Annotated in this window: 50 protein-coding genes (1 of these 50 cut by a window edge); 29 read left to right on the forward strand and 21 right to left on the reverse strand. The window is 70.4% G+C overall.

Annotated features, from left to right (window positions below; translation table 11 throughout):
- Nucleotides 1-516: the 5' portion of an ATP-binding cassette domain-containing protein gene (locus ACFZDK_RS15630; protein ID WP_390972805.1), read on the reverse strand. It extends 528 nt beyond the left edge of the window; only the first 516 of its 1044 coding nucleotides appear in the window; the start codon lies at nucleotides 514-516; the stop codon falls past the left edge of the window.
- A 374-nt stretch (nucleotides 517-890) separates the two neighbouring features.
- Nucleotides 891-1541 carry an HAD-IA family hydrolase gene (locus tag ACFZDK_RS15635; RefSeq protein WP_390972807.1) on the reverse strand — a complete coding sequence of 217 codons (651 nt, stop codon included), beginning with the start codon at nucleotides 1539-1541 and terminating at the stop codon, nucleotides 891-893.
- Nucleotides 1542-1610: 69 nt separating this feature from the next.
- On the opposite strand from ACFZDK_RS15635, the gene ACFZDK_RS15640 reads away from it, so the two are divergent.
- Entirely contained in the window at nucleotides 1611-1970 is a 360-nt protein-coding gene (locus tag ACFZDK_RS15640; RefSeq protein ID WP_390972808.1) for a hypothetical protein, read from the forward strand.
- A gap of 1 nt (nucleotide 1971) precedes the next feature.
- Nucleotides 1972-2391, forward strand: coding sequence for a hypothetical protein (locus tag ACFZDK_RS15645; protein ID WP_390972809.1), 420 nt, complete (start codon nucleotides 1972-1974; stop codon nucleotides 2389-2391).
- Nucleotides 2392-2506: 115 nt separating this feature from the next.
- Here ACFZDK_RS15645 and ACFZDK_RS15650 read toward each other — a convergent pair whose 3' ends face one another.
- The 3 genes from ACFZDK_RS15650 to ACFZDK_RS15660 form a co-directional block, all read right to left on the reverse strand.
- Nucleotides 2507-3004: a GNAT family N-acetyltransferase gene (locus tag ACFZDK_RS15650; protein ID WP_355711003.1), complete on the reverse strand. Its 498-nt coding sequence runs from the start codon at nucleotides 3002-3004 to the stop codon at nucleotides 2507-2509.
- A gap of 44 nt (nucleotides 3005-3048) precedes the next feature.
- The gene (locus ACFZDK_RS15655; RefSeq protein ID WP_390972811.1) at nucleotides 3049-3555 is read right to left on the reverse strand and encodes a sigma-70 family RNA polymerase sigma factor; all 507 of its coding nucleotides are present in this window, start codon (nucleotides 3553-3555) and stop codon (nucleotides 3049-3051) included.
- Nucleotides 3556-3629: 74 nt separating this feature from the next.
- Nucleotides 3630-4814: a glycerophosphodiester phosphodiesterase family protein gene (locus tag ACFZDK_RS15660; RefSeq protein WP_390972812.1), complete on the reverse strand. Its 1185-nt coding sequence runs from the start codon at nucleotides 4812-4814 to the stop codon at nucleotides 3630-3632.
- Between the two features lie 242 nt (nucleotides 4815-5056).
- Here ACFZDK_RS15660 and ACFZDK_RS15665 point away from each other — a divergent pair, with 242 nt between their 5' ends.
- Both ACFZDK_RS15665 and ACFZDK_RS15670 read left to right on the forward strand, forming a co-directional pair.
- Nucleotides 5057-5806: a lysophospholipid acyltransferase family protein gene (locus tag ACFZDK_RS15665; protein WP_359222719.1), complete on the forward strand. Its 750-nt coding sequence runs from the start codon at nucleotides 5057-5059 to the stop codon at nucleotides 5804-5806.
- A 192-nt stretch (nucleotides 5807-5998) separates the two neighbouring features.
- On the forward strand, nucleotides 5999-7636 hold the full coding sequence (locus tag ACFZDK_RS15670; protein ID WP_390972813.1) for a multicopper oxidase domain-containing protein: 1638 nt from the start codon (nucleotides 5999-6001) through the stop codon (nucleotides 7634-7636).
- A gap of 113 nt (nucleotides 7637-7749) precedes the next feature.
- Here the strand turns inward: ACFZDK_RS15670 and ACFZDK_RS15675 are convergent, their stop codons facing one another.
- The 5 genes from ACFZDK_RS15675 to ACFZDK_RS15695 all read right to left on the reverse strand — a co-directional run bounded on the left by ACFZDK_RS15675 (nucleotide 7750) and on the right by ACFZDK_RS15695 (nucleotide 13767).
- The gene (locus ACFZDK_RS15675) at nucleotides 7750-9276 is read right to left on the reverse strand and encodes an MFS transporter (RefSeq protein WP_390972815.1); all 1527 of its coding nucleotides are present in this window, start codon (nucleotides 9274-9276) and stop codon (nucleotides 7750-7752) included.
- Nucleotides 9273-9824, reverse strand: a complete 552-nt coding sequence (locus ACFZDK_RS15680; protein WP_390972817.1) for a TetR family transcriptional regulator — start codon at nucleotides 9822-9824, stop codon at nucleotides 9273-9275. Before ACFZDK_RS15680 ends, ACFZDK_RS15675 begins: the two co-directional genes overlap by 4 nt.
- An 85-nt stretch (nucleotides 9825-9909) precedes the next feature.
- Nucleotides 9910-10881 (reverse strand): aldo/keto reductase, encoded by a 972-nt coding sequence (locus tag ACFZDK_RS15685; RefSeq protein WP_390972819.1) that lies wholly within the window; start codon nucleotides 10879-10881, stop codon nucleotides 9910-9912.
- A 179-nt stretch (nucleotides 10882-11060) separates the two neighbouring features.
- Complete coding sequence (argH, locus tag ACFZDK_RS15690; RefSeq protein ID WP_390972820.1) at nucleotides 11061-12494, reverse strand: argininosuccinate lyase; 1434 nt, start codon at nucleotides 12492-12494, stop codon at nucleotides 11061-11063.
- Between the two features lie 79 nt (nucleotides 12495-12573).
- Nucleotides 12574-13767 (reverse strand): argininosuccinate synthase, encoded by a 1194-nt coding sequence (locus ACFZDK_RS15695; RefSeq protein WP_390972822.1) that lies wholly within the window; start codon nucleotides 13765-13767, stop codon nucleotides 12574-12576.
- A gap of 189 nt (nucleotides 13768-13956) precedes the next feature.
- Here ACFZDK_RS15695 and ACFZDK_RS15700 point away from each other — a divergent pair, with 189 nt between their 5' ends.
- The 3 genes from ACFZDK_RS15700 to ACFZDK_RS15710 all read left to right on the forward strand — a co-directional run bounded on the left by ACFZDK_RS15700 (nucleotide 13957) and on the right by ACFZDK_RS15710 (nucleotide 16271).
- Nucleotides 13957-14826 (forward strand): hypothetical protein, encoded by an 870-nt coding sequence (locus ACFZDK_RS15700; RefSeq protein WP_390972824.1) that lies wholly within the window; start codon nucleotides 13957-13959, stop codon nucleotides 14824-14826.
- Between the two features lie 149 nt (nucleotides 14827-14975).
- Entirely contained in the window at nucleotides 14976-15563 is a 588-nt protein-coding gene (locus ACFZDK_RS15705) for a pyridoxamine 5'-phosphate oxidase family protein (protein WP_390972825.1), read from the forward strand.
- A gap of 3 nt (nucleotides 15564-15566) precedes the next feature.
- Nucleotides 15567-16271: a L,D-transpeptidase family protein gene (locus tag ACFZDK_RS15710; RefSeq protein WP_390972828.1), complete on the forward strand. Its 705-nt coding sequence runs from the start codon at nucleotides 15567-15569 to the stop codon at nucleotides 16269-16271.
- A 109-nt stretch (nucleotides 16272-16380) separates the two neighbouring features.
- Here ACFZDK_RS15710 and ACFZDK_RS15715 read toward each other — a convergent pair whose 3' ends face one another.
- A complete protein-coding gene (locus ACFZDK_RS15715; RefSeq protein WP_390972830.1) occupies nucleotides 16381-17898 on the reverse strand; it encodes an ATP-binding protein in 1518 nt (505 codons plus the stop codon).
- Nucleotides 17895-18635 (reverse strand): response regulator transcription factor, encoded by a 741-nt coding sequence (locus tag ACFZDK_RS15720; protein WP_359222658.1) that lies wholly within the window; start codon nucleotides 18633-18635, stop codon nucleotides 17895-17897. Before ACFZDK_RS15720 ends, ACFZDK_RS15715 begins: the two co-directional genes overlap by 4 nt.
- A gap of 151 nt (nucleotides 18636-18786) precedes the next feature.
- Between ACFZDK_RS15720 and ACFZDK_RS15725 the strand changes: the two genes are divergently transcribed.
- From ACFZDK_RS15725 to ACFZDK_RS15755, 7 genes are all read left to right on the forward strand, one after another.
- A complete protein-coding gene (locus ACFZDK_RS15725; protein WP_390972832.1) occupies nucleotides 18787-20145 on the forward strand; it encodes a ferric reductase-like transmembrane domain-containing protein in 1359 nt (452 codons plus the stop codon).
- 10 nt (nucleotides 20146-20155) lie between these two features.
- On the forward strand, nucleotides 20156-20638 hold the full coding sequence (locus ACFZDK_RS15730) for an FMN-binding protein (protein WP_390972834.1): 483 nt from the start codon (nucleotides 20156-20158) through the stop codon (nucleotides 20636-20638).
- 59 nt (nucleotides 20639-20697) lie between these two features.
- Nucleotides 20698-22080 (forward strand): ferric reductase-like transmembrane domain-containing protein, encoded by a 1383-nt coding sequence (locus tag ACFZDK_RS15735; RefSeq protein WP_390972836.1) that lies wholly within the window; start codon nucleotides 20698-20700, stop codon nucleotides 22078-22080.
- Nucleotides 22081-22117: 37 nt separating this feature from the next.
- Nucleotides 22118-22921: an FMN-binding protein gene (locus tag ACFZDK_RS15740; RefSeq protein ID WP_390972838.1), complete on the forward strand. Its 804-nt coding sequence runs from the start codon at nucleotides 22118-22120 to the stop codon at nucleotides 22919-22921.
- Between the two features lie 55 nt (nucleotides 22922-22976).
- Complete coding sequence (locus ACFZDK_RS15745) at nucleotides 22977-23717, forward strand: FAD:protein FMN transferase (RefSeq protein WP_390972840.1); 741 nt, start codon at nucleotides 22977-22979, stop codon at nucleotides 23715-23717.
- A gap of 302 nt (nucleotides 23718-24019) precedes the next feature.
- A complete protein-coding gene (locus ACFZDK_RS15750) occupies nucleotides 24020-24190 on the forward strand; it encodes a hypothetical protein (RefSeq protein ID WP_390972842.1) in 171 nt (56 codons plus the stop codon).
- Nucleotides 24147-26015, forward strand: a complete 1869-nt coding sequence (locus tag ACFZDK_RS15755; RefSeq protein WP_390972844.1) for an ABC transporter transmembrane domain-containing protein — start codon at nucleotides 24147-24149, stop codon at nucleotides 26013-26015. The genes ACFZDK_RS15750 and ACFZDK_RS15755 overlap by 44 nt, the downstream gene beginning before the upstream one ends.
- A 31-nt stretch (nucleotides 26016-26046) precedes the next feature.
- On the opposite strand, the gene ACFZDK_RS15760 is transcribed toward ACFZDK_RS15755, so the two are convergent.
- The 7 genes from ACFZDK_RS15760 to argC all read right to left on the reverse strand — a co-directional run bounded on the left by ACFZDK_RS15760 (nucleotide 26047) and on the right by argC (nucleotide 32310).
- Nucleotides 26047-26802 carry a zf-HC2 domain-containing protein gene (locus ACFZDK_RS15760; protein ID WP_390972846.1) on the reverse strand — a complete coding sequence of 252 codons (756 nt, stop codon included), beginning with the start codon at nucleotides 26800-26802 and terminating at the stop codon, nucleotides 26047-26049.
- Nucleotides 26792-27379 (reverse strand): sigma-70 family RNA polymerase sigma factor, encoded by a 588-nt coding sequence (locus tag ACFZDK_RS15765; protein ID WP_355710981.1) that lies wholly within the window; start codon nucleotides 27377-27379, stop codon nucleotides 26792-26794. The genes ACFZDK_RS15760 and ACFZDK_RS15765 overlap by 11 nt, the downstream gene beginning before the upstream one ends.
- Before the next feature lie 109 nt (nucleotides 27380-27488).
- Nucleotides 27489-28034, reverse strand: a complete 546-nt coding sequence (locus tag ACFZDK_RS15770; RefSeq protein WP_123978432.1) for an arginine repressor — start codon at nucleotides 28032-28034, stop codon at nucleotides 27489-27491.
- 7 nt (nucleotides 28035-28041) lie between these two features.
- A complete protein-coding gene (locus tag ACFZDK_RS15775; protein WP_390972848.1) occupies nucleotides 28042-29238 on the reverse strand; it encodes an acetylornithine transaminase in 1197 nt (398 codons plus the stop codon).
- Nucleotides 29235-30137 (reverse strand): acetylglutamate kinase, encoded by a 903-nt coding sequence (gene argB, locus ACFZDK_RS15780; RefSeq protein WP_390972850.1) that lies wholly within the window; start codon nucleotides 30135-30137, stop codon nucleotides 29235-29237. Before argB ends, ACFZDK_RS15775 begins: the two co-directional genes overlap by 4 nt.
- Nucleotides 30134-31285, reverse strand: coding sequence for a bifunctional glutamate N-acetyltransferase/amino-acid acetyltransferase ArgJ (gene argJ / locus ACFZDK_RS15785; RefSeq protein ID WP_390972852.1), 1152 nt, complete (start codon nucleotides 31283-31285; stop codon nucleotides 30134-30136). Before argJ ends, argB begins: the two co-directional genes overlap by 4 nt.
- Nucleotides 31282-32310 carry an N-acetyl-gamma-glutamyl-phosphate reductase gene (gene argC, locus ACFZDK_RS15790; RefSeq protein WP_390972854.1) on the reverse strand — a complete coding sequence of 343 codons (1029 nt, stop codon included), beginning with the start codon at nucleotides 32308-32310 and terminating at the stop codon, nucleotides 31282-31284. Before argC ends, argJ begins: the two co-directional genes overlap by 4 nt.
- A 390-nt stretch (nucleotides 32311-32700) precedes the next feature.
- Between argC and ACFZDK_RS15795 the strand changes: the two genes are divergently transcribed.
- The 11 genes from ACFZDK_RS15795 to ACFZDK_RS15845 all read left to right on the forward strand — a co-directional run bounded on the left by ACFZDK_RS15795 (nucleotide 32701) and on the right by ACFZDK_RS15845 (nucleotide 48752).
- Complete coding sequence (locus ACFZDK_RS15795) at nucleotides 32701-33342, forward strand: hypothetical protein (protein WP_390972855.1); 642 nt, start codon at nucleotides 32701-32703, stop codon at nucleotides 33340-33342.
- 17 nt (nucleotides 33343-33359) lie between these two features.
- A complete protein-coding gene (locus ACFZDK_RS15800) occupies nucleotides 33360-35405 on the forward strand; it encodes a transposase (RefSeq protein ID WP_390972857.1) in 2046 nt (681 codons plus the stop codon).
- A gap of 483 nt (nucleotides 35406-35888) precedes the next feature.
- A complete protein-coding gene (locus ACFZDK_RS15805; protein WP_390973411.1) occupies nucleotides 35889-37184 on the forward strand; it encodes a helix-turn-helix domain-containing protein in 1296 nt (431 codons plus the stop codon).
- Nucleotides 37185-37362: 178 nt separating this feature from the next.
- Nucleotides 37363-38316 (forward strand): fumarylacetoacetate hydrolase family protein, encoded by a 954-nt coding sequence (locus tag ACFZDK_RS15810; protein WP_390972859.1) that lies wholly within the window; start codon nucleotides 37363-37365, stop codon nucleotides 38314-38316.
- 11 nt (nucleotides 38317-38327) lie between these two features.
- Nucleotides 38328-38975 (forward strand): VOC family protein, encoded by a 648-nt coding sequence (locus ACFZDK_RS15815; protein ID WP_390972861.1) that lies wholly within the window; start codon nucleotides 38328-38330, stop codon nucleotides 38973-38975.
- Nucleotides 38976-38978: 3 nt separating this feature from the next.
- The gene (locus tag ACFZDK_RS15820) at nucleotides 38979-40826 is read left to right on the forward strand and encodes an FAD-dependent monooxygenase (protein WP_390972862.1); all 1848 of its coding nucleotides are present in this window, start codon (nucleotides 38979-38981) and stop codon (nucleotides 40824-40826) included.
- 297 nt (nucleotides 40827-41123) lie between these two features.
- Entirely contained in the window at nucleotides 41124-43451 is a 2328-nt protein-coding gene (locus ACFZDK_RS15825; protein ID WP_390972864.1) for a pyruvate dehydrogenase, read from the forward strand.
- A gap of 164 nt (nucleotides 43452-43615) precedes the next feature.
- Nucleotides 43616-45019, forward strand: coding sequence for an alpha/beta fold hydrolase (locus ACFZDK_RS15830; protein WP_390972866.1), 1404 nt, complete (start codon nucleotides 43616-43618; stop codon nucleotides 45017-45019).
- A complete protein-coding gene (locus ACFZDK_RS15835; protein ID WP_390972868.1) occupies nucleotides 45016-46782 on the forward strand; it encodes an FAD-dependent monooxygenase in 1767 nt (588 codons plus the stop codon). The genes ACFZDK_RS15830 and ACFZDK_RS15835 overlap by 4 nt, the downstream gene beginning before the upstream one ends.
- A 6-nt stretch (nucleotides 46783-46788) precedes the next feature.
- Nucleotides 46789-47676: a dioxygenase gene (locus ACFZDK_RS15840; RefSeq protein WP_390972870.1), complete on the forward strand. Its 888-nt coding sequence runs from the start codon at nucleotides 46789-46791 to the stop codon at nucleotides 47674-47676.
- Nucleotides 47673-48752, forward strand: a complete 1080-nt coding sequence (locus ACFZDK_RS15845; protein WP_390972872.1) for an iron-containing alcohol dehydrogenase — start codon at nucleotides 47673-47675, stop codon at nucleotides 48750-48752. Before ACFZDK_RS15840 ends, ACFZDK_RS15845 begins: the two co-directional genes overlap by 4 nt.
- Nucleotides 48753-48758: 6 nt before the next feature.
- Here ACFZDK_RS15845 and ACFZDK_RS15850 read toward each other — a convergent pair whose 3' ends face one another.
- Nucleotides 48759-49664, reverse strand: coding sequence for a LysR substrate-binding domain-containing protein (locus tag ACFZDK_RS15850; RefSeq protein ID WP_390972874.1), 906 nt, complete (start codon nucleotides 49662-49664; stop codon nucleotides 48759-48761).
- A gap of 228 nt (nucleotides 49665-49892) precedes the next feature.
- Here ACFZDK_RS15850 and ACFZDK_RS15855 point away from each other — a divergent pair, with 228 nt between their 5' ends.
- Genes ACFZDK_RS15855 through ACFZDK_RS15865 form a run of 3 tightly spaced genes read left to right on the forward strand, consistent with a single transcriptional unit; the run spans nucleotide 49893 to nucleotide 53295 of the window.
- The gene (locus ACFZDK_RS15855) at nucleotides 49893-51134 is read left to right on the forward strand and encodes an acyl-CoA dehydrogenase (protein WP_390972876.1); all 1242 of its coding nucleotides are present in this window, start codon (nucleotides 49893-49895) and stop codon (nucleotides 51132-51134) included.
- Nucleotides 51131-51703, forward strand: coding sequence for a flavin reductase (locus tag ACFZDK_RS15860; RefSeq protein WP_390972877.1), 573 nt, complete (start codon nucleotides 51131-51133; stop codon nucleotides 51701-51703). Before ACFZDK_RS15855 ends, ACFZDK_RS15860 begins: the two co-directional genes overlap by 4 nt.
- A 26-nt stretch (nucleotides 51704-51729) precedes the next feature.
- A complete protein-coding gene (locus tag ACFZDK_RS15865; RefSeq protein WP_390972878.1) occupies nucleotides 51730-53295 on the forward strand; it encodes a long-chain-fatty-acid--CoA ligase in 1566 nt (521 codons plus the stop codon).
- Between the two features lie 1116 nt (nucleotides 53296-54411).
- Here the strand turns inward: ACFZDK_RS15865 and tcuA are convergent.
- A complete protein-coding gene (gene tcuA, locus ACFZDK_RS15870) occupies nucleotides 54412-55884 on the reverse strand; it encodes an FAD-dependent tricarballylate dehydrogenase TcuA (RefSeq protein ID WP_390972880.1) in 1473 nt (490 codons plus the stop codon).
- A 241-nt stretch (nucleotides 55885-56125) separates the two neighbouring features.
- Between tcuA and ACFZDK_RS15875 the strand changes: the two genes are divergently transcribed.
- Nucleotides 56126-57031, forward strand: a complete 906-nt coding sequence (locus tag ACFZDK_RS15875; RefSeq protein WP_390972882.1) for a LysR substrate-binding domain-containing protein — start codon at nucleotides 56126-56128, stop codon at nucleotides 57029-57031.
- The last annotated feature ends 6 nt before the right edge of the window (nucleotides 57032-57037 follow it).

The following is a 57037-nucleotide window of genomic DNA, read 5'->3' on the forward strand; positions in this document are numbered from 1 at the left end:
GAGCAGCACCTTGGGGTCGCCGGCGAGGGCGCGGGCGATGCCGACGCGCTGCTTCTGGCCGCCGGAGAGCTGGGCCGGGTAGGCCTTGGCCTTGTCGGCGAGCCCGACGAGGTCGAGCAGCTCCAGCGCCTTGCGGGAACGTTCCTTCCCGGACGTGCCGAGGATTTCGAGCGGCAGCTCGACGTTGTCCTGGACGGTCCGGGAGGACAGCAGGTTGAAGTGCTGGAAGACCATGCCGATCCGGCTGCGCGCCTGGCGCAGTTCCCTGCCGGCCCGGGGACCGCGCCCGGCCAGGGCGGTGAGGTCCCGTCCGTCGACCGTCACGGTGCCGGCGGTGGGGCGCTCCAGCAGGTTGACGCAGCGGATGAGCGAGGACTTGCCGGCGCCGGACTGGCCGATGACGCCGTACACCTCGCCCTCGCGGACATGGAGATCGACGCCGTCGAGGGCGGTGACCTCGCGGCCGCGCGAGCGGTCGGCCCGATAAATCTTCGTCAGGCCCGTTGTGGTGATCACGTGGGTTTCCGTCACTGTCGAGTGCGCGGGCGTGGGTGTGCCCGGGCGCACGGATGCGTTCGTTCAGGGACGCGGCACGGTTCTCGCGAAGGCGCTGAACCGGGGAGAACATGTGCGCGGGGGCGGCTGGTGTCACATACACGCGTCGTGGCGTCGTACGGACATGCCACCTGTCTCGCTTCGGGGCGCGAGCTCTGGGGTGGTGCGGGGGCCCTCTAGAAGGCGCACATTCGACACATACAACGAGCACCGGGCGTCATGGTCGCCTCGGTCGCAGGGGTGCGGTCGCTCGTCGTGGTCATGCGATCAGTAAACCAGACCTACGGTCCTGACAGACCGCCGCTGTCCGCATCCTGGACGGCGGCGGACAGCCGTCACCGGCGCACGGAGATCTCGAAGGCGTGGTCGGTGACCAGCACGGACAAGGCCGACAGGTTCTCGACGACGAGGTCGGCGCGCAGCTCCTCGGCGCGGTGGGTTGTGGCCAACGCCACGGTGGTCATCCCGGCGGCGCGGCCCGCCCGGAGTCCGGCGGGGGCATCCTCGAAGACCACGCAGCGGGCCGGGTCGACGCCCAGTTGGCGGGCGGCGAGGAGGTAGGGCTCGGGGTCGGGCTTGCCGCGGGTGATGTCGTCGGCGGCGATCAGGGTCTTCGGCCGTATCCCGACCGCCTCCAGACGGGCCTCGGCCAGGCGGCGGGTGGCGGAGGTGACGACGGCCCAGCGGTCGGCGGGCAGCGAGTCGAGGAGGGCGGCGGTGCCGGGCAGCAGCTGGACGCCGCCGTTGGGGACGTCGTCCACTTCGAGTTGTTCGACGCGGGCCACGGCCTCCGCGACCAGGTGGGCGGGCAGCAGGTCGGCGACGATCTCGACGGCGGGGCGGCCGTGCAGTTCGACACGGGCGAAGTCCTCGGGGGTGATGCCGTACTCCCCCGCCCAGCGGGTCCAGCAGCGGTCCACGGAGTCGAGGGAGGAGACCAGGGTGCCGTCGTTGTCGAAGAGCAGGGCTTGTGCGTGGATCGTCATGGTCTAGACCCTACGGCGTACGGCAGGGGCGACGGCATCGGGCCGTTTCGGCCGTAATAAGGTCACGGCATGCTCAATGCCCTGCTGCTGGTGACCGGAGTCGCCGCGCTGCTGCTCGCCGCGTGGTGCGGGTGGGCCGCGTACCGGGACCAGCCGACGAAGGACTGGCACTTCATCGGGATGGCCGTGGTGTCGGTGCTGGCGTTGATCCAGCTGGTGGCCGGGATCGTGCTGCTGGCGCGGGGCGAGAAGCCGGACCAGGGGACGACGATCTTCGTGGCGTATCTGCTGGGGGCGTTCGCGTGTGTGCCGGCGGCGGGGTTCATGTCGCTCGCCGAGCGGACCCGGTGGGGATCGGTGACGGTCGCCGCGGGTGGTGTGGTGCTGGCCGTGCTGGAGGTGCGGCTCTATGACATCTGGGGAGCGTGAGATGACCACCGTGGAGGAGAAGCCGAAGCGGCTGACGAGCGGACCGGGGACGCTGCTGGTCTGGTTCTACGGGGTGATGGTCGTCGGGGCGGTGTCGCGGTCCGCGTACCAGATCGCGACCGAGTTCGACCGGGCGCCGCTGGCGTACTCGTTGTCGGCGGTCGCGGGGGTGGTGTACGGGTTCATCACGTACACGTTGGTGCGGGGTGGCGAGACGGCGCGGAGGGTGGCGCAGGTGTGCTGTGCCGCCGAGCTTGCGGGGGTGTTGATCGTGGGGACGTGGACCCTTGTCGACTCTTCCGCGTTCCCGGACGCGACCGTGTGGTCGGACTACGGGATGGGGTACGTGTTCATTCCCGTGCTGTTGCCGATCTCCGCGTTGTACTGGTTGCGGAAGGGCGCCAAGGGCGAAGCGGCCTGAGGAACGTGCGCGACTGCGGGTGGTTCGTGGCCGGTCGCGCCCACGCGGCGGCAGCCGCAAATCAAACACAGCCCCGCGCCCCTTACGGGGCGCTCCGGTTCGGGGCGTTGAAAAGTCAGGCCGTGGTCGCGTAGGTGCTGGCCGGCTTCTCCAGGACGATCATCGGGACGCCGTCGGCGCCCTTCGAGGTGCCTACCGTTTCGTAGCCGACGCGGCGGTAGAGCCTGAGGTTGCCCTCGCTGCGGTGGCCGGTGAAGAGGCGGAACTTCTTGGCGCCTCGCTCTTCCTCAAGGGCCGCTTCGGCCGCGCGGAGCAGGCGTGCGCCGATGCCGTGGCCCTGAAGACGGGGGTGGACGCAGAGTTTGCCGATGGCGGCGGCGCCGTCCTCGGTGACCGAGCCGCGGACCGAGCCGACGACCTCCTCGCCGAGCCGGGCGACGAAGACGCAGTCGGTGGCGAGTTCCTGGCGGACCGAGTCGAGGCTCTGGACGAGCGGGTCGATGCGGTAGTTGCCGTACAGCGCTGCCTCACTCTGGAAGCACAGGTACTGGAGCCTGAAGATCTGCTCTGCATCCTGCTCGGTCGCCACCGAGATGGTCACGCTCATGCCCATGTGCGCACGCCTCCCGCTCACCTGATCGCCTGTCGTTCTCACTCCTATCCCCGCACTTCGCGGGACGCAACCTCCGGCGTCAACAATCGGCGCAGACATCCCAGACATCTGGAACGTTCCGGTCCCAGACTGCCCTGTGAGATACCCAACTCCCCCGCGATCTCCCGGTATGTGAGGTCCTTCGGGGAGAGCAGGGCCTGGAGCAGGCGGGGGCAGCGGCCGGGGAGCCGGGCGACCGCCTCGCGCAGGGCCCGGTGGCCGGCGGTGGCGAGGACGCGTTGTTCGGGGGTGGGGGTGGTGGTGTCGGCGGGTTCGGTGCCGTAGGGGCGTTCCAGGCGGGTGGTACGGCGGGTGCGGCGGGACTCGGCGCGGACGGCCCGGCGCAGCCAGTCCTCGGGGGCGCTCGGCGGACCGTGGGTCTGCAGGCGCTCCAGGAGGCGGAGCCAGACGGTCTGCTCCAGGTCGCCGGGGTCGCTTCCCGAGGCGTACGCCTCTGCGGAGGCCTCCGCGGTGAGCAGCGGGCGCAGCGCGGTGACCAGGTCGTACGTCATATGCGGAACGACGCGGCCGCCCCGGGGCAGGTTGCCGGGGCGGCCGGGAGACACCCCGAACGGGGTGCGGGGGCTCAGCCGTTGACGAAGTCGGCGCGGGCCAGGACGGCGGTGTCGGCGTTGTCCGAGAAGACACCGTCGATGCCGGTGGCGAAGTACGTCTTGAAGACGCCGAAGGGGTCGCCGTAGGCGTCCACGTCGGTGCCCTTGCGGAAGGCCGGCGGCAGGAAGGGGTTCTCGTTGCGCATGGTGTAGGGGTGCAGGATCAGGCCCACCTTGTGCGCGTCCGCGACCAGCGTGCTCGGCGTGGTGAAGTTGCCGCTCGCGTCCTTCGGGATGATCAGGTCCAGGGTCGGGCCGATGCCCTGCGCGTAGCCGGCAATCTCCCGGAGGCCCTTGGGCGTGATCAGGTCGGCGACGGTGCGCGGGTCACCGGTCGCGACGAAGTCGTAGGGCTGGGTGGTCGCGCCGGAGAGCAGGACCACCAGCGGGTTGTCGACCAGCGTGTTCAGGCGCTGGATGCTGGACGGCTCGAAGGACTGCAGGATGACCGGCGAGTTCCGCTTGTCCTTGCCGTACTTGCGCAGCAGCTTGGCGACCCGCTCCTCCAGGCCGAGGCCCAGCCGGCGGAAGTAGGTGGGGTGCTTGGTCTCGGGGTAGATCCAGACCTGCTTGCCGCGCTTGCGGGTCTGCTCGTCCTGCCACTTGAGGACTTCCTCGAAGGTGGGGATCTCCCAGCGGCCGTTGTAGAGCGTGTTGTGCGGGCGGTTGGCCGGGATGCGCTCGATCGCACGGAGCGTCTTCAGCTCGGCGAGCGTGAAGTCCTCGGTGAACCAGCCGGTGGTGGGGACGCCGTCCAGCGTCTTGGTGGTCTTGCGGTCGGCGAACTCGGGGTGGTCGGCGACGTTCGTGGTGCCGCCGATCTCCGGCTCGTGACGGCAGACCAGGTGACCGTCCTTGGTGGGGACCAGGTCGCCGGCCTCGACGATGTCGGCGCCGAGGTCCAGAGCCAGGTTGTACGAGCCGAAGGTGTGCTCCGGGCGGTAGCCGCTGGCGCCCCGGTGACCGATGATCGTCGGCTTGGGGAGGCTCTTCAGGCCACCGCTGCCGTAACCGGCCTGCTTGGCCTCGGCCGCCCGCGCGGCACCGGGCAGTCCGAGGACCGCGCCGCCGGCGCCGAGGACCGCGGCGCCGAGCAGCGCCCGCCGTCCGGTCGTGCCGTTCAGCGGCGTCCGCTCGTTCGAGTCGTGGGTGTCCATGAGCGCTCTCCTGACCTTCACCCTCTGATGCCGGCTGATCGTAGGGGTGCCGACGTGACCGAAGGGAGACCACCGACCCAACGGTCGGGTGACGCCGTATGGCTGATGGACGGCGAGTGATGACGGACCGTCGGCGATCTCGGTCACATCGTCGCGAGCCCGTTACGAACCGTCTTCTGCGCGCCACCGCAGGTAAACCAGCGTCAACAGTGCGTAAGACCTCGGTGAACCGGCCGTACCCGATGTGCGCTTCCCACACAGCCGCGAGTAATGTCCTCACCTGCACAGACTCATACCGCCCCTCGACATCGGAGGACCCGTTGTCCCGCTTCGCGCTCATCAAGGCAGTGCTCGGACCGATCATGCGCCTGATGTTCCGCCCCCAGGTGGAGGGCGTGGAGCACATCCCGGGGGACGGTCCGGTCATCCTCGCCGGGAACCATCTGACCTTCATCGACTCGATCGTGCTGCCGCTGGTCACCAAGCGGCAGGTGTTCTTCATCGGCAAGGACGAGTACGTCACCGGAAAGGGCCTCAAGGGGCGGCTGATGGCCTGGTTCTTCACCGGCGTCGGCATGATCCCGGTGGACCGGGACGGCGCGAACGGCGGTGTCGCGGCGCTGATGACCGGGCGGCGGATCCTGGAGGAGGGCAAGATCTTCGGGATCTACCCGGAGGGCACCCGCTCCCCCGACGGCCGGCTGTACCGCGGCCGTACCGGTATCGCGCGGCTGACGCTGATGACCGGCGCGCCGGTGGTCCCCTTCGCGATGATCGGCACGGACAAGCTGCAGCCGGGCGGCGCGGGCATCCCGCGGCCCGGCAAGGTCACCGTCCGGTTCGGCGAGGCCATGGAGTTCTCCCGTTACGAGGGGATGGACCGGGACCGCTATGTGCTGCGGGCCGTGACCGACTCGGTGATGGCCGAGGTCATGCGGCTGTCCGGGCAGGAGTACGTGGACATGTACGCCACGAAGGCGAAGGCCGCCTGACGGCGGAGGCCGTCCGGCACACTCTTTCGGCGCAAGGGCACGGACCTGTGGTCCGTGCCCTTCTGTCTGCCATCCGCCTGATATCCGCCCCGGTGCGCCTGCCGTCCGCCTGGCGGTGGAATCTGGCCCGACACTTCGATCGTTCCTCCGTATTTACCGGCCATATGAGCACACAGCATGTCTTATTCAGACATGCAGACACCTTCTCGGCGTACCCTGCTCCGTGCTCCGTTCGCTGCCGCAGGCGCGGGACTTCTCGCGTCCTGTTCCGACTCCGGCTCAGAACCCCGCTCCGGCCCGCAGCACACGGCCGGCATCGGAGCGTTCGTACCCCAGGGGCCTCGGGGGTTCGTCAACCCGTCGGACCCGGAGGTTCTCGCGGCCGAGCGGAAGCGGGGGTCCGGCCCGGTCCGCATGGTCGGTTTCACGGCCGCGCCGAGCATGCTGGACCTGGGCGGGCGGTCGGTGCGCAGCTGGGCGTACAACGAGTCGGTCCCGGGTCCGCTGGTCCGGGTCACCGCAGGTGACGTGCTCAGTCTGACCGTCAAAAACCGGCTGCCCGACAAGACCACGCTGCACGCCCACGGGGTGCGGCTGCGCTGCGACATGGACGGTGCCCCGGACCTGACGCAGCCGCCCATCGAGGCGGGGGCGGACTTCATCTACCGCTTCGTCGCGGCCCACCCGGGCACGTACCTGTTCCACTCCCACGTCGGCATGCAGCCCGACCGTGCCCTGTACGCGCCGTTCATCGTCGACGACCCGAGGGAGCCCCTCTCCTACGACAAGGAGTGGATCGTCGTCCTGGACGACTGGGTCGACGGCATCGACGGCTCCAACCCCGAACAGGTGATCCAGCAGCTCAAGCCGGGCGGCTCCATGGGCATGGACATGGAGGGAATGGGCATGGGTCCCGGCCGCGGCAGCCCGAGCCCCCACGGATCGAAGCACGCGTCCATGGCGCCGTCGAAGTCCAAGACGTCGTTGGGCCCCGACCGGGTGCTGCGGGACTCCCACAGCAGCATGCTGCACGGGGAGGGCGGCAACGTCGCCTACCCGCACTACCTGGCCAACGGGCGGCTGCGCACCGACCCGTCCGTCTTCCGCTGCAAGCCGGGCGACCGGATCCGGATCCGCATCATCAACGCGGGCTCCGAGACGGCCTTCCGGGTCGCGCTCGGCGGCCACGACATGACCGTCACCCACACCGACGGCTATCCCGTGCAGCACCAGCGGACGGACGCCCTGCTGGTCGGCATGGCCGAGCGGTACGACGTGCTCGTCACCGCCAAGGACGGCGTCTTCCCCTTCGTCGCACTGGCCGAGGGCAAGAAGGGCAAGGCGCTCGCGCTGCTCCGGACCGACAAGGGAAGAAACCTTCCGGCGCCGGATGCCCGCCCGAACGAACTGGACCGTGAGTGCGTGCCGGCGCGGCGGCTGGTGCCGGCCGAGTCCGTCGCCATGGGCGACCGGAAGCCCGACCGTGAGCTGCGGATCAGGATCACGGGCACGATGGAGAAGTACGACTGGGGGTTCGACCACAAGCCGTACGACGTGCGGCAGCGGCATGCCGTGCGGGCCGGTGAGCGGGTGCGGCTGACGCTCATCAACGCGACGGACATGTGGCATCCGATGCATCTGCACGGGCATACGTTCGCGGTGACCGGGCTGAACTCGGAGGGGGCGCGGAAGGACACGACGATCGTGTTGCCGCATCGGAAGCTGGTGCTGGACTTCGATGCCGACAATCCGGGGTTGTGGATGCTGCACTGTCACAACCAGTACCACTCGGAGAGCGGGATGATGACGGTGCTGGGCTATAAGAAGTGAGTGGGGGGTGGGTGGGGTCGGTGGGTTTTTCGGGCGCGGGTGGGTGGGGGCTGGTCGCGCCCACGCGGCGGAGCCGCATATCGACTACGCCCCGCGCCCCCAGGGGGTTGCGCCTACGCGGCGCTTTCCAGTTTCTGTCCCTTGAGCAGGAACCACGCTGCCACCGCCGTGGCCAGGAGGACTGCGGCGCCTGCGCCTGAGGCCAGGTGGAGGCCGTGGACGAAGGAGTCGCGGGCTGCGGTCAGCATGTCGGTCGCCGTGGGGGTGGGCATGGTTCTGGAGGCCTCCAGCGCGGCGCCCAGGGATTCGTGGGAGGCGGCCGGGGTGCCCGGCGGGGCCGTGAAGTCGCGGTAGACGCCCATCACGATCGAGCCGAGCAGGGCGATGCCCAGGGCCGCGCCCAGTTCGTACGCCGTCTCGGAGACCGCCGAGGCGGCGCCCGCCTGGTCCTTGGGGACGCTGGAGAGGATGACGTCCGCCGTGACCGTGAAGGAGAAGCCCGCGCCGACGCCGACCACCAGGAGGGCGGCGCCGAGGATCGGGTAGCCGGTGGACTGGGAGAGGGTGGTCAGCGCCGCGAGGGCCACGCCGACGGCCGCCAGGCCGCCGGAGACCACCGCCCGCACCGAGTAGCGGCGGGCCGCCCGGCCGGCCACCAGCCCGGCCGCCACCGCGCCCACGGCGGCGGGGAGTTCGGCCAGACCCGCCTCGAACGGGGGCCTGCCCTGGACCAGTTGCAGGTACTGCGAGAGGAAGAACACCAGGCCGGACATGCCGAGCACGGTCAGCAGGTCGGCCAGGACCGCTCCGCTGAAGCCGCGCTCGCGGAACAGGCGCATGTCCAACAGGGGCTTGGGCATGGTGAGCTGACGGCGGACGAACCCGTAGAGGGCGGCGGCGCCGAGCAGGGCGGCGGCCGCGGTCACTCCGGTGAGGCCGTGGGCGGCGGCCTCCTTCACCGCGTACACGACCGCGATCATGCCGACCAGCGACAGGACGACGCTGATCAGGTCCCAGGGGCCGGGGTCCGGGTTGCGGGACTCGGGGAGCGTCCTGATGCCGACGAGGACCAGGACCACCATCACCGGCAGGTTGATGAGGAAGACCGAACCCCACCAGAAGTGTTCGAGCAGGAAACCGCCCACGATCGGGCCGACGGCCGTACCGGCGGAGGCGGTGGCGCCCCAGATGCCGACGGCGAGGCTGCGTTCGCGCGGGTCGTGGAAGAGGTTGCGGATCAGGGCGAGGGTGGCGGGCATCAGGGTCGCGCCCGCGACGCCCAGCAGGGCGCGGGCCGCGATCATCATGCCGGGGGTCGTCGCATAGGCGTTCAGGACGGATATCGCGCCGAACGCCGTCGCGCCGACAAGCAGGATCCGCTTGCGGCCGATGCGGTCGCCGAGGCTGCCCATGGAGACCAGCAGACCGGCGATGACGAACGAGTAGACGTCACCGATCCAGAGCAGCTGGGTGCCCGTGGGCTGGAGGTCTTCGCTGATGTAGGGGGTCGCGAGGCCGAGGACGGTCGCGTCGACGGCCACCAGCAGCACGGCGAGCACGAGGACGGAGAGCGCGAGCCAGCGGCCCGGGCGCTTCTCCTCCGCCTTCGCGACACGCGCCGGCTGCAGGGTGCTGCTCATGATTCCTCTCTTCTTCGTGCGCCGCCGAGCAGCAGCTCGACGATCATGTAGGTGAAGTCCTTGGGGGCGACGCGGCCTTCGGAGACCGCCCAGGCACCGGAGGCCAGCAGGCCGTACAGCGCCTCGGTGAGCCAGGCGGGCGTGAGATCGATACGGAACTCGCCGTCGCGCTGGCCGCGCCGGAAGAGCGCCGCGATACGGTCGTCGATCCTGGCCCAGCCCTGGTTCTGTCCGTCGCCCTCGAACAGCTGGTTCTCGGTGTAAAGGAAGGCCAGCAGGGCGGCGGCCGGTTCGATCTCGCGGACCAGGCGATGCACGGCGTCGACCGCCGGGCCCTCGTCCAGCCGGGCCGCGTCCAGGGCCGCCTCGCACTCCTCGATACCGAGCGCCTCCAGCGCGCGGACGAGCGCGTCCCGACCGGCGAAGTGCCGGTGCAGGGTGGCCCGGCTGATCCCGGCGGCCTTGGCCACCTCGTCCATGGTCGCGGTGGATTTGCGGGTCAGCAACGCGGCCGCGCTGCGGAGGACGTGGTCACGGTCGAGGGCCATGAGACAAGAGTAGCCCATGTGAGACATCTTTGTCTCACGATGGGCATGCGTGATTCAGAGGGGGTGGGTCAGGTCCGGTTTCGGGTCAGTGCCAGGGCAGGCTGCCGCGGCGCTCCCAGTAGGTCTGCGGGGCCTCGGTCAGGGTGGCCAGGCGGGTCAGCTGGTCCGCGTCGAGGTCGACCGCGGCCGCGTGCAGGTTGGAGGCGAGCTGGGTGAGGGTCGCCGCGCCGGAGAGGACGACTCCGGCCCAGGGCTGACGGAGGACGACGGCGAGGGCGACGGCGTCGCAGCCCAGGCCGGTCTGCTCGGCCACGGCCCGCAGGGCGTCGGGGGCGTGCGGGGCGGCCAGCCGGCCGTTGGCCATCCCTTCCTTCACGATCACCGTCAGTCCGGCGTCGTGCGCCTCGGCGAGGGCGGGGCCCGCCGAGGTCTCCAGGGCGTTGTACGTCGACTGGACGGTACGGAAGAGGGGCTCGCCGTCGACCGTGATGGCGAGGGCCGCGCGGATCGCGTCCGCCTGGGCCGGGCCGCTGGTGGAGAAGCCGATGCTGAGGCCGGTCGCCGCCGCTTCGGCGAGGCGGGCGTGGAGTTCCTTGTCGGTGAGGGCGGGGCTGTCCGGGGTCACCGAGTGGATCTGGTAGAGGTCGAGGCGGTCGCCGAGGAGTGCGGCGGACTCGGCGCGCTGGCGGTCGTAGGTCGCGAGGCTGTGGTCCTTGACCTCGTGCTTCTCGGCGTCCGTGGTCCAGTCGGCGGTGTAGGTGTAGCCCCACTTGCTGCCGACGACCACGTCGGTGAGGTCGGGGTGGGCGGTCAGCCAGTCGGCGAGGAACTCCTCGGAGCGGCCGTAGGAGCGGGCCACGTCGAAGTAGCGGACGCCCTGGGCGTAGGCGGCGTCGAGGAGTTCGTGGGTGCGGGTGCGGAGGGCTTCTACGGTGCGGTTCTCTCCGAGGTCCTCGTCGCGGTTGAGGTTGATGTAGCCGGGGCGGCCGACTGCGGCGAGACCGAGGCCGATGTGGCAGGTGGGGGTTGTTGCTGTTGCCAGTCGGGCGAAAGGCATCGCGGGCTCCGTTTCGGTCGGCCTTGGACAGGGCTTCGACCAACGTAACCCGCGATGACCTTTGGGTCGCCGTTCAGCTCGGGGGGTTCGGTGCGGGTGCGGGTGCGTGGGGGCTGGTCGCGCCCACGCGGCGGAGCCGCATATCGACTACGCCCCGCGCCCCTGGCGGGGCGCTGCCCTTACGCCTGCTTCTTGGCTTCCGCCCATTGGTGCTGGGCCGCCAGGTTCGCCTTGACCTCGGCCAGTTGGACGGCGACCGCGCTCGGGGCCGTGCCGCCGCGGCCGTTGCGGGAGGCGAGGGCGCCGGGGACGTTGAGGACCGAGCGGACCTCGGGGGTCAGGTGGGCGGAGATCTTGGCGAACTGGTCGTCGGTCAGCTGGTCGAGTTCCTTGTTCTCGGCCTCTGCCGCCTTGACGCACTCGCCGGCCACCTCGTGGGCCACCCGGAACGGAACGCCCTGCTTGACCAGCCACTCGGCGATGTCGGTGGCGAGGGAGAAGCCGGCCGGGGCCAGTTCCTCCATGCGCTCGCGGTTGACGGTGAGGGTGGCCATCATGCCGGTGAAGGCGGGGAGCAGGACTTCCAGCTGGTCGCAGGAGTCGAAGACCGGCTCCTTGTCCTCCTGGAGGTCGCGGTTGTAGGCGAGGGGCAGGGCCTTGAGGGTGGCCATGAGGCCGGTGAGGTTGCCGATCAGGCGGCCGGACTTGCCGCGCGCCAGCTCCGCGATGTCGGGGTTCTTCTTCTGGGGCATGATCGACGAGCCGGTGGAGAACGCGTCGTGCAGCGTCACGAAGGAGAACTCCTTCGTGTTCCAGATGATGACCTCCTCGGCGATCCGGGAGAGGTTCACGCCGATCATCGCGGTGATGAAGGCGAACTCGGCGACGAAGTCACGGGAGGCCGTGCCGTCGATGGAGTTCGCGGAGCTGCCGTGCTCGAAGCCGAGGTCCTTCGCCACCGCCTCCGGGTCCAGGCCGAGCGAGGAGCCCGCGAGGGCGCCGGAGCCGTACGGGGAGACGGCCGTGCGCTCGTCCCACTGGCGCAGCCGCTCCGCGTCCCGGGACAGGGACTGGACGTGGGCCAGGACGTGGTGGGCGAAGAGGACCGGCTGGGCGTGCTGGAGGTGGGTGCGGCCGGGCATCGCCACGTCCGGGTGGGCCTCCGCGAGGCCGACCAGGGCGTCCTGGAGGTCGGCGATCAGGCCGCCGATGGTGCGGGCGTGGTCCCGGAGGTACATCCGGAAGAGGGTGGCGACCTGGTCGTTGCGGGAGCGGCCGGCGCGGAGCTTGCCGCCGAGGTCGGGTCCGAGGCGTTCGAGGAGGCCACGCTCCAGGGCGGTGTGCACGTCCTCGTCGGCGATCGTGCCCACGAAGGAGCCGTCGGCGACGTCGGCCTCGAGCTGGTCGAGGCCCGCGATCATGCGCTGGAGTTCGTCCGCGGTGAGCAGGCCCGCCTTGTGCAGCACGCGTGCGTGGGCACGCGAACCGGCAATGTCGTAGGGCGCCAGCCGCCAGTCGAAGTGGACGGACGCGGACAGCTTCGCCAGGGCCTCGGCGGGACCGTCGGCGAAACGGCCGCCCCAGAGCCGTACGTCACCGCTGTTGCTGCTCACTTGCGTTGCTCCTAGAAGAGATCCGGATGTGGCACCGCCTCCCCGGCCATGAACGGGGAGGCGGTCGTCACGCTACTGCTCAGGACAGGTCCCGTTTGGCCGCGATCTTCGACGACAGGCTGTAGATGTCGACGAAGCCCTTGGCCGCGGCCTGGTCGAAGGTGTCGCCGGTGTCGTAGGTGGCGAGGTTGAAGTCGTAGAGGGAGGACGCGGAGCGGCGGCCGGTGACCACCGCGCGGCCGCCGTGGAGCGTCATCCGGATGTCTCCGGTGACGTGCTGGTTCGCCTCGTTGACGAAGCCGTCCAGGGCGCGCTTGAGCGGGGAGAACCACTGGCCGTCGTAGACGAGTTCGCCCCAGCGCTGCTCCACCTGACGCTTGTAGCGGGCGAGTTCGCGCTCGACGGTGACGTTCTCCAACTCCTGGTGGGCCGTGATGAGGGCGATCGCGCCGGGGGCCTCGTACACCTCGCGGGACTTGATGCCGACCAGGCGGTCCTCGACCATGTCGATCCGGCCGACGCCCTGGGCGCCGGCGCGCTCGTTGAGCTCCTGGATCGCCTGGAGAACGGTGACGGGGCGGCCGTCGAGCGCGACCGGGGCGCCCTCCTTGAAGGTGATGATCACCTCGTCGGCCTCGCGCGGGGTGGCCGGGTTCTGCGTGTACTCGTAGATGTCCTCGATCGGGCCGTTCCAGATGTCTTCCAGGAAGCCGGTCTCGACGGCGCGGCCGAAGACGTTCTGGTCGATGGAGTACGGGGACTTCTTGGTGGTGGCGATCGGGAGGCTCTTCGCCTCGCAGAAGGCGATCGCCTTGTCGCGGGTCATCGCGTAGTCGCGGACCGGGGCGATGCACTTGAGGTCGGGGGCGAGGGCCACGATGCCGGCCTCGAAGCGGACCTGGTCGTTGCCCTTGCCGGTGCAGCCGTGGGCGACCGTCGTGGCGCCGTGCTTGCGGGCGGCGGCGACCAGGTGCTTGACGATCGCCGGTCGGGAGAGGGCGGAGACCAGCGGGTAGCGGTCCATGTAGAGGGCGTTCGCCCTGATCGCCGGGAGGCAGTACTCCTCGGCGAACTCGTCCCTGGCGTCGGCGACCTCGGCCTCGACCGCGCCGCAGGCGAGGGCGCGCTTGCGGATGACGTCCAGGTCCTCGCCGCCCTGGCCGACGTCCACCGCGACGGCGATGACCTCGGCATCCGTCTCCTCGGCGATCCAGCCGATGGCGACGGAGGTGTCCAGCCCGCCCGAGTAGGCGAGCACGACGCGCTCGGTCATGGGTCCCTCCTCCCGTACATCCGCTTGCTATGCATGAGTATGCAGAGCTCTGCATGATTCGTCAATCCGGCCGGGTTCGGCGGACCGATGTGAAAAAGGTTTGAACAAACGAAACCGCTTACTCGTACCCATGCCTGAACGCTGGCGCCGCGTTTGTAAACCCACCTCTGACCCAAGTGAGGCATCCGCATGTCCAGGGCTCTTCCGAAGTACAACAAGCGTCGTGTCGTGTTCATCGGCGGCGCTGCCGCCGTGGCGCTGTCCGGTGCGGTCATCGCCGGTTCCGCCCTCGCCGGAACACCGGACAAGAGCAGCGACACCAGCAATGCCCGCACCCTCGCCGCCTCGCCCGGCACGATCACCTGCCCGGACGTGGCCTCCCAGCTGCCGGCGATCCCCGCGACCGCGAAGGCCGAGGTCGACAGAAACCTCACGCTCCTGCAGACGCAGATCCAGGAGGCCAACAAGCGGCTGGTCGACACCGTGGGCCAGGGTGGGCCGAACTTCGTGAACAACGCGATCCTCGGTCCCCTCAAGGACAAGCGCGTCGCGACCATCAACCGGATCGCGACCGCGATCGGCCGGACGGCCGCCAAGCCGACGGGCCTGGACTCGCTGGCTCCGTGCGCCCTGAACGCGAGCGGGACCAACACGAACACCGGCAGCGGGACCGCGACCGGCGCGGCCTCCGCCTCCGCCACGCCGAGCACGGCGGCGACCCAGCAGCAGTCGACGGGCAGCACCGGTAACGCGGGCAGCAGCGCGGTGGGCACGATCACCTGCCCGGACGTCGCCTCCAAGCTGCCGGCGATCCCCGCCTCCGCGCAGGCCGAGGTCGCCCGCAACCTCACGCTCCTCCAGACTCAGATCGACGAGGCCAACAAGCGGCTCCAGACGACCGTCGGACAGGGCGGCCCGAACTTCGTGCAGAACGCGATCCTCGGCCCGCTGGCGGACAAGCGGAAGTCGACGATCGACCGGATCGCCATCGCGATCGGCCGGACGTCGGCCAAGCCGACCGGCCTCGACTCCCTGGCCGCCTGCACGCTCACCAAGTGACGTGACAGGCAGCTGTGGCCGCCCCGTGTACAGCGCCGGCCGGGGCGGCCACAGTGAGGCCTGGCCTTTCCTGGCCCGTCCCGCCCTCCCCCGTCCGTATCCCGGAATTCCTTAGACGCGTGAAGTAATCGCGCGGACAATTCCGAGGCATGGGAAAGACCTATGAGCGCATCGACGGCAGGCTCCGCACGTTCATCGAGGAACAGCCCCTCTTCTTCACCGCCACCGCCCCGCTCGCGGGCGACGGCACGGTCAACCTCTCCCCCAAGGGCCTCCAGGGCTCCTTCGTCGTACTCGACGAACTCACCCTCGCCTACCTGGACTTCGCCGGCTCCAACGCCGAGACCATCGCGCATCTTCGAGAGAACGGCCGTATCACCCTGATGTGGTGTGCCTTCCAGGGCCCGCCGAACATCGTGCGGGTGCACGGGCGGGGTGAGGCGGTCTTCCGCGACGACCCGCGCTTCGCGGAACTCCTCACCCGTTTCCCGGACATCGACCCGACCCTGCACGGACTGCGCGCGATCATCGTCGTACACGCCGAACTCATCCGCGACAGCTGCGGCTACGCGGTCCCCTACATGGCGTACGAGTCCGACCGCGAGCTGCACGGGAAGCGGTTCGCGCGTGAGGACGACGCGTCGCTGAGCGCGTACTTCGAGCGCAAGGAGCACATCGCGGTGAGCCTGGATGGCCTACCCGGGCTGCCGTTGCCGCTGCCGCCCTCTACCGTCTGAGCCATGCGCCCAGGCTTCGTCGTCGCCCTTGTGTCCGCGTCCCTGCTGCTGCTCGGCGCGGCACCGGGGGACGGGGACACCTCGCCGCTGCCCGCCCGGATGGCCGACACGGGTGGCGGCAGCCAGCTGATCACGGCGGAGGCGTCCGCGCTGAACTCGACGTCGGGGACGCTGACGTGGTGGGAACGGCGGGGAGGGGAGTGGGCGAAGGTGGGGTCCGCCGACGCGCGGTTCGGGGCGAAGGGGCTGGTCGAGGGGGCCCGGCGGCAGCAGGGTACGAACACGACCCCTACGGGGTTGTACGACCTTCCGTTCGGGTTCGGCATCCAGGCGGCGCCGACGGGGACCTCGGTCATGTACCGGGCGGTGACGGCGAATTCGTGGTGGTGCCAGGACAACGACTCCGCCTCTTACAACCGTTGGGTGGAACCGCTGCCGTCCGACTGCCGCGCCGCTCAGGCGGAGAAGCTGTCGTCGTACGGGACGCAGTACGCGTACGCGCTGGTGATCGGGTTCAACTACGCGCAGCCGGTGCGGGGGCGGGGGGCCGGGATCTTTCTGCATGTCAATGGGGCGGGGGCCACGGCGGGGTGTGTGTCGGTGCCGGAGGATGCGATGCGGCGGATTCTGCAGTGGGCGGATCCTGGGAAGGCGCCGCATATGGCCATCGGGACGGTGGGCGGGGATACGGCTCTTACCCGGTATTGAGTGAGAATGCGGTTCGCCGTGGGGAGTGCGGTGCGATGGCGAGTAACGGTTGTGCGTGGCTGATCGCGCCCACGCGGCGGTAGCCGCAAGTCGATACAGCCTCGCGCCCCTAGGTGGGTGACCCGAGCGGAAGTTCCACGGTGAACGTCGTTGAGCCCGGGCGGCTCTCCAGCGTCACCGTTCCCCCATGTGCCTCCACCACCGCCGCCACGATCGACAGGCCGAGGCCCGCTCCGCCGCCGGGGGCGTCTGCGCGGCGGCGGTGTTCGGCTCGGGTGAAGCGTTCGAAGACGCCTGGCTGGATGTCCGGCGGGATGCCGGGGCCGTCGTCGTGGACGCGCACGATCGCCGAGCCGTCCTCCGCCTCCAGCAGCACCGTGACCTTCGTGCCGGCCGGTGTGTGCAGGCGGGCGTTGGCCAGGAGGTTGGCCAGTACCTGTTGGAGGCGGTGGGTGTCGCCGGTGACCGTGACCGGGTCCTCGGGGAGGTCGAGGGTCCAGCGGTGGTCGGGGCCTGCGGCGCGGGCGTCGGTGACCGCGTCGAGGATCAGGTGGGTGAGGTCGACCTGCTGGGCCTCCAGGGGGCGGCCTGCGTCCAGGCGGGCCAGCAGGAGGAGGTCGTCGACCATCTCGCCCATCCGGGAGGACTCGGCGGCGATGCGTTCCAGGGCCCGGGTGACCTCGGGGGGTACCGGGCCGGGGTGGAGGAGGGCCAGTTCCGCGTGGCCGCGGACCGAGGCGACCGGGGTGCGCAGTTCGTGGCTGGCGTCGGCCGCGAAGCTGCGCAGGCGTTCCTCGCTGGCGTGGCGCTTGGTGAGCGCGTCCTCGACATGGCCCAGCATGCGGTTGAAGGCGGTGGCCACCTGGCCGACCTCGCTGCGGGGGTCCGTGTCGGGGGCGCGCGGCGGCAGGGCCACCTCACCGCTGGCGAGCGGGAGTTCGCTGACCCGGGTGGCGGTCGCGGCGACGCGGCTGAGGGGACGCAGGGACCAGCGGACCCAGAGGGCACCGGCCACCCCGGCGACGGCCAGGGCGAGGCCGAAGACCGCGGCAGCGACCAGTTCCAGGCGGTGCACGGTGGCCCGTACCGGCTCCAGGGGCAGACCGGTGATCAGGACGTCGCCGTCGAGGCCGGTCCAGGCCACGAGCCGGTAGTCGCCGATCGACTTCAGGCGGACCGAGTGCCCCTGGCCGTCCACCGGCAGCTCGGCCAGGACCGCGCGGTCGTGTGCGGTGAGGCCGACGGTCAGGTCGGGATCGTCGTCGGCCGGGATCAGGGCCGCGTTGGTGATCCGGCCGTTCAGGAGGCGCGCGCCGAAGGTGCCGGAGGCCTGGCGGCGGGTGTCGCCGTGCTCGTCGCCGTCCCGGTCGCTGGGCTTGTACCTGTCGTGTTCGAGGGACTGCGGAAAGCTCGGGCCGCTCTGCTGGAGCTGCTGGTCCAGGCGGCCGGTGAGGAAGCCGTTCAGCTCGACCACCGCCGCGACGCCCACGGCCGCGCAGCTCACCGCCAGCAGCACCACCAGGCCCGCGGTGAGGCGGGCGCGGAGGGTGCGGGGGATGCGGGGGCGGGGGATGCGGGGGCAGGGCAGGTGCCGTAGCCGCGGCCTGCGTCGTCGTAGGGGATTCACCTGGTCACCGGCTTGAGGACGTAACCCGCGCCGCGCACTGTGTGGATCATGGGCTCGCGGCCGGCGTCCACCTTCTTGCGCAGGTAGGAGATGTACAGCTCGACGACGTGGGCGCGGCCCCCGAAGTCGTACGACCAGACGCGGTCGAGGATCTGGGCCTTGCTGAGGACGCGGCGCGGGTTGCGCATCAGGAAGCGGAGGAGTTCGAACTCGGTCGGGGAGAGTTCGATCAGTTCGCCGGCCCGGGTGACCTCGCGGGCCTCCTCGTCCATGGTGAGGTCGCCGACCGTGAGCCGGGGGCCGTCCTCCTGCTGGCGGGCCATGCCGGCCCGGCGCAGCAGGCCGCGCAGCCGGGCGACGACCTCCTCCAGGCTGAAGGGCTTGGTGACGTAGTCGTCGCCGCCCGCGGTGATGCCGGCGATCCGGTCCTCGACGGCGTCCCTCGCGGTGAGGAAGAGCACACAGACGTCCGGCTTGACCTGGTGCAGGGAGCGGAGCACGGCGAAGCCGTCGGTGTCGGGGAGCATCACGTCGAGGACGACCGCGTCCGGCAGCAGCTCGCGTGCCGTCGTGAGCGCGGTGGCGCCGTCACCGGCCGCGCGGACCTGCCAGCCCTCGTAGCGCAGGGCGCCGGTGAGCACCTCCGCGAGGTCGGGGTCGTCGTCGACGACGAGGACGCGGAGCGGGGTGCCGTCGGGGCGGGTGAGGGCCGGGCGGCCGGAGCGGGTCGTGTTCATCGCGTCTACCAGCATCGCTCGTCCGGGTGAAGAGGGGTGACTCCCGGTCCTCTGAGTTTGCTCTGAGTCGGCTGAGCCGGCGGCCACTGAGAGGTCGCTCAGAAGTTCGGGCTGCACAGTGGCGGCACCGGACGGAGAAAGGACGCGACTCATGACGACCGTGGACGAACGGCGTACGGCCCCCGCCGTGCCCGCCGTGCCCACGCCCCGCTCCCCCGCGGGTGCCGTGCTCGCCGTGCTGTGGGCCGGCGCGGCGGCGGTGCTCCTGCTGTGGTGGTCGGACACCGGCTCGGTCGTCGGCGCGGCGGGCTGGCTGACCGGGGCCGGGCGGATCGCGGGGCTGCTGTGCGGGTACTCCTGTGCGGTGCTGGTCGGCCTGATGGCCCGGGTGCCGCTGCTGGAGGTCCGGGTCGGCTCCGACCGGGTCGCGCGGTGGCACGCGATGGCCGGGCGGTACACGGTCTGCCTGCTGGTCGCGCACGTCGTGCTGATCCTCTCCGGGTACGCGGCCCAGGACCACGCCTCGCTCGTCCACGAGACGGTCGACGTCGTCCTGCACTACCCGGAGATGCTCAAGGCCACCGCCGGCACGCTGATCCTCTTCGCGGTGGGCGTCACCTCGGTGCGCGCGGTGCGCCGTCGTACCGGCTACGAGTTCTGGTACTACGTCCACCTCCTGACCTACGCGGCGGTCTTCCTCGCCTTCGGCCACCAACTGGCGCTCGGCAACGACCTCAACGGCAAGCCGGTCGCCACCGCCTTCTGGTACGCGCTGTACCTGGGGGTCGCGGCCCTCGTGCTGTGGTTCCGGGTGCTGGCTCCGGTACGGCTCAACCTGCGGCACCGGCTGCGGGTGGACTCCGTGCAGCAGGAGGCGCCGGGCGTGTACTCGGTCGTGGTGCGCGGGCGGCGGATCGGCGAACTGGGCGCGCGCGCCGGGCAGTTCTTCCGCTGGCGGTTCTTCGGCGGCGACGGGATGGGCTGGACGTCGACGCCGTACTCCCTGTCGGCGCCGCCGCGTGGCGATCTGCTGCGGATCACGGTCAAGGCGCTCGGTGACCACAGCGCGGCCGTGTCGCTGCTACGGCCCGGCACCCGGGTGTGGGCGGAGGGCCCCTACGGCTCGCTCACCGCCGACAAGGCCACCAGCCACCGCTCGCTGCTGATCGCGGCCGGTGTCGGGGTCACCCCGCTGCGGGCCCTCTTCGAGACCCTGCCCGGCGAGGTCACGCTGCTCTACCGGGCCCGTACCGCCGAGGACCTGGCGCTCGGCGGCGAGCTGGAGGCGATAGCGCGCTGGCGCGGGGCCCGGGTGCTGTACGCCCTCAACGGGCCGCGCGGCGAGCGCCCCGACCTCTCGGCAGACGCGCTGCGGGCGACCTTCCCCGGCCTCGCCGGGCACGACGTGTACATCTGCGGCCCGCACGGCTTCGCCCAGGAGCTGTACGGCGCGCTGCGGGCCGCCGGGGTGCCGGACCGCCGTATCCACCACGAGTCGTTCGAGCTGTGAGGGCCCCGTTGTGCACGCACTGAACAAGAACCGTCCGCTGCGCCGCGTCCTGCTGGCGAGTGCCACGACCGTCTCCGGGATCGTGCTGCTGCTGGCGCTGAAGCCGCACACCGGCCCGACCGTGGTCACGGACTCGGTGGCCCCGGCGCCGTCCAGCAGCGCGAGCGCCGCACCGGAGGCGTCGAGCGGCACCGGCGGAAGCACCAAGAGCACCGGTACCAAGACCGTCACCGGGGACACCGTGCAGACCCGCTGGGGTCCGGTGCAGGTGCGGGTGACCATCAAGAGCGGCAAGATCACGGACGTGACGGCCGTCCAGTACCCGCAGGACAACCCCCGGGACCAGGAGATCAACAGCTACGCCCTGCCGCAGCTGCGCAGCGAGGCGCTGGCGGCGCAGAGCGCGAGCATCGACACCGTCTCCGGGGCCACCTACACCAGCCAGGGTTACCAGCAGTCACTCCAGTCGGCACTGGACTCCGCGGGTCTCTGAACGCTCAGGCTGTGCGGCACGTATCTGTGGGCCAAGGGTCAAGTCCCCACGGAGGAACCGTGACCACCACACTCGCAGGCGGACGTGCCGCCCGCCGCCAGACGATGCGCCGCATCCGCCCGCGCCGCTCCCCGGCCGTCCCGCTGCTGCTCGCCGTATGGGCGGGCGCAGCGGCCGTGCTCTGGCTGTGGTGGCACAACACCCCGTCCATCGCCGACCAGAACGGCAAGATCCTCAACGCGGGCCGTATCACGGGCCTGCTGGCCGGCTATCTGATGGCACTCGTCGTGCTGCAGATGGCCCGGGTGCCCGCGCTGGAGCGCCGGGTCGGCTCCGACCGCGTCGCCCGCTGGCACGCGATGAGCGGCCGCTACACCCTCTGCCTGGTCTTCGCGCACGTGTTCCTCATCATGTGGGGGTACGCGCTGCAGGCCGGCAAGACGCTGAACGACATCGTCCAGCAGACCATCGACTCCGTGAACCAGCTGCCCGACATGGGCAAGGCGGCCATCGGCACCGGTCTGTTCGTGGTCATCGGCCTGACCTCGATCGGCCCGGTCCGCCGCAGGCTGCCGTACGACACCTGGTACCACGTGCACCTGCTGACGTACGCGGCGGTGTTCCTGACGTTCTGGCACCAGATCACCACCGGCAACGACTTCGCGCTCACCCCGATCGCCAAGACCTTCTGGTACGGGTTGTACGGCGCCGTCACCGCGCTGGTGGTCTGGTACCGGATCCTCACCCCGATCCGGCTGAACCTGCGGCACCGGATGCGGGTCGAGGCGGTCATCGAGGAGACGCCGGGCATCGTGTCGGTGCTGATCGGCGGGCGCAAGCTGCACCGGATGGGCGCGGAGGCCGGCCAGTTCTTCCGCTGGCGGTTCCTGGCGCCCGGGATGCGGTTCAGCTCGCACCCGTACTCCCTGTCGGCGGCCCCCCGCCCCGACATGTTGCGGATCACCGTCAAGGCGATCGGCGACCACAGCGCGCGGCTGCGCGAACTACGGCCCGGGACCAAGGTGTGGGCCGAAGGGCCGTACGGGGCGATGACCGCGTCCCGGCGCAGCCGCGGCAAGGTCCTGCTGGTGGCGGGCGGCGTGGGGATCACGCCCATGCGGGCGCTGTTCGAGACGCTGCCCGGCGCCGCGGGCGACCTGACCCTGCTCTACCGGGCCAACACCACGCAGGACCTGGCCCTCTGGGACGAGCTCGCGAAGATCGCCAACGAGCGCGGGGCGCGGCTGATGTACGCGGTCAACAGCCCGGAGGGCGAGCGTCCCGACATCTCCGCGGAGAACCTCCAGCGGAAGATCCCGGACATCGACAACCACGACGTCTTCATGTGCGGCCCGCCCGGGTTCGCGCAGGGAGTGTACGAAGCGCTGCGCGGCGCGGGGGTTCCCGCCCGCCGCATCCATCACGAGTCGTTCGAGATGTGAGCGACGGGAATCCAGGGGAATCGGGAGTTCTGGAACGATGAGGAAGAGTCACCCCCTCAGGCGTGTGGTGCTGGCCACCGCGGGAACCGTGTCCGCCGTCGTGCTGCTGCTGTCGCTGAAGCCGTCGTCGGACCCCACGTCCGCGTCGGCGGCGGGCGCGGCCCCGTCGGCCGCGGCGGCCGGGCAGGAGTCGCCGCAGGGCGGCACCGGGGCCGCCGGGGCCACGACGGTCACCGGCGACGCGACCCAGACGCAGTACGGGGTCGTGCAGGTCCGGCTGACCGTGGCCAACGGCAAGATCACCCAGGCCGAGGCGGTCCAGGCGCCCAAGGGCGGCACCAGCGACCAGAAGACCGCGCTGTCGGTGCCCCAGCTCAACAAGGAGACGGTGGCGGCGCAGAGCGCGAACATCGACTCCGTCTCCGGGGCGACCTACACCAGCACCGGCTACAAGCAGTCCCTGCAGTCGGCGCTGGACAAGATGAAGGAGGCGGCCGCGTCCTCGCCGTCCGGCTCCTCGTCCTCCTCCGGGTCCTCAGGCTCCTCCTCCGGGTCCGCGCAGGCGCAGGCCAAGGTGCTGACCGGACAGGTCGCGCAGACCCAGTACGGGCCGGTCCAGGTCCGCATCACGGTCTCTGGCGGGAAGATCACCAAGGCCGAGGCCGTGCAGGCGCCCAGCGGCGGCACCAGCGACCAGAAGACCGCGCTGTCCGTCCCGAAGCTCAACCAGGAGGCGGTGGCGGCCGGCAACGCCACCATCGACTCCGTCTCCGGAGCGACCTACACCAGCACCGGCTACAAGCAGTCCCTGCAGTCGGCGCTGGACCAGGCCGGTGGCTGAGGCCGTGGCGGAGTCCGCGGAAGCTCCCGCCGCGGTACGTCATGCGGAAGAGGTCATGGGGACTGTCTTCTCCTTTGACGTCCGCGGCGGGGATCCGGACGCGGTACGGGCGGCCCTCGACGAGGCGGTCGCCGGGCTGCACCGGGTCGACGAGGTGTTCAGCACCTACCGCGAGGACAGCCAGGTGTCCCAGCTGGCGCGGGAGGAGATCGGGGTCGACGCCTGCGATCCCGAGGTGGCCGAGGTGCTGGAGCTGGCCGCCGAGGCGGAGCGGGTGAGCGACGGCTGGTTCAGCACGCGCTACCGGGGCCGGCTCGACCCCACCGGGATCGTGAAGGGCTGGTCCGCCGAGCGGGCGGCACGGTCGCTCTCCCTGCTGCCCGGGGTCACCGGCGTCAGCGTCAACGGCGGCGGCGACGTCCAGATGTACGGCGCGCCCGAGCCGACCCGCGCCTGGCGAGTCGGCATCGCCGATCCGCTGCGGCCGGGCGGACTGGCCGCGGTCATCTCGGCGGCGGGCGTTGCGGAACTGGCGGTGGCCACGTCGGGCACGGCCGAGCGGGGCGCCCACATCGTCGACCCCCGCACGGGGAAGTCGGCGGTCACGGACCTGGTGGCGGTGACGGTGGTGGGTCCACGCCTCACGTGGGTGGACTGCTGGGCCACGGCGGCGTTCGCGATGGGGTCGCGGGAGGGGCTGTCCTGGCTGGAGTCGCTGCCGGGGGTGGAGGGGTTGCTGATCACGGCTGGGGACGAGGTGCGGTGCACTGGAGGCTTGGCCGCGCGTCTGGGCTGAGGGCGGGGTTTCGCCTACCGGCGCCGGCAGGGTGCCTCCCCATCGCCCACCCGTGCCGCCCCATGCGGGCACCTCCCAGGCCCTTGAGGCACTGGGGGAGGCACGCATGCCCGCAGCTACGACGTGCCCCGTCAGGGGCGCGGGGCTGTATCGGTGTGCGGCTCCGCCGCGTGGGCGCGACCAGCCCCCACTCGCCCACACCCGACCCAGAACGCGAAGTTTTTCCGATTCATCCCGCAGAAGGCCATCCAAACTCCCTCCTCGGCCGTACCCCCTGTGAAGCAAGTTTCAGGAGGAACGACATGGCCATCTTCAGCAACCTCATGCCGGCCGACCACCGTCATGACCACGACGACCACCACCACGGCCACGGACACGGCGACCACGACGACCACCACGGCCACCGTCACGACCACGACGACCACCGTCATGACCACGGCGACCACCACGGCCACGGACACGGCCGCTACTGACCGCATCGGAAGGCCGAGCGGGCCGACCCCCGGGGGAGCCGGCCCGCTCCGTCCTGACGCCGTGGTCGCGGCCGCACCCCCCGTGTCGCCGCGCGAGGTGTTCCGCCGGTTCTGGCCGTACACCCGCGGCGGCCGCCGCTGGCTCGTGCCGCTCGTCCTGCTGAGCCTGACCTCCCCCGCCGTCGACGCCGCCGAACTCTGGCTCTTCAAGATCGTCGTCGATGACGTCCTCGTCACCCGGGAGCTGCGGCCCTTCGTATGGATCGCGCCCGCCTATCTGGGCCTCGTCGTCTGCTCCGGCGGACTCCGCTACGCCGACGACGTGACCTCCACCTGGGTCGGCGAACACTTCCTGCTCGCGCTGCGCTCCGACGTGTTCCGGCATGTCCAGGGGCTCTCGCTCGGCTTCTTCGAGCGGCGGCGGCTCGGGGACGTGCTGTCCCGGGTCACGGGCGATGTCGACGCGGTGGAGGCCTTCCTGTTGTCCGGGGTCGCCGACGCCCTCTACTACGTGATCCGCCTCGGCGTCTTCCTCGGCCTGCTGTTCTCCCTGAGCCGGGACCTGACTCTGCTCTCCCTCCTCGTCGTCCCGTTGTTCTGGGGCTCCGCCCGGCACTTCTCGCGGCTGGTCAAGGAGGTCTCGCGGGAGCGCAGGCGGCGCAGCGGCTCGCTCAGTGCGATCGCCGAGGAGTCGCTCGGCAACGTGGCACTGGTGCAGGCGTACAACCGGCAGGGCTGGGAGGCACGCCGGTTCGAACAGGAGAGCCTCGGCAGGTTCCGGGCGGCGATGGCCTCGGCGCGGATCCGGGCCGTGTACGGGCCGGTCGTGGAGTTCATCGAGGTCGCGGGCGGTCTCGCGGTGCTGGGTCTGGGCACCTGGAAGCTGGCCCAGGGCCAGCTGAGCCTCGGCGGTCTGCTGGTGTTCCTCGCGCTGATCGGCAAGCTGTACAGCCCGGTGCACGGTCTGTCCGGGCTCGGCACCACCTTCTACGCGGCCTCCGCCTCGGCGGAACGGATCATCGAACTGCTCGACCAGCGGCCCCAGGTGACCGAGGCGGCGGGGGCGCGGCGGATCCGGCGGGCGCGCGGCGCCGTGGAGTTCGACGGGGTGTGGTTCCGCTATCCCGGTACGGCGGCCTGGGCGCTGTCGGACGTGTCCTTCCGGGTGGCGCCCGGGGAGAGGCTGGCGCTGGTCGGGGCGAGCGGGGCGGGCAAGTCCACGGTGGCGAAGCTCCAGTTGCGGTTCTACGACCCCGACCGGGGCGCGGTCCGCCTGGACGGGACCGATCTGCGCGAGCTGGCCCTCTCCGACGTGCGGGAGAACGTCGCGGTGGTGCTCCAGGAGACGCTCGTCTTCCACGGCACCGTGCGGGAGAACATCGCCTACGGGCGGCCGGCGGCCACGGAGGCGGAGATCGTCGCGGCGGCGCGTGCCGCGGACGCGCACGAGTTCGTCGAGCGGCTCCCAGAGGGCTACGACACGCTGGTCGGCCAGCGCGGCCGGACGCTCTCCGGGGGACAGTGCCAGCGGCTGGCGATCGCGCGGGCGATGATCCGGGACGCGCCGGTGCTCCTGCTGGACGAGCCGACCACCGGGCTCGACGTCCGCTCGGGGCGGCGGATCATGGATCCGCTGCGCCGGCTGATGGCCGGGCGGACGACGGTCGTCATCTCCCACAACCTGCTGACCGTCCGCGACGCCACCCGGATCGTGGTGCTCGACCACGGCCGGGTCGTCGAGGACGGCGCGCACGCGGACCTGCTCGGGCGCGAGGGGCCGTACGCCCGGCTGCACCGGCTGAACGCGGGCGCGGTGCTGTCCTGAGCGACGCCGCTCCCCCGCCGCCCCGGGCGGCTCACCCCTCCGGGGTCACCACCTTGCCCTTCTGCAGCTGGGCGGTGGCGAGGACGGTGCCGTCGGCGGCGGCCAGGCGGGCGCCGCTGTAGCGGGTGAGGTCGACGGGGACGGCGACGCCCCAGTTGCCGCGTCCGTCGCGCAGCGGGAAGTCGCCGACGCGGGTGGTGCTGCCGTCGGCGCGTTCCAGGAGGCAGGTGGCCCTGCCGTTGTAGGGGGTGCCGGTGAGGGCGACGGACATGAAGATCCAGGCGGGGCTGCCGGGGTGGGCGTAGACCTCGCCGACGGGCTGTCCGCCCCCGGCCGGGATCATGTCCCCGACCAGCACGGGCTCGGACTCGCCGGCGGGCGACGAGGCGGTGACGGCCCCCTCCACGGCGGTGCCGATCGCCCAGCCGGCGAAGCCGACCGCGACGGCGAGGGCGGTGGCGAGGGCGGCGAGCCGCAGCCGGGCCCGCCGGGCGGGACCGCGCCAGTCGCGCGGGGCGGTGCGGGCGGGCCGCTGTCCTTCGGTCCCGGCCGCCTGCTGGACCAGGCTGCGCGCCACCCGGGTCTCGAAGCCGGGCGGGGGTTCGGCGTCCGGCAGCAGGCCGATCAACCGGTCGCCGATCCCGGTCAGTTGCCGGACGTACTCCCGGCAGTCCGCGCATCCGTCCAGGTGGGCGACGGCCTCGGCCCGCTCACGGCCGGGCAGGACGCCCAGCGCCAGCTCGGCGCCGACCTCCCGCAGCTTCTCGCAGTGCGCGTCACTGGACATGGTCGCCCCGCTTCGGAGACGTGAGTGCGGTGCGGAGTTTCGCCATCGCCGCTCGGATCCGGGTCTTCGCGGTGCCCAGCGGGATCTGCTCCGCCTCGGCGATCTGCTGGGCCGTCATGCCGTAGATGCCGGCCATCATCAGGGCCCTGGCCTGCTCCCTGGGCAGCCGTGCCAGTGCGGTCCGGAGCTGGGAGGAGGCCTCCTCGGCCAGGGCCCACCGCTCGGGGGTCTCGGTGACGGCGTCGAGCAGCGGGTCGAGGTCCTCGGGTGCCATCGGTTCCGTCCGCCGGGCGCGGACGGCGTCGACGGCGAGGTTGTGCGCGATGGTGGTCAGCCAGGTGGCGACCGAGCCGCGGCGCGAGTCGTAGATCTGGGCGTGCCGCCAGGCGCGCTCGAAGGTCTGCTGGGCGATGTCCTCGGCGAGCTGCTGGTCGCCGGTGACGGCCATGGCGACGCCGAAGACCCGATGCTGGAATCTCCGTACGAAGATCTCGGCGAGCTCCGGATCCCCGGTGGCCAGCCCGGACAGCAGCGCCTCGTCCGGGAGGCGGCCGACGGGGAACCGGAAACCCGACACACCTCTGTATACGTTCGACGGCCGCCAGGGGATTGCCCGCCCGCCTTCCCGCCCGCCGCGGAAGATCACATACCCATTCTCCGTCGGCGGGCCGGGCCCCGCACGCGGGTCAGTGGCCGTTCTGGGCCAGGCGCAGCAGATGGTCCGCGAGGGCCTGCCCGCCGGTCGGCTCCCGGCTGATGAGCAGCAGGGTGTCGTCCCCGGCGATGGTGCCCAGGATGTCGTGCAGCTCCGCCTGGTCGATCGCCGAGGCGAGGAACTGGGCGGCGCCGGGCGGGGTGCGCAGCACGACCAGGTTCGCCGACGCCTCCGCCGAGATCAGGAGTTCCTGGGAGAGGCGGCGCATCCGCTCCTCCTTCGCCGACTCCCCCAGCGGCGCGCGCGGGGTGCGGAAGCCGCCCTCGCTCGGGACCGCGTAGATGAGCTCGCCGTCGGTGTTGCGGATCTTCACCGCGTTCAGCTCGTCGAGGTCCCGGGAGAGCGTCGCCTGGGTGACCGTGAGCCCGTCGTCGGCCAGCAGCTTGGCGAGCTGGCTCTGCGAGCGCACCGGCTGCCGGTTGAGAATGTCCACGATCCGGCGGTGCCGGGCGGTCCGGGTCTGCGGCACCGCAGCCCCCGTCCCGCCGGACTGGTCGAACTCCTGCGCCTGGCTCATCGTCGTCTCATTCTCCGGATCGTCCGTCCCCGCTCGCTGCGTCGAGGATGCCGGGCAGGGCACTGAGCAGCGCGTCCGTCTCGGCGTCGCGGAGGTTCAGCGGGGGCATCAGCCGTACGACGTCGGGAGCGGGCGCGTTCACCAGGAACCCGGCCTCCTGAGCCGCCTGCTGGACCTGCGCCGCCAGGGGCTCGGTGAGCACGATACCCAGGAGGAGGCCCGCACCCCGGACATAATCGATCAACCCGTGGCCGAGACCCTCGATCCCGTCCCGCAACCTCTCGCTCTGCCGCTTGACGTTCTCCAGCAACCCCTCGTTCTCGATGGTGTCGAGGACGGCGAGGCCTGCGGCGCAGGCGACCGGGTTGCCGCCGAAGGTGGTGCCGTGGTGGCCGGGCTGGAGCAGTTCGGCGGCCCGGCCGAAGGCCACGGTCGCGCCGAGCGGCAGACCGCCGCCGAGCTGCTTGGCGAGGGTGACGACATCGGGCAGTACGCCCTCGTGGGCCTGGTAGGCGAACCAGGTGCCGGTGCGGCCGGTGCCGGTCTGCACCTCGTCGAGGACGAGCAGCGCGCCGGTGGCGGCGGTGATCGCGCGGGCCGCCTTGAGGTAGCCGGGCGGGGGTACGACGACACCGTTCTCGCCCTGGACCGGCTCGATGATCACCAGGGCGGTGTCCTCGGTGACCGCGGCGGCCAGGGCCTGCGCGTCGCCGTAGGGCACGTGGGTGACGTCGGGGGGCAGGGGGCGGAACGGGTCCTGCTTGGCGGGCTGGCCGGTGAGCGCGAGGGCGCCCATCGTCCGGCCGTGGAAGCCGCCCTCGGTGGCGACCATGTGGGTCCGCCCGGTCAGCCGGCCGATCTTGAAGGCGGCCTCGTTGGCCTCGGCGCCCGAGTTGCAGAAGAAGACCCTGCCCTCCCGGCCGAAGAGCTGGATCAGCCGCTCGGCGAGGGCGACGGTGGGCTCGGCCATGAAGAAGTTGGAGATGTGGCCGAGGGAGGCGATCTGGCTGCTCACGGCCTCGACGATCGCCGGGTGGGCGTGGCCGAGCGCGTTGGTGGCGATGCCGCCGACGAAGTCGAGGTACTCCCGGCCGTCGGTGTCCCAGACCTTGAGGCCCTCGCCGCGGACGAGGGGCAGGCGCGGGGTGCCGTAGTTGTTCATGAGCGCGCCCTGCCAGCGCGTGGTCAGTTCCTGATTGCTCATGAGTCCCCCTCCGCGTCCGGCACGACCATCGTGCCGATGCCTTCGTCCGTGAAGATCTCCAACAGGATCGAGTGCTGGACCCGGCCGTCGATGACCCGGGCGGTCTGCACGCCGTTGCGCACGGCGTGCAGGCAGCCCTCCATCTTCGGCACCATGCCGGCGCTCAACTCCGGCAGCAGCTTCTCCAGTTGGGAAGCGGTGAGACGGCTGATCACCTCGTCGGAGTTCGGCCAGTCCTCGTAGAGGCCCTCGACGTCGGTGAGGACCATGAGGGTTTCGGCGCCCAGAGCAGCAGCGAGTGCCGCAGCCGCCGTATCAGCATTGACGTTGTAGACATGTCCGTCGTCCTGACTGCGGGCGATGGAGGAGACGACCGGGATCCGGCCGTCGGCGAGCAGGGCCTCGATCGCGCCCGTGTCGATCGCGGTGATCTCGCCGACCCGCCCGATGTCGATCAACTCGCCGTCGATCGTGGGCCGGTGCTTGGTCGCGGTGATGGTGTGGGCGTCCTCGCCGGTCAGTCCGACGGCGAGCGGCCCGTGCTGGTTGAGCAGGTTGACCAGCTCGCGCTGGACCTGCCCGGCGAGCACCATCCGTACGACGTCCATGGCGTCCTCGGTGGTGACCCGCAGCCCGGCCTTGAACTCGCTGACGATGCCGTGCCTGTCGAGGGCGGCGCTGATCTGCGGGCCGCCGCCGTGCACGACGACCGGCTTGAGGCCGGCGTGGTGCAGGAAGACGACGTCCTTGGCGAAGGCGGCCTTCAGGTCCTCGTCGATCATGGCGTTGCCGCCGAACTTGATCACGACGGTCCTGCCGTTGTGACGGACCAGCCAGGGCAGCGCCTCGATGAGGGTCTGCGCCTTGGGCAGCGCGGTGTGCTTACGCGTAGTGCTCATGACGAATAAGCGCTGTTCTCGTGGACGTAGTCGGCGGTCAGGTCGTTGGTCCAGATCGTCGCGGTCTCGGCGCCCGCGGCGAGGTCGGCGACGATGTGCACCTCGCGGTAGCGCATGTCGACCTTCTCGCGGTCCTCGCCCACCCCGCCGTTCTTGCACACCCAGACGCCGTTGATGGCGACGTTGAGCTGGTCGGGGTCGAAGGCGGCCTTGGTGGTGCCGATCGCGGAGAGCACGCGGCCCCAGTTGGGGTCCTCGCCGTGGATGGCGCACTTGAGGAGGTTGTTGCGGGCGATGGACCGGCCCACCTCGACGGCGTCGTCCTCGGAGGCGGCGTTGACCACCTCGACCTTGATGTCCTTGCTGGCGCCCTCGGCGTCCCGGATCAGCTGCTGGCCGAGGTCGTCGCAGACGGCGCGGACGGCCTCGGCGAACTCCGCGTACTCCGGGGTGACGTCGGCCGAACCGGAGGCGAGCAGCAGCACGGTGTCGTTGGTGGACATGCAGCCGTCGGAGTCGACGCGGTCGAAGGTGGTACGGGTCGCGGCCCGCAGCGCCTTGTCCAGGTCCTCGCTCCCGACGACCGCGTCCGTGGTGAGCACGACCAGCATGGTGGCGAGGCCGGGGGCGAGCATGCCCGCGCCCTTGGCCATGCCGCCGACGGTCCAGCCGTCCTTCGTGGCGACGGAGGTCTTGTGCACGGTGTCGGTGGTCTTGATGGCGATGGCGGCCTTCTCGCCGCCGTGCTCGGACAGCTGCGCGGCGGCGGTCTCCACACCCGGCAGCAGCTTGTCCATGGGCAGCAGCACGCCGATCAGACCGGTCGAGCAGACCGCGACCTCGATGGCGCCGCGCCCGAGCACCTCGGCGACCTTCTCGGCGGTCGCGTGGGTGTCCTGGAAGCCCTTGGGACCCGTACAGGCGTTGGCGCCGCCGGAGTTGAGGACGACGGCCGAGACCTGGCCGCTCTTGAGCACCTGCTCGGACCAGAGCACCGGCGCGGCCTTCACACGGTTGGAGGTGAAGACGCCCGCGGCGGCGCGGCGGGGCCCGGTGTTGACCACGAGGGCCAGGTCCGGGTTGCCGTTCTCCTTGATCCCGGCGGCGATGCCCGCCGCCGTGAATCCCTTCGCTGCCGTCACGCTCACGGCGCAACTCCGATCGTGGTCAGCCCGGTGGTCTCGGCGAGACCCAGGGCGAGGTTCATGCTCTGGACGGCACCGCCGGCGGTGCCCTTGGTCAGGTTGTCGATGGCGCTGATCGCGATGATGCGGCCGACGGCCTCGTCGAACGCGACCTGCACCTGAACGGCGTTGGAACCGTGGACGGACGCCGTGGCGGGCCACTGGCCCTCGGGGAGCAGGTGGACGAAGGGCTCGTCGGCGTAGGCCTTCTCGTAGGCGGCGCGGACGGACTCGGCGCCCACGCCGTCCTTCGCCGCGGCGCTGCAGGTGGCGAGGATGCCCCTGGACATCGGCGCGAGCGTCGGCGTGAAGGAGACGGCGACCCGCTCCCCTGCCGCCGCGCTCAGGTTCTGGATCATCTCCGGGGTGTGCCGGTGGCCGCCGCCGACGCCGTACGGCGTCATGGAGCCCATGACCTCGCTGCCCAGCAGGTGCGGCTTGGGCGCCTTGCCCGCGCCGGAGGTGCCGGAGGCGGCGACGATCAGCGCCTCGGGCTCGGCGAGCTGCGCGGCGTAGGCCGGGTACAGGGCGAGGGAGACGGCGGTGGGGTAGCAACCGGGTACCGCGATGCGCTTGGACCCCTCCAGCGCGGCGCGGGCACCCGGCAGTTCGGGGAGGCCGTAGGGCCAGGTGCCGGCGTGCGGGGATCCGTAGAAGCGCTCCCAGTCGGCCGGGTCCTGCAGGCGGAAGTCGGCGCCCATGTCGACGACGAGGACCTCCGGGCCGAGCTGCTCGGCGACGGCGGCGGACTGGCCGTGGGGCAGCGCGAGGAAGACGACGTCGTGCCCGGCGAGGGTCTCGGGGGTCGTCTCCGCGAGCACGCGGTCGGCCAGCGGCAGCAGGTGCGGCTGGAGCGCGCCGAGGCGCTGGCCCGCGTTGGAGTTGCCGGTCAGGGTGCCGATCTCGACCTCGGGGTGCGCGAGGAGCAGCCGCAGGACCTCTCCGCCCGCGTATCCGCTCGCTCCGGCCACCGCCGCACGTACCGCCATGTCCATCCTCCTCCAGATGGCATGACTATACGTTCCGCTGCACTTTTATGCAATGTATGCGGTGACGCCGGCGCCGTTCCCCGCTGTGACCGAGAATTTTAGTTGGCACACGGGGCACGCAAGTTGGCAAATCTTGGGGCCGTCACACTGTGTTGCGGGCAGTACACAAGAAACGCCCCGATCACCGGTCGCGTGGTGCTTCCATGGATGAATGGACGAGGCAGGGCGAGCGAAGATCCCGTCGGATTCAAGTCATCTGGACCAGCTTGTCACGGCGTACGACGGGGACGCCAGGTTCCGGGATCGACTGCGTCTCGGGACGACTGGACTCGTCGGTGGAGCTCGACGTGGCGGATAGGCGCCGACGATGTCTGCTGGCCGATCCGGGATATGGCTCACGTGCCGGTGCTGTTGTCCCGGCCGATGCGAGGGTTCACGTGGCGGGCGAAGCAGGGACATCGCCCCGGACTCGAGATGATGACGTCAACGGGCGGGAAGCATGGCTTTGAGTCGCTGAAGGAAATGCGGCTGCTGGTCGCGTTGGACTTCCTGGGCGCATCGGAGGTGCTGTCGCAGCCGTTCCGGCTGGACTTTGAGCACGTCGGCGGGCAGTCCTGGCACATCCCGGACCACCTGGCCGTGTTCGGTGGAGGGATGTGGCCGCTGGACGTCCGCCCGATTGATCTGGTCAAGGATGCCGACGCGCTGAAGTTCTCGGCGTCCAGGGAGGTGGCAGCGGCCTGCGGGTGGCGGTATTCGGTGGTCGCGGGTTGGCGCCCGCATGTCTGGAGCGTCCTTGATCACCTGTCCTCGCGCCGCCGACCGACGAGGGATCTGCTGGGCATGCGGGACCAGTTGCTCACCGCTATCGGCGGCAAGGACAGGCGAGTGATGCCATTCTCAGAACTCGCGGACGCGACCAGCGTGCCTTCCGTTGGCCGGGCGAACATCGTCCGGCTGCTCCGGCAACGCGAGCTCGGCATTGACCTGGGCAGTCCCTTGCGCAACAGCTCACTGATCTGGGCGGTGTGATGGCAGCGAGGGGGTTCTTGCAGATCGCGGCGGGCAGGCGGATCGCGCTCAATGGCGTCGAGTGGACGATCGAAGACGTCCACGCCCAGCTCGGCCGACTCGCCCTCGTCGATGACGACGGCCGCGCGGAGACCCGCTCGTTCCGCTGGCTCATCAACCATGCTGACCTGCAGCTTCTTCCCGCAGTCGAATCGAGGCGCCCGCCGCCGGTCGCCCGGCAGCCGAGGACACTCGCCGACCTGACCAGGGACCAGTTGGAGCAGGCCCGGCTGCGTGCTGCGCACGTGCTGGAAGCCGAGACGGGGTTCCGGGAGGGCCACCCGGCTCGGGCCCTGCAGGGTGAGCCCCGGCCGGCCTACGACCCTGACCGCACGACGCCGACCCAGCGTCGGTACACGAAGGCTGCGGAGATGGAGGCTATGCCCCGTCCGGAAGCGGTCCGGTGCGGTCTACAGCACCTCAGCTACCGGACGCTCGTACGTCTGTCCGGACTAGCGGGCGAGAGTCTCTTGCTGGCCTGCGCGGACGGGCGCTGGACACGGCGACGCAGCGGGCACCGCAGCATCACGGAGGAGGTCCGGGAGGCGATCTTCGCGGTCAAGGCCGAGTGCGGCCCACGCGCCCGCCTGAGCCAGGCGGCCAAGTACCGGTTGATGCACCGGTACATGAGTGAGCGGTTCCCGACGTTTCCCACCGAGAAGATCCCTTCCCGCTGGACGTTCGCGGCCGTCTGGAAGGAGTGGTTCGCGCCCGACGGAGCCCGACCGCGTTACGGACGGACGGCCGAAGCCGCGGCGGAGGCCGGTGTCTCCGGCCGGATGGTTGTCCACCGCCCGGGCCAGGTTCTGGTGCTGGACTCGACCCCCATGCCGGTCAAGCTGCGCGAGACCGTGTTCGGCGACGCGATCAACTCGACACTGACCCTCGCACTCGATCTCTACACGCACGGACTGCCGGCCTTCAGGCTCACACTCCAGTCCGACACCTCGGTCGACATCGCGATGCTGCTGCGGGACGTGATGCTGCCGCTTCCGATGCGGGACGGCTGGGGCGAGGACATGGAATGGCCCTACGCAGGGGTCCCGGCAGAGGTGATCGCCGAGTTCACCGGGCACCGGGTCGCCGCGCTGCCGTTCTTCGCCCCGGAGACGGTCACCACCGACCACGGCGGCCCCTACAAGAACCACCACCTGGTAGAAGCCGAAAGGGAGATCGGCTGCCGGATCCTGCCTGCTCGCGTCCTGCGGCAGACCGACAAGTACGCGGTCGAGCGCCAGTTCCTCACCATCCAGACCATGCTCTTCGAGCACCTGCTGGGTTTCACCGGCGGCGACGTCGCGGACCGCGGGGCCGACCCCGAACGCGACGCGAGCCTCACGCTCGCGCAGGCCGAGCACATCATCGCCACCTGGATCGTCCAGATCTGGCAGAACCGCAAATTAGGCGAATACGCCCCCAGCTGGGCACCGGGTGAGGACCACAGCCCCAACACCCTGTTCGCCGCGGCCATGGAACAGGGCGGCTTCGACCTGGACTTTCCCGAACCGAGCTTCTACTACAAGGTTCTACGCAAGCACCACGTGAAGATCCATCCGCGACGGGGAGTGAAGATCCTCGGGCATTGGTATCACCACCCGGTCCTCGACGAGCCGCGCTTCCTGCACCCTTCCGCTCGAGGCGGCAAACACGCGGGCACGTGGGTAGTCCGCAGTGACCGAAGGGACCGCAGGCAGGTGTTCTTCCAGGACCCTGCCGACCACGAGACCTGGCACATCCTGCGCTGGCGAGGGCTGCCGCCCGAAGGTGAGATCCCCGCGTTCTCGGACAAGACCGCCGACGCCCTCCTGACACGCGTGAAAGCAAACAACATCAGGATCCACTCCGAGAGCGAACTCTTGGAACATCTGCTCGAGATCCTCGGCTCGGTCACCCCCGTCGACCAATGGCCCAGCCAGGCCAAGAAGAAGGCCGGAAAGAAGCGGCGGGTCGCCCAGGCCCGCGAGATAACCCGAGCGCAGGCGGCGGCCGCCGACCGCCCCGCCGCACCAGCCCATCGCGGATGAGTCGGCTCCGGCTGAGATGCCCGCGGCCTGGGCCGAGCACGCTCGCGCGACACTGTTACCGATGTGGTGGCCGTGTCAAGCGGAAGTCCCCGCGCGTTACGACCACGGTGATCTTGAGCGAGGAGACGGTCAGTCAGTGCGCCGCGCTGCCGGTCGTCCGCCGGTCCCACCGGACCGGATCGCGATGTGAAACAAGCCGTCGACGGGGGCGCCTGCGCGACGACGTCACAGCCGAGACGTTTGCCATGACGACCGTCGGCCCGCTCGTCCACCAGCGCTTTCTCGTGAGTGCCAGGCTCGGGTCCGGCTTCGTCTGCGCCTGGCTCCTGCTGAGCGGGCGGCGGTGGGAATCGAGCCTCCATCAGACCCGGAGCGCTTCATGTCTGGTGTCTGCTGTACTTGATGACTGAGGGTGCGCTCGGCGGCACGGACTGGTCGCTGCGCTTCGGTCCCGGACGGAGGTGGCGCGGGCCAGTGGACAACATGGGCGGATGGATTCGTGAGCTCGCGCCGCGCGGCCGGAGTGTGCTGTCCCGGTCGGTTCTGCCCTCGGCCCAGGTCAACCGGCTTGTCGACCGGGTCGGCGCGGATCCGGTGGCCTGGGCCGTCGAACTTGCCCAGGGCATGACTGATCACGTGACCACGCAGATCCCGCAGCTTGGCGTGGACGGCCTCGTGCAGGAGCTGCGGAAGGGATGTGAGGCCGTCGCGTTGAGCATCGTGGCTGCGCTGGCCGAGAACACCGAGGTCACGCCGGAGCCTCCGGCGGAAGCACTCACGGGCGCTGTGGAGGCTGTGGGCCGGGGAGTCGGTGTCGAGCACCTGTTGCAAAGCGTCCAGCTCGGACATGCCTACGCCGTAAGGGTGCTCCTGGCCGAGGCCGAACGACACCTGCCTGCCTCCGACCGGTTCGCGGCGGTGGCGCATGTCTCGGAGGTGCTGTTCGCGATCGTCAACCAGCTGTCCGCCGAGATGACTCGCGAGTTCTCCCGGGCGCATGCCGCCTGGGTGACCAGTTCGGCCGCCGTGCGCATGGAGCTGGTGCAGGACATCCTCGACGGAAAGCCAGTCGCTGCCGATCATGCGCACCGCGTCCTGGGCTACGACCTCACCCGCCGGCACACCGCCTTGGTGGTGTGGACTGACGACCTCGAACAGGCCGATCCCGGCCGGTTGGCAGAGCGCGCCGAGCAGCTGCTGCGGGCGGGCGGAGCGACGGGCACCTTGATCCTGCCTGTCGGACGGCAACGGGTGTGGGCGTGGGGGTCCAGTGTCCACGGTGCCTCGGTGACGCCGCCGACGTCGACGGGCACGCCCCGGTGCGGGATTCGGGTAGCGGCCGGGCTGCCCGAGTCCGGCGCCGAGGGGTTCGCGTTCAGTCACGGTCAGGCCCTCGATGCCGTCCGGGTCGGGATGCTGTCCCGCACCGACCGGTGGCTGTTCGACTACGCCGAACTCGACGTGATCGCCATGCTCAGCACGCATCTCGATGAGGCGCGCCGGTTCGTGCACCGTGAATTGGGTGGACTCGCCGGATCCGGGGAGCCTGCCACCACCCTGCGCACCACCCTCAAGTGCTACCTGGACACGGAACGAAGCCTGAACACGACGGCTGAGCTGCTGCACGTCGCGCGTAACACGGTTGCGTACCGCATCCAGCGGGCCGAGCAGCTGCGGGGCCGGGAGATCAAGGTCCGGCGGATGCACCTTCAGGTTGCGCTGGCGCTCGCGGAGGAGTTCGGCGACCTCGTGTTGAGCGAACAGACCACCCCACGCTGACGGCGCTGACGGCCCCTTTGGACTTCGGTCCATCGGCGGCAGGCCGGTTTGCACCACGAGCCAAGCGCCTCGACGGCTGTGTCCGCTGAACTGTCGGCATGTACTTCGGCTACTGGCCGCGATCGCTCGCACCGGCGCCGGCCTTGCTGGTCTGCTGCCGCCCCGCGAAGGAACGCGCATGGTGATCCACCTCGCCCGCTACCGCCTCGACGACGAGATCCGGTGGGCGACCGTCGCCGACGGTGGCCTGTCGCCGCTGGCCGGCAGCTACGCCTCGACCGCGGACCTCATCCGTGACGGCGCCGACGACTGGCGGTTGGCCGTTGAGCGACCTGCCCGAGTGCCGACCGAGTCGGTGGAGCTGCTGTCCCCGGTGACCACGCCCTGCCGCGTCCTGTGCCAGGGCGCCAATTACCGGCAGCACGCGATCGAGTCCGGGATGGATCCCGACGCGCGGCCCTTCAACCTGTTCTTCGACAAGACGGACGCCACGGTCACCGGTCCCGACACACCCGTCACCCGGCCGCCCCACGTGCGGCTGCTCGACCACGAGATCGAGCTCGCCCTGGTGCTGCGCAAGCAGGTCACCCAGCCGGAGACCGTCACCGCCGAGAATCTCCACGAGTACGTCTTCGGCATCACCATCGCCGACGACCTCTCCGCCCGCGACGTCCAGCTCCCGCAGGGCCAGTACCTCAAGGGCAAGAGCTACCGCGGGTTCTGCCCGGTCGGGCCCTATCTCGCGGTCCCGGATCCGGGCGAGTTCCCGCTCCTGGACGACCTGGAACTGCGCCTGGAGGTCAACGGCGAGCTCCGCCAGCACGACAGCACCCGCAACCTGCTCTACCGGCCCGCTGAGACTCTCACCGAGCTGACCACGTTCTGCGACCTCAGTCCCGGAGACCTGCTGCTCACCGGCACCCCCCACGGCTGTACCGCGACCACCCCGCCGGCGCTGGTCCGCCGCCTGGCCACGGCGCTGCTATCCGAGGACAGGCTCTGGCGGATGTTCATCCGCTCCAACCTCCGCAAGCCCTACCTCCAGCCCGGTGACCTCGTGACCGCGAGCATTCGCAGCCCCGACGGCTCCATCAACCTCGGCCGCCAGCACACCACCATCACCACATCCTGAAAGGACCGATCATGGAAGCCGCCAAAGAAGCCGGCACCCACAGGCCCACGAACGCGAGCGACACCGCGCCGGCCTTCGTCGCGCACTGGGTCGTCAAGACCGCCCGCCGCGACGAGATGATCACGTGGTATCGCGTGGTCTTCGGCGCCCGCGTGGTGCACGAGGGCCGGCAGGTCACATTCCTCAGCTGGGACCACGAGCATCACCGGCTGGCGCTGGTCACGGTGCCGTCTGTCCTGCGCTACCTCTTCCCGCTGGCACGGCTGCGGCGCAAGGTGTACGGGATCGACCACCTCGCCGTCCAGTTCGCCTCGCTCGAACACCTGCTCACCACCTACGAGCGACTCAAGCAGGCGGGCATCCGCCCGGTCTGGGCCATCAACCACGGGCCGACCACCTCGCTGTACTACGAGGACCCCGACGGCATCCGCCTGGAGTTCCAGGTGGACAACTTCCCCACCACTGAGGCCACTGCCGCCTTCTTCGGCAGCAAGGAGTTCGCCGCCAACCCGATCGGCACCGAGTTCGACCCGGACTACCTGCTCGAGCGGCTGCGCCGCGGCGACGACCCGGCCGAGCTGCTCCGGCCCGGCGCGGGCACCCCGCGCGGCACCACACCACGGGCCAACAGGCGGGCGATCACCTGGAAGACTCTCTAGGCCATGCGCACCGCACCGGTCGTGATCGCGGGCGCAGGCCCGACGGGAAGCACCCTCGCACTACTGCTGGCCCGACACGGTATTCCCAGCACGGTGCTCGAACGCCGCGAGCAGCCCCTGATGCACCCTGCGGCCCACATCATCAACGCCCGCTCACTCGAGATCTGGCACCACACGTCACCCCGGCTTGCCACGGAGATCACCGCGCTGGCGCCGCCCACAGACACGATCAACATCATCCGCTGGTGCTCACGGCTCACCGAGTCGCTCGGCGAGATCGACCTGCTGTCGGACCCCGACCGTCTTACCGACCTCCAGGCGCACAGCCCTTTCCTGATCGCCCACATCGGACAGCACCAGCTCATGCCCGTGCTCTGGGCGGCGCTGGATCGCGAGCCGCTCGTCGACTTCCGCCCCGGCACCGCGGTCAGCGCGATCGAGGCGGGCGCCGACCGGATCGCCGTGCACACCGAGCGCGCCACGCAGGCACTCGATGCCGCCTACCTGGTCGCCGCCGACGGCGCCAACAGCATGGTCCGGGACAGCGCCGGCATTCCGCTGCAGGGCCCGGTCCTGGCGAACATGGGCAGCGTCTTCTTCCACGCCCCCGAACTGCACCCGCCCGGCACGGTCCGCCCGCTGCTCAGCTGGATCTACCAGCCCGACTTCTGCGGCGTCATGATCGCCCACGCGAACGACGACTACATCCTGATGACCGCCTACCTACACCCGGAACAGGAAATCGCCAGGGACAGCCGGCGCTATTGGGAACGGGCACTCCCGCGGGTGCTGGGCAGCACCGAGGTCACCATCCGGTCCACGGGCACGTGGAAGATGACCTCCCAGACGGCCCGCGCCTTCCGGCAGGGGCGCCTGCTCCTCGCCGGCGACGCGGCGCACCGTTTCCCGCACACGGGCGGTTTCGGCCTCAACAGCGGTGTGCAGGACGCCCACAACCTCGCCTGGAAGATCGCCGCGGTGCTCCGTGGAGGCGCCGACGACGTCCTGCTCGACACATACGAGTCCGAGCGCAGACCCGTCGTCGAACGCTTCGCCGAGCAGAGTGTCGCCAACCACTTCCTCCTCGACGAGGTGACCGCGCCCGTGGGAATCACCAACCGCGCGGTGCGGCAGACCACCGAGGCCCTCGCCCACCCGCTGTTGTCCCGGGTGCCCCCTCGCGCGCTGGGCTGGGCCTGCGACCGCCTCACCCCGCTCCAGCTCAAGCGCACCGGAGTGCTGCTCGCGAGTACCCCCCGCGGCCGGCGAGTCCGGGCACACATCGCCGCCGCCATCCCTGACCAGCTCGAGCACTTCGTCTCCACCGGGCTCGAGTTCGGCTACACCTACGACGGTCCGCTCATCCACGCCGAAACCCCTCCGCCAGGTGGTGGCGACGTGGTCACCTACCGCCCCACCACCCGTCCCGGCGCCCGCCTCCCCCACGCCGTCGTCCAGCACGAGGACACCCCGCGCCCGGTCCACGACCTGCTCCCGCACGATGGACTGGCCCTCGTCACACCGGATCCCGGGGCATGGGAGCGCGCACTGCGGGAGCGACCTGCCGACTGCCCGCTCCCGGTGCGCGTCGTCGGCCTGGTCGCGGCGTCCCCGGCCGAGGAGGGGACGCTCGTGGAGCTGTTCGAGGTCGGCCGACACGGCGCGGTTCTGGTACGGCCGGACGGCCACGTCGCCTGGCGCACCACCGGCACGGCCGGGCAGGCGACGCCGGAGCTGAACCGGTTCCTGCGCGACCATTGGCAGCCGTACTGGAAGCCCGATCCGGCTATTGCTCGCCAACTGGGAGCAGACTCCGTCGTGCCAGCAGTGAGTAGCCCGAACATCGAATAAGACAACGCTGTGAAGGTGCCTCAATGACCGAGGACCTCCTTGTAAACACACCCTCTGGCACCATTCCCTCCCCCTGGGCACCGCTACCGGCGGCCGCCGTCACACGCTGTAAGAACCCTCGCAAGGTGCGGGCGCACCCTTGCTCACAGCGGTGGGTCCTCGCGCATCGCTCCCGCTCACGGCTCCCAGACCGTCTCGGTCCAGGCAGCCTTCTCGATGGCTTCTCACCCCGCAGATGTGAGAGCGGAAGCGCACTCTCATGGTTCGTGTTTCACACCGAAGTCAAGGACGGCAACAATGACGAGCCCCCCACTCGGCCAGACCACAATCTCCGAGGACCTCGCCGTACTCCGCGAGGTCGAGAACCGGGTTCTGTGGTTGTCGACCGCGATCATCGACCATGCCAATCGCGTCCGCCCCAACACGTCGGGCCTGAAGGTGGGCGGACACCAGGCGTCGTCGGCCTCGATGGTGTCGCTGATGACCGTCTTGTGGTTCAGGCATCTACGCGCCGGCGACCGGGTTTCGGTCAAGCCGCACGCCTCGCCCGTCCTGCACGCGATCAACTACCTGCTCGGCAGCCTCGACAGGTCCTACCTCTCTCGGCTGCGCGAGTTCGGCGGGCTGCAGAGCTACCCGAGCCGCGCGAAGGACCCTGACCCGGTGGACTACTCCACCGGCTCCGTGGGCATCGGCGCGACCGCGCCGATATGGGGCGCGATGACCCGCCGCTATGTGGAGTGTTCCTTCGGCGGAGCCGGCACCGGCCGGCAGTACTCGCTGGTCGGCGACGCCGAACTCGACGAGGGAGCAGTGTGGGAGGCCGTGCTGGACCCTGCCGTCTCCGACCTGGGCGAGATCGTGTGGATTGTCGACCTCAACCGCCAGTCGCTGGACAGGGTCGTCCCGCACCTGGCCGCAGACCGACTCCGTGGGCTCTTCAGCGCTGCCGGCTGGCAGGTGATAGAGCTGAAGTACGGAAAAGTCCTCGAAGAACTCTTCCGGCAGCCGGGCGGAGATGCCCTTCGCCGGCGTATCGACGATATGAGCAACCCGGAATTCCAGCGCCTGCTGCGCTGCGACGCCGACGAGGTACGCCGTCGGCTGCCCGGCACCGGCCCCGATGCGGCCGGTATCACCAAGCTGATCACCAGACTGGACGACGAGAGCTTGGTCAGGGCCCTGGCCAACCTCGGCGGCCATGATCTTGACGGGCTCGACGCGGCATTCGGTGCGATCGACGACACACGGCCCACCGTGATCCTCGCCTACACCGTCAAAGGCTACGGCCTGCCCATGCAGGGCCACCCTCAGAACCACTCCGCGCTGCTGACCGGGAACCAGATCAGTCAGCTGGCGGACCGGGTCGGGGCTGATGTGGACGATCCGTGGAGGCCGCCACCCGCGGGCAGCCTTGTGGCGGAGCTCTGCCGCGAGACCGCACAGCGCCTGCGACGGGAGGAAGTCTCCCTGGCCCCGCCGCAGACTCTGCCGCTCGACCTTGGCCGCACACCCACGTCCACAAAGGCCACCACCCAGGCCGCGCTCGGTCGGACACTGCTCGACCTCAGCCGCCAGGCACCCGATGTCGCGCGGCGCATAGTCACGGTGAGCCCCGACGTCAGCTCATCGACGAATCTCGGTGGGTGGGTCAACAAGGTCGGTGTCTGGTCGGCCACCGAGCGGACCGACTGGTTCGCCGACGACCGCGAAACGATCCTGCACTGGCGGGAAAAGCCCAGCGGACAGCACATCGAGCTGGGCATCGCCGAGGTCAACCTGGTCGGCCTCATCGGTGAGCTCGGCGCGGCCTGGAGCCGGTGGGGCCAGCCCCTGCTGCCGATCGGCGTGCTCTACGACCCGTTCGTCGAACGCGCCCTGGAGCCGTGGTCGTACGGCATCTACGCCGGGGGACAGTCCATTCTGGTCGGCACCCCTTCCGGGGTGACCCTCGCCCCGGAAGGCGGCGCCCACCAATCGATCAAGACTCCCTCGATCGGCATCGAACAGCCCGACTGCGTGACCTACGAACCGGCCTTCGTCATCGACACCGAATGGACCCTGCTGGCCAGTCTCGGACGCCTTGGGAAGCCGGATGGCACATCGGCCTATCTGCGACTGTCCACCCGCCCGATCGATCAGGGCCTCGCCGCCGTCCCGGTCGATCCTGCCGCCCGGGAAATCCGCCGACGGCAGGTCGTAGGCGGGGCCTACGCTCTGCGGCGCACAGACGACCCGGTGGTGGCCCTCGCCGTCATGGGCGCCCTCGTGCCGGAGGCCCTCGCGGCCGCCGACCGCCTTGACCAGAGCGGCATCCGGGCTGACGTCATCTGCATCACCAGCCCCGACCTCCTCTACCGCGCCGTGCGTGCCCGCCAGGGCCAGGACCCGGCCGACCACTGGATCCTTGACGAGGTGTTTCCCGCCGACAGGGCGACACCCCTGGTCACGATCCTGGACGGTCACCCGCACTCGCTGGCCTTCCTCGCCACGATCAACCAGGTCCCGACCACAGCACTTGGCGTCACCCGCTTCGGGCAGTCCGGCTCCTTGGACGAGGTCTACCGATACCACCACCTTGACACCGAAAGCATCGTCGGGGCCGCACTGGACCTGGTCGATTAGCCCCGCCCCGTTCAACTCAAGCCCGATCGTCGGGGGTGCGGGCGCGGAGCCGGCCGCCGGTGAGGTCGAACTGGTACTTGGCGGCGATGGCGCGTACCGCTTCCACTTGCCGGGGGTGCGAGGGCGGGTAGTCCTGCTCCAGGTCTGCCTCTCGCGGCTCGGTCGTGTTGTCTCGCCGAGTCGACGACGTCGCGAGCGATTGGGTCGGCACCGGCAGCTTCCACCTGACCGGCCTCTCCGACCGCGACCCGCAGCACAAACTGCCGGTCGTGGAGCAGCTGGAGGCCGCGCTCTGCACCGACGCCCTGGTCACCCTCGCTGCCACGCCCACCTTCCCGGTGAAGTACCCGCCCTCGGGGACGCTGATGAGCGCCATGCATCACGACGTCCCCAACCGGCATTGGACCGCCCCGGAGCCGGTCACCAATAGTGCTGGGCATGGGCGCAGACGCCGTGACGGAGGTTCGCCGATGACCAGCTCCCCACCACCCGGAACCGCCGAGCCGGCCCGTGCCGCCTCGCCGTTGACGATCAGCGAGCAAGGCGCGTTCTGGGTCGGTGTCGGGCGCAAGCCGACCGAGGCCGGGACCGCCGCCGAGGCCGCGATGTACATCCAGTACCAGATCCCGGCCGATCTCCGGCATCCGCTGCCCGTGGTGATGGTCCACGGGGGCGGCGGCCAAGGCACGGACTACCTGTCGACGCCGGACGGGCGCCCCGGCTGGGCCACCCGGTTCCTCCAGGCCGGTTACGCCGTGTACGTGGTCGACCGTCCAGGTCACGGGCGCTCCCCGTACCACCCCGATGTCCTCGGGCCCATCGAGGGCGCGGCGCCGACGTACGAGTTCATCCGCTGGCTGTTCTGCGACGGGGCAGGACGACCTGGCAGCCAGTGGCCCGGCAGCGGCGAGGTCGGCGACGACTCCGCGCTGGACCAGTTGATGGCGAGCCAGGGCCCGACGCTGCCCACCTTCGCCGAGAACGAGGAGCAGATGCGGCGCTGCGGGGCCGAGTTGCTGGACCGGATCGGACCGGCCGTGCTGATCACCCACTCCATGGGGGCGCCGTTCGGCTGGCTGGTCGCCGATGCCCGGCCCGGACTGGTGAAGGCCGTCGTCTCCATCGAGCCGATAGGACCGCCGTTCATCGAACTGCCCGGCCTCGGAAAGCTGGAGTGGGGGCTCACCGCGGCCCCGATCACTTACGAGCCGCCGGCGCGGACCCCGGAGGAACTGCGCCTCCGGCTGCGCGAGGCCGGGGGCGACGGGCTGCAGGACTGCCTCGTCCAGGACGAACAGGCCGGCCCCGTGCGATCCCTGCCAGGGCTCCAGGGCTTCCCGATCGCCGTGGTCGCGGCCGACACCTCGCCGTTCGCGCCGTTCCAGCACGGTGTCGCCGACTACCTCGCCCAGGCCGGTGCGGACGCCGAGTTGCTGCGCCTGGCGGACCTGGGGCTCACGGGCAACGGTCACCTGCCCATGGGCGAGAAGAACTCCGACGACGTGGCCGAGGCACTGATGACCTGGCTGAACAAGCGACTGGCCGATGTGGAGGAAACGTCCCGATGACAACCGTGCCGACCGTGCCGACCGTCGAGACCGATGTGCTCATCGTGGGAAGCGGGCCCGCGGGAGCGAGCGCCGCACTGGCACTGAGCACCTATGGCGTGCCGAACGTCATGGTCACCCGCTACTCACGCCTCGCGGACACGCCCCGGGCGCACATCACCAACCAGCGGACCATGGAAGTGCTGCGTGACCTGGGTGTCGAAGAGGATGTGATCGCCCAGGCCACCCCGCAGCATCTGATGGGCAACACCGTCTTCTGCACCGCCATCGCGGGCGAGGAGCTCGGCCGGCTGAGGTCCTGGGGCAACGAACCGCTCGTGCAGGCTGCGCACGAGCTGGCGAGCCCCACCCGCATGTGCGACATGCCGCAGCACCTCATGGAGCCGGTGCTCGTGAACGCGGCCATAGCGCGCGGAAGCCAACTGCGGTTCGGCACCGAGTATTTGTCGCACGAGCAGGACGCCGACGGCGTGACCGCCACGGTCCGCGACCGGCTGCGCGGCGACACGTACACCATCCGCGCCAAGTACCTGATCGGCGCGGACGGCGGCCGCAGCAAGGTGGCCGAGGACGCCGGACTGCCGATGGGCGGCCAGATGGGCGTGGCCGGCAGCATCAACATCGTCTTCGACGCGGACCTCAGCAAATACGTGGCGCACCGACCGGCCACCCTCTACTGGGTGCTGGCGCCCGGCGCGACCGTGGGCGGCATCGGCGCCGGCCTGGTGCGCTGCGTACGGACGTGGAACGAGTGGCTGATCGTGTGGGGCTACGACGTCGACGCCGGGCCGCCGGACCTCACCGAGGAATACGCCCTGTCCGTCGTCCGCAAGCTGATCGGCGACGACGAGATCCCGGTGACCATCAAGTCGTCCTCCGCGTGGACGGTCAACGAGATGTACGCCGAGACGTACTCCAACGGCCGGGTGTTCTGCGCGGGCGACGCCTGCCACCGGCACCCACCGTCCAACGGGCTGGGCTCCAACACCTCCATCCAGGACTCCTACAACCTGGCGTGGAAGCTGAAGCTCGTCCTGGACGGCACCGCGTCCCCGTCCCTGCTGGACACCTACAGTGACGAGCGGGCACCGGTCGGCAAGCAGGTCGTCACCCGGGCCAACCAGTCCATCGGTGAAACGGCACCCGTCTTCGAGGCGCTCGGCGGCCTGGCGCCGCAGACCCCCGAGCAGCTGTGGCGGAACATCGCCGCCCGCAAGGACGCCACTACGGAGGCCGAGGAGCAGCGGGCGCGGCTGCGGGAGACGATCGCCTTCAAGGCATACGAGTTCAACGCCCACGGCGTGGACCTCAACCAGCGCTACACCTCCGCCGCGATCGTCCCGGACGGCACCGAGGACCCCGGCTTCGCACGCGACCCCGAGCTGCACTTCCAGCCGAGCACCCGCCCCGGCGCCAAGCTCCCGCACGCCTGGCTCTCCGCGGGCACCCGCAATCTGTCCACCCTGGACCTGGGCGGGAACGGCCGGTTCACCCTGATCACCGGCATCGGCGGCGAGCCCTGGACGGAGGCCGCCCGCATCCTCGGCAAGGAGTTCGGCCTGGAGATCGCCACGGCGGTCATCGGACCCGGCCAGGAGCACGAGGACCCGTACGGGGACTGGGCCCGGCTGCGGGAGATCGGCGACTCGGGCGCGCTGCTGGTGCGGCCGGACAACCACGTGGCCTTCCGCCGCCAGGACGCCACCGGTGACGTCACGGCCGCACTGCGGGACGCGCTGCGGCAGATCCTCGGGCGGGGCTGAGCGGCCATGGACCTCACGGCGAAGACCGCGAAGCCCGCGGAGACCGAGACGACGGCGGCGGTGCTGGAAAGCTTCGCCCACACCTCCGAACCCCGACTGCGCGAGGTGCTGGCCTCCCTGACGCGTCACCTGCACGATTTCGTACGGGACATCGAGCCGACCCAGGCCGAGTGGGAGCGGGCGATCGACTTCCTCACCGCAACCGGGCACATGTGCGACGACACCCGGCAGGAGTTCATCCTGCTGTCGGACGTCCTGGGTGTGTCGATGCTCGTCGAGACGATCAACGACCACAAGGCGGCCGCCGCGACCGACTCGACGGTGCTCGGCCCCTTCCACATGACCGAGTCCCCGGTCCGTGAACTCGGGGCGAACATCGATCTGGTCGGCGGCAGCGAGCCGTGTGTGATCAGCGGACGGGTCGTCTCCGTCGACGGCACCCCGCTGCCCGGTGCGACGCTGGACGTGTGGCAGGCCGACGACCAGGGCTTCTACGACGTCCAGCAGCCGGAGAAGCAGCCGCCGGGCAATGGGCGCGGGCTGTTCACAGCGGACGCGGAGGGGCGGTTCTGGTTCCGCTCGTGCGTTCCGAGCCCGTATCCCATTCCGACGGACGGGCCGGTCGGCTCGCTGCTGGAGGCGACCGGCCGTCACCCCTACCGTCCGGCCCATGTCCACTTCATCGTGGGCGCCGAGGGGTACAGCCCGGTGACGACGCACATCTTCGTGGCGGGCAGCGACTATCTGGAGTCGGACGCCGTCTTCGCCGTGAAGGAGAGCCTGGTCGAGGAGTTCGTCGAGGTGGACTCCCCCGCGGAGGCCGCGGAGTTGGGCCTGGCCAACCCCTTCCGCCGGGCACGCTTCGACATCGTGCTGCAACCGGTGATCCTGTGAAGGGCGAGGCCCTGGACTTCACCCACCAGGTACAGCCGATGCGCGTCCTCTTCCGGTCGGGTGCCGTCCCGGACGCGGTGCCCGACGAGGTCGCGCTTCTCGGCCTGCGCCGCGTCCTCGTGCTGTGCGACGACCATGGCCTGGACACGGCCCGTGCCGTCGCCGCGTCTCTCGGCGACGCCTGCGCCGGGCTGCACGCAGGGGCGGTGACGCACGTCCCGGTGGAGGTCGCCGACCTGGCCGTCGAGGCGGCTCGCGAAGCCAGGGCCGACGGCTGCGTGGCGGTCGGCGGGGGTTCCGTGACCGGCCTGGCCAAGGCCGTCGCGCTCAGGACCGGCCTGCCGATCGTCGCCGTCCCGACGACGTACGCCGGATCGGAGATGACACCCGTCTGGGGCCTGACCGAGGGCGCGGTCAAACGCACCGGGCGCGACCCGAAGGTGTTGCCGCGCAGCGTCGTGTACGACCCGCTGCTCACGCTCACCATGCCGCCCGTGGGGTCCGCGACGAGCGGCATGAACGCGATCGCGCACGCCGTCGAGGCTCTGTACGCCCCGGACTCCACTCCGATCGTCTCCCTCATGGCGCAGGAGGGTGTGCGGGCGCTGGCCGCGGCCCTTCCCGAGATCGTCGCCGACCCCTCGGGGCATGACGCGCGCAGCCGCGCGCTGTACGGGGCGTGGCTGTGCGGTGCCTGTCTCGGCGCGACCACCATGGGGCTGCACCACAAGCTCTGCCATGTGCTCGGCGGCACCTTCGACCTGCCGCACGCCGAGACACACGCCGTCGTCCTGCCCCATGTGCTGGCGTTCAACGCGCCGGCGGTTCCCGAGGCGCTGGCGGCGCTGCGCCGGGCGCTCGATGTCCCGGATCCGGTACGGGAGTTGCACGAGCTGGGCGAGCGGCTGGGCATCCCGCGATCGCTCGCCGACCTGGGCCTGACCGCCGCCGACGTGGACCGTGCGGTCGACGTCGCTCTCGGGGCGCCGTACGCGAATCCCCGCCCGGCCTCCGCCGACGAGCTGCGCGCCGTGCTGCACGCGGCCTGGGCGGGCGAGCCGCCGTACGGGAGCTGACCGCTTCTACTGGGCGAGTTCGGCGTACGGAACGCCGGTCGCGCGTCGGGCCACCCGGCGTGCGACCTCGGCGAACGCCGGGGCGGCGGGCGAGTGGCCCGTCTCCGGATAGGCGACCGCGGCCACCGCGCCGAGGGGCTCTTTCGGAGCGACGGCCTCCACTCCCGGGTGTGGCGGGAACATCCGGGCGCCCGACAAGGGCATCAGTCCCACCATGTGCTGGTAGGCGATCTTCGAGGCCATGTCCAGGGCCGAGCGGGCGTGGGAGCCGACCGTCGGGGCCTCGTGGTCCCCGTGGCGTCCCCCCACCCACAAGTCGTCGCCCGGGTGGGGGGTGACCCAGGGCTGGTCGTAGACCTCGGTCATGTCCACCGCGGCGGCCGAGGCCAGCGGATGCCCCTTCCACAGCGCGAGGGAAACGGGCTCGGTGAAGATCGGTACGCGTGTCAGGCCCGGCATGTCGACGTTCAGACACAGCAGCGCCACGTCGCACTCGCCGGCCAGCAGCGGGGCTTGCCCCTGGTGGAAGTCCGCTTCGTGCACCCGGATCGTGGCTCTGGGATACCGCTCGCGGAACGCCTCGATGACCGGATGCGTCAGCTCCGCAAGAGCCACCCCGTAGAGCGCGACCCGCACCTCGTCCCGTCGCCTGGCCCTGATGGTGTCTGCGGCGGCGGCGAGCCGGTCGGCGTCGGCCAGCACCTCGCCCGCCCGTTCGAGCAGTTCCGCGCCGTCGGCGGTGAGCGCCACATGCCGTTTGTCGCGGTCGAACAGCTGGACGCCCAGCTCACGCTCGAGGGCGGCGATCGAGCGCGTCAGCGCGGGCTGGGTGAGGTGCAGACGCTCGGCGGCGACCCGGTAATTCAAGGTCTCGGCGAGCGCCGAGAAATGGCGCAAGTTCCGGAGTTCCACTCAGCCCTCCAGAAAGGCGAGGTCCACGGCGTTGTGGTCCGCGCCAGGTTACAGCGCGCTTCCCCGCACGTCACCAGGCAGAAATGTGCGGCATTCCCGTCACCCCCTCCGACCTGGTGTGATGCACGGCACTCATCAAGCCCACAGCCACCGGCATTGGACGGTCCTTCGCCGCGCCGCCAACACTCCCTTCAGGCCGACCCAGAACAACAGCGGATGGGGTGCGAATTGTCCGAGACAACCGAGGCAGCCGAGATAATCATCGAGATTCCGCAGCCGGAGCCGGATCTGACACCGGAGGAACTGGTGCGCCGGGCCGCCGGCATGAGGGCCTGGCTACGTGATCATCAGGACGAGACCGAACAAGGGACCGGTATCTCCGAGGACACGCACAAGGCGTTCCTGGAGGCGGGTCTCTACCGGTCCCTCCAGCCACGCCGCTTCGGCGGTTACGAGTTCGGCCTGCGGACCTACTCCCGGATGGTCACAGAGGTGGCCCGCGGCTGCCCGTCCAGCGGCTGGAACCTGTGTCTGGCCGCCTCCCACAGCCTGGTGGTGGCCGGCCGCTTCCCCGAGAGCACCCAGCGCGAGGTGTTCGGGCCGGACGGTGACTTCCGGGCTCCGCTGCCGATGGCCCCGAGCGCCACCGCGACGAGGACCCCCGACGGGTACCTGGTCAACGGCCGCTGGGACTACGCCTCCGGAGTCAACGTCTCCACGCACTTCCTGGGTGGCGTGCTCATCATCGACGAGGAGGGCGGCATGCCCACGCCGGGCCTGGTGCTCGTGCCCTCCGGCTGGCGGATGCTCGACAACTGGGGCGAGATCCTGGGCTTCCGCGGCAGCGGCTCCAACAGCGTCGTGGCCGAGGACGTCCTCGTACCGTACGAGTACGTGTCCAGGACCTACGTCGCGGCGAACGACGCCACCGACGGGCCGGGGGTGGAACTGCACGGCAACCCGATGTACGCGGGCCGGCTGATGACGTTCTTCAACATCCAGCTGTGTTCGATCGTGGCGGGCACCGCCTGGGCCGCGATCGACGAGTACCAGCGGATCATCACCACCAAGAAGAGCCCGCTGCCGCCCTTCAGGCCGCGCAGCCACGATCCGGAACACCAGCGCAACCTCGGCCTGGCCACGGCCCTGGCCGACAGCGCGCAGCGGATCATCCTGTCGGTCGCCGACGACTACACCGCCTACGCGGCCCGGGGCCTGGCAGGGGGCGAGCCCTTCTCCTACCTGGACGACCAGGCCCTGTCCCTCACGGCCCGGCAGTCCGGCCAACTCGCCTGCCAGGCCGTCGAGATGCTGGCCTCGGCCAGCGGCTCCAGCGCGCTGGCGAACGGCCAGCGCATGCAGCGGTACCTGCGCGACGTCGCCACGTACAAGACGCACGTCAACGCCCAGCACAGCTGGTTTGCCACGGGATACGCCCGCTCTCTGCTCGGCGTGGAGAACCCGGCGTGAACCGGTCGACGTCCGCCGCGACGACGCCCGGCGGCGGCCCGGCGGACGACCCCGGCCGGTTCCGGCACGTGCTCGGCCACTACCCGACCGGTGTCACGGTGGTCACCGCGAAGGAACCCGACGGCACCCCGGTCGGCATGGTCATCGGCTCGTTCACCTCGGTGTCCCTCGATCCCCCGCTCGTCGCGTTCTTCCCCGGCCGCTCCTCCACGACCTGGCCGAGGATCATGGCCGGCGGCTCCTTCTGCGTGAACGTGCTGGCCGCCGGCCAGGAGAGCCTGTGCCGGGATGTCAGCGCCAAGGCACCCGACGTCTTCGACCGCCACCCGTGGCGCGGCGCGCCCTCGGGCAGCCCCGTCCTGGCGGGCGTCGCCGCCTGGATCGACTGCGACATCGCCGACGTGTGGACCCTCGGCGACCACTACTTCGTCCTCGGCCGCGTACGGGAACTCGGGGTGGAGAAGACCGGCGTCTCGCCGCTCGTCTTCTCCCGGGGGCGGCTCGCCCCGTTGCCGCCCCGCCGGGACCACGACGACTCGGCCGACTACACATGGCCCGACTGGCTCTGAGAGATCTGAGAGAGGAAAGACGCACCATGCGCGATCAAGGGCTCGGCTCGTGGCCCGCGCGGCGCGCCCGCATGGCACCGGAGGCCACCGCCGTCGTGCACGACGGTGGATCCCTGTCCTACGCAGAGCTGGCCGCGCGCGTGACGCGGCTCGCTCATGCCCTGCGTGCCCTGGGGGTCGGCCACGGCGACCGGGTGGCCTACCTGGGCGCGAACCACCCGGCCCTGGCGGAGACCCTGTTCGCCGCGAACGCGCTGGGCGCCGTCTTCGTACCGCTCAACACCCGCCTCGCGGCACCCGAGTTGGCTTTCATCCTGAGGGACGCGGGGGCGGCGGTACTGCTGTACGCCGCCGAACTCACCGATGTCGTGGACGCGTTGAGGGACGACGTGGAGGTGAAGCACTACGTCGAGCTGGGCAGCGCGTACGAGGAGCTGCTGGCGAACACACCCGACGACCCCCTGGACGAGACGGTCGGCCTCGACGAGGTGTGCATGATCCAGTACACCTCCGGCACCAGCGGCCGTCCCAAGGGCGTCATGCTGACTCACGCCAACATCGCCTGGAACTGCTTCAACATGCTGCTGGACGGGGACATCGCCTCCGACGACGTCGCTCTGGTGGTGGCACCGATGTTCCACACCGCCGCCCTCAACACCGTCTTCCTGCCGGGCTTCCTCAAAGGGGGGACGTCGGTGCTGATGCGCGGCTTCGACCCGGACCGGGTGCTCGACGTCATCGCCGAGCACCGGGTGACGAGGATGTTCGGCGTGCCCGCGATGTACCAGGCCATGGCCCGGTCGTCGCGGTGGGCGACGGCCGACCTGTCGTCGGTCCGGATCCTGCAGTGCGCGGCGGCACCCGTCCCCAAGGCCCTCATCCACACCTACCAGGACCGTGGCCTGACCTTCCTCCAGGCGTACGGCCTGACCGAGACCGCCCCCGCCGCACTGGGCCTGCGCGCACGGGACAGCATCCGCAAGGCCGGCTCGGCCGGCACGCCCTGCTTCTTCACCGACGTACGCGTGGTGCGGCCCGACCTCACCGATGTCGCACCGGGCGAGGTCGGCGAGGTGATCATCGAGGGCCCCAACGTGATGAAGGGCTACTGGCAGTGGCCCGAAGCGACCAAGGACGCCTTCGTGGACGGAAGTTGGTTCCGCTCCGGAGATGCGGCCACCGTCGACGAGGAGGGGTACGTCACGATCGTCGACCGGATCAAGGACATGTACATCTCCGGCGGGGAGAACGTCTACCCCGCCGAGGTCGAGCAACTCCTCCACCAGCATCCCGCGGTCGCCGAATGCGCGGTGATCGGCGTACCCGACGAACGATGGGGCGAGGTCGGCAGAGCGCTGGTCGTGCCCCGCGCGGGCGCCGAGGTGTCGCCCGACGACATCATGAACTCCCTGTCCGGCCGACTCGCCAAGTACAAGCTCCCCAAATCGGTCGTCCTCGTCGACACCCTGCCCCGCAACGCCACCGGCAAGATCCTCAAGGCCCGCCTGCGCAGCCAGTACGGCTCAATGCCGGCCCCAGGGCGCCGAGGAGGCATGAGGCCAGGGGACCCGAAAACGCCGGGTGGCGGCTGATCCACTTCGACCTCACGGTCACGAAAGGGGTGCGGAGGCCGTTCGCCGGCGCGCTTCCTGCCGCCGCGGGAATCTGGACAGTGCAAGCCCCAGCACGGGCGCTCTCGTCCTTCCCAGCACGAATCCAGCACGGTTGAGATGAGCAGGGGTCTGCTACCCGATGGATCATCGCTACTCGATGGCCGACCACCACCGCCGGCCTTGTCGTCGACGTGCTGAAAGCGAGCTGCGCGAGCGCTGGTTCACCCGGATGCTCGCACCGGACCACGTCGTTCACTGCTTCGTCGGCAGCCTCGCCAAACGACCCAGGACGTTCATGCCGCTCAGTCTCTTCTATCCTGCGGCGCGACATCGTCGAGAACCACCAGGAGGAGCTGTTCTACCTGTAAATGGGCCGCACAGGACGCCTCATCCGAACGAAGGTACTCTCGTGACACCCGGAATTCCTGCGAAAGCGACGGGCATTGTGTCCGGGGCAGCACGCCCAGGGAACCACGGGAGCACCGTATGCGCAGGGGCCTCAACGAGCGGCAGCAGGCCGTGCTCGATCGGAGTCTTCTTGGGACGGTGCGAGTTCGGCGATGACTTGCCGGGTGGCCGCCAGGTCCGTGAGCTGTACGAACTCCTCGGCATGCCCATCGACGAGGCATCGGTCAACGTCACCCGCGCTCGCCTCGGACGCCTCCTTCGTCAAGGCTTCCCCACCGAGCCCGGACGAGGCCCTACCAGAATCGGACTTGACGTCCACTCGGAGCTCCGGAAACCGCAGCTCAGGCATGCCCTCCACGTCCACCCGTGGCAACTCCCGAAGTAGGTCGTCGAACCGAGGGACAATTCCCCAAACCGCAGGTCAGGGGCCTTGGCGGTCGACTCATGGATCGCCACGCACTCCGGGTGACGCGTCATCGGGAAGGTATGCAGTCTGACCCCACCCGGGAAACATGCAGCTCAGAGGCGCTTTCAAGGACGAATCCAGGCCCCTCGGAAGGCTTCGTGCGTCATCACCACAGCCGTGCGTCAGCAACCGCTGGGGCGCGCGGGCCGAATTCATCGACGAAGCAGGCGGTCACGGCATCTACCACACACCGTGTGATTCAACCCGTTGCGGCGTCGCCGTCAACGCCTGGCGGCGGCTGCTGAGCGCCCGGCGCGCCTGCCGAGCACCGAACCGGCGGTGAGGCCGGAGCCTCCAGGGTAGTTGAACCAGAAGAGCCCGCCGACGAGTTCGCCGGCCGCGTACAGCCCAGGGACGGGGCGGCCGCTCAGGTCCAGCACCCGCGCGTCGGCGTCGATCCGCAGCCCGCCGAAGGTGAAGGTGATGCCGCAGGTCACCGGGAAGGCGACGTACGGAGGAGTGGTCAGCGGCTGGGCCCAGTTGGACTTGGGAGGGGTGATGCCCTCGGTCCGGCAGCCGTCCTTGACCGTCGGGTCGAAGCGACCGGGGACAACGGCGGCGTTGAACCGCTCAACCGTCTCCGCCAGCCGGCCCTCGTCCATGCCGAGTTCCTTGGCCAGGCCCTCCACGGTGTCGGACTCCACCCTGGTGATGCCCGCCGAGGCGTACTCCTCGGGGCGCAGCAGCGGCGCGGACGTCGCGTCGAAGAGCTGGTAGGCGACGCCTGCCGGTTGCTTGAGGATCTCGGCACCGTACTTGGCGTAGGTGTAGTTGCGGAAGTCCGCTCCCTCGTCGACGAACCGGCGGCCCTCGGCGTTGACCACGATGCCGAACGGGTAGCCGCCGCGGGTGAGTTGGTTGGTCAGCTCCCGGTCGCCGGTCGCTCGGGCTTGGCTGTCCCAGGCCACCGCGTGGCAGCCGCTCCAGTGGCCGTAGGGTTGCGCGCCGGCCGCCAGGGCCATGCGGATGCCCTCGCCGGTGTTGTACGGGGTTCCGCGCACCAGGGCCAGGTCCCAGCCCGCGCCCAGGTAGCCGGCCCGCATCTGCGGGTTGGCCTCGAAGCCGCCGCTGGTGAGTACCACGCCGTCGGCATCGATGCGCTGCCCGTCGGCGACCATCACGCCGCCAACGGAGCCGTCGGCTGCGGTGGCCAGGCCGGTGACGGGGCTGTCGAAGCGGACTTCGATGCCGCTGCGATCGGCGGCGGCAAGGTGCTGGTCGATCATTCCTTTGCCCCCGCCGACCACGCCGACGGCCAGTCCGCCCCAGAACCGGTAGCGCCCGTCCACCTCGTAAGCCTGCCGGTGGAACATGAGCTCGAATCGCAGGCCGAGGCTGCGCAGCCAGGTCATCGTCTCGCGGGATTCACCGACCAGGATCCGGGCGAGTTCGGGATCGGTCCTTCCCTGGGTCACCCGGGTCAGGTCGGCGAGAAAGTCGTCCTCGGTGTAGGGGGCGAGGTCGACGCGTCCTGCACGGCCCCCGGGAAGTGGCTCGACCAGCGAGGTGAGGTCGGTGAGCCCGCCGTGGCTGGTGCGCATCGCCCCGGCAGTGAAGTAGGAGTTGCCTCCGGCCCACTGGCGGGGGGCCTTCTCCAGCAGCAGCACCCGTGCTCCCTGCTGTCGGGCGGACTGAGCCGCGCTGAAGCCGGCGTTCCCGCCGCCGACCACGACGACGTCCCACTGCTCGGTCATGTGTACTCCCATGGGTTCGGACAGCAGATGCCCGGATCGGAGATCCTTTCGGGGCTGGGGCGTACGGATCAGGGACTGTGTGCGTACGCGACCGCAGCTTGAATCTCTTTCACCAGGGCCCGGCGGGCGGGTTGACGGCTGCGCGGCCCGCCCGCCGGGCAGTACGACGATGCGCCAGCAGCGCCATCAGTACAATCGAAAGAAATTGAAGCTGCTTTCACAAATGCTTAAGGCGGTCGCGATGAGCCTCGATGTACGCCGCATGCTGGTGCTGGCCGAGGTGGCTCGCCGGGGCTCCATCACGGCGGCCTCGATCGCCCTGAGCTATACGCCCTCGGCGGTGTCCCAGCAGATCAGCAGGCTGGAAGCGGAGGCCGGGCAGCCGCTGATCGCGCGGCACCCCCGGGGCGTCACGCTCACCGAGGCCGGCCGCACTCTGGCCGAGCATGCCGCACGGATCGATCGCCAGTTGCGAGCCGCACGCCGATCCCTCGATGACATCGCGGGCCTGCACAGCGGGACCTTGCACATCGGTACCTTCCCCACCATCGCCGCATCCCTGCTGCCCCGCGTCGTGCCCGCCTTTCGCACCCGGTACCCGCAGGTTGAGCTGGCCGTGCACAGCGACCGCAACGCCGGCCTGATGGACCTCCTCGAGAGCCGGGAGATCGAGCTTTCCTTGATGTGGGACTACCCGTGGCGGCGCCTGGACGAGACCAACCTCGATGTCACCCATCTGCTGGACGACCACACCTGCCTGGTCGTCGCCACCAGCCACCCGCTCACCGCCCGGCACTCCGCCGGTTTTGAGGAGCTGGCCGAGGAGAACTGGATCGTCCGGGGCGATCACCCGGTCGCCGAGCTGCTCACCCGTAGCTGCCGTGCCGCCGGCTTCGAGCCGAAGATCGCCTACCGGGCACACGACTACCAGGAAGCCCAGGCCATGGCGGCGGTCGGCCTGGGCATCACGCTCGCCCCCAGGTTCGCCCTGGCCAGCCTGCGGGACGATGTCACCACCATCGACCTGGGCCCCTCGGCCCCCGTTCGCCGCATCCTGCTCACCCGGCTGCGCGACAATCCACCGACACCGTCAGCCAAGGCCATCGCAGAACTGCTCATCGAGACCGCCGGGACCCTGCGTTCCTAGACACGC

This window comes from Streptomyces sp. NPDC007901, from assembly GCF_042959465.1.
In the GTDB taxonomy this organism is placed as follows: Bacteria; Actinomycetota; Actinomycetes; order Streptomycetales; family Streptomycetaceae; genus Streptomyces.

Bases quoted from the DNA above. Each gene is read 5' to 3' on its own strand.
- ACFZDK_RS15635 (WP_390972807.1), bottom strand. From the start codon at position 1,541: ATGACGATCCACGCACAAGCCCTGCTCTTCGACAACGACGGCACCCTG.
- ACFZDK_RS15640 (WP_390972808.1), top strand. From the start codon at position 1,611: ATGCTCAATGCCCTGCTGCTGGTGACCGGAGTCGCCGCGCTGCTGCTC.
- ACFZDK_RS15645 (WP_390972809.1), top strand. From the start codon at position 1,972: ATGACCACCGTGGAGGAGAAGCCGAAGCGGCTGACGAGCGGACCGGGG.
- ACFZDK_RS15650 (WP_355711003.1), bottom strand. From the start codon at position 3,004: ATGGGCATGAGCGTGACCATCTCGGTGGCGACCGAGCAGGATGCAGAG.
- ACFZDK_RS15655 (WP_390972811.1), bottom strand. From the start codon at position 3,555: ATGACGTACGACCTGGTCACCGCGCTGCGCCCGCTGCTCACCGCGGAG.
- ACFZDK_RS15660 (WP_390972812.1), bottom strand. From the start codon at position 4,814: ATGGACACCCACGACTCGAACGAGCGGACGCCGCTGAACGGCACGACC.
- ACFZDK_RS15665 (WP_359222719.1), top strand. From the start codon at position 5,057: ATGTGCGCTTCCCACACAGCCGCGAGTAATGTCCTCACCTGCACAGAC.
- ACFZDK_RS15670 (WP_390972813.1), top strand. From the start codon at position 5,999: ATGCAGACACCTTCTCGGCGTACCCTGCTCCGTGCTCCGTTCGCTGCC.
- ACFZDK_RS15675 (WP_390972815.1), bottom strand. From the start codon at position 9,276: ATGAGCAGCACCCTGCAGCCGGCGCGTGTCGCGAAGGCGGAGGAGAAG.
- ACFZDK_RS15680 (WP_390972817.1), bottom strand. From the start codon at position 9,824: ATGGCCCTCGACCGTGACCACGTCCTCCGCAGCGCGGCCGCGTTGCTG.
- ACFZDK_RS15685 (WP_390972819.1), bottom strand. From the start codon at position 10,881: ATGCCTTTCGCCCGACTGGCAACAGCAACAACCCCCACCTGCCACATC.
- ACFZDK_RS15695 (WP_390972822.1), bottom strand. From the start codon at position 13,767: ATGACCGAGCGCGTCGTGCTCGCCTACTCGGGCGGGCTGGACACCTCC.
- ACFZDK_RS15700 (WP_390972824.1), top strand. From the start codon at position 13,957: ATGTCCAGGGCTCTTCCGAAGTACAACAAGCGTCGTGTCGTGTTCATC.
- ACFZDK_RS15705 (WP_390972825.1), top strand. From the start codon at position 14,976: ATGGGAAAGACCTATGAGCGCATCGACGGCAGGCTCCGCACGTTCATC.
- ACFZDK_RS15710 (WP_390972828.1), top strand. From the start codon at position 15,567: ATGCGCCCAGGCTTCGTCGTCGCCCTTGTGTCCGCGTCCCTGCTGCTG.
- ACFZDK_RS15720 (WP_359222658.1), bottom strand. From the start codon at position 18,635: ATGAACACGACCCGCTCCGGCCGCCCGGCCCTCACCCGCCCCGACGGC.
- ACFZDK_RS15725 (WP_390972832.1), top strand. From the start codon at position 18,787: ATGACGACCGTGGACGAACGGCGTACGGCCCCCGCCGTGCCCGCCGTG.
- ACFZDK_RS15740 (WP_390972838.1), top strand. From the start codon at position 22,118: ATGAGGAAGAGTCACCCCCTCAGGCGTGTGGTGCTGGCCACCGCGGGA.
- ACFZDK_RS15745 (WP_390972840.1), top strand. From the start codon at position 22,977: ATGGGGACTGTCTTCTCCTTTGACGTCCGCGGCGGGGATCCGGACGCG.
- ACFZDK_RS15750 (WP_390972842.1), top strand. From the start codon at position 24,020: ATGGCCATCTTCAGCAACCTCATGCCGGCCGACCACCGTCATGACCAC.
- ACFZDK_RS15755 (WP_390972844.1), top strand. From the start codon at position 24,147: ATGACCACGGCGACCACCACGGCCACGGACACGGCCGCTACTGACCGC.
- ACFZDK_RS15760 (WP_390972846.1), bottom strand. From the start codon at position 26,802: ATGTCCAGTGACGCGCACTGCGAGAAGCTGCGGGAGGTCGGCGCCGAG.
- ACFZDK_RS15770 (WP_123978432.1), bottom strand. From the start codon at position 28,034: ATGAGCCAGGCGCAGGAGTTCGACCAGTCCGGCGGGACGGGGGCTGCG.
- ACFZDK_RS15775 (WP_390972848.1), bottom strand. From the start codon at position 29,238: ATGAGCAATCAGGAACTGACCACGCGCTGGCAGGGCGCGCTCATGAAC.
- argB (WP_390972850.1), bottom strand. From the start codon at position 30,137: ATGAGCACTACGCGTAAGCACACCGCGCTGCCCAAGGCGCAGACCCTC.
- argC (WP_390972854.1), bottom strand. From the start codon at position 32,310: ATGGCGGTACGTGCGGCGGTGGCCGGAGCGAGCGGATACGCGGGCGGA.
- ACFZDK_RS15795 (WP_390972855.1), top strand. From the start codon at position 32,701: ATGGCTCACGTGCCGGTGCTGTTGTCCCGGCCGATGCGAGGGTTCACG.
- ACFZDK_RS15805 (WP_390973411.1), top strand. From the start codon at position 35,889: ATGGGCGGATGGATTCGTGAGCTCGCGCCGCGCGGCCGGAGTGTGCTG.
- ACFZDK_RS15810 (WP_390972859.1), top strand. From the start codon at position 37,363: ATGGTGATCCACCTCGCCCGCTACCGCCTCGACGACGAGATCCGGTGG.
- ACFZDK_RS15815 (WP_390972861.1), top strand. From the start codon at position 38,328: ATGGAAGCCGCCAAAGAAGCCGGCACCCACAGGCCCACGAACGCGAGC.
- ACFZDK_RS15820 (WP_390972862.1), top strand. From the start codon at position 38,979: ATGCGCACCGCACCGGTCGTGATCGCGGGCGCAGGCCCGACGGGAAGC.
- ACFZDK_RS15825 (WP_390972864.1), top strand. From the start codon at position 41,124: ATGACGAGCCCCCCACTCGGCCAGACCACAATCTCCGAGGACCTCGCC.
- ACFZDK_RS15835 (WP_390972868.1), top strand. From the start codon at position 45,016: ATGACAACCGTGCCGACCGTGCCGACCGTCGAGACCGATGTGCTCATC.
- ACFZDK_RS15840 (WP_390972870.1), top strand. From the start codon at position 46,789: ATGGACCTCACGGCGAAGACCGCGAAGCCCGCGGAGACCGAGACGACG.
- ACFZDK_RS15865 (WP_390972878.1), top strand. From the start codon at position 51,730: ATGCGCGATCAAGGGCTCGGCTCGTGGCCCGCGCGGCGCGCCCGCATG.
- tcuA (WP_390972880.1), bottom strand. From the start codon at position 55,884: ATGACCGAGCAGTGGGACGTCGTCGTGGTCGGCGGCGGGAACGCCGGC.
- ACFZDK_RS15875 (WP_390972882.1), top strand. From the start codon at position 56,126: ATGAGCCTCGATGTACGCCGCATGCTGGTGCTGGCCGAGGTGGCTCGC.